At 57.6% G+C, this 57671-nt stretch carries 49 protein-coding genes and 2 pseudogenes (1 of these 51 only partly in view); 15 read left to right on the top strand and 36 right to left on the bottom strand.

Annotation, left to right across the window (positions count from 1 at the left end; translation table 11 throughout):
• From ON16_RS02850 to ON16_RS02790, 13 genes are all read right to left on the bottom strand, one after another.
• Positions 1-782 carry the 5' end (the start) of a diguanylate cyclase domain-containing protein gene (locus tag ON16_RS02850; RefSeq protein WP_051131494.1) on the bottom strand. Its footprint begins 2644 nt before the window's first position, so only the first 782 of its 3426 coding nucleotides appear in the window; its start codon is at positions 780-782; its stop codon lies off the left edge, out of view.
• A gap of 515 nt (positions 783-1297) precedes the next feature.
• A complete protein-coding gene (locus ON16_RS02845; protein WP_202949443.1) occupies positions 1298-2788 on the bottom strand; it encodes a xylulokinase in 1491 nt (496 codons plus the stop codon).
• On the bottom strand, positions 2785-3741 hold the full coding sequence (locus ON16_RS02840) for an ABC transporter permease (RefSeq protein WP_243441750.1): 957 nt from the start codon (positions 3739-3741) through the stop codon (positions 2785-2787). Before ON16_RS02840 ends, ON16_RS02845 begins: the two co-directional genes overlap by 4 nt.
• Positions 3742-3753: 12 nt before the next feature.
• A complete protein-coding gene (locus ON16_RS02835; RefSeq protein ID WP_040659204.1) occupies positions 3754-5232 on the bottom strand; it encodes a sugar ABC transporter ATP-binding protein in 1479 nt (492 codons plus the stop codon).
• A gap of 32 nt (positions 5233-5264) precedes the next feature.
• A complete protein-coding gene (locus ON16_RS02830) occupies positions 5265-6239 on the bottom strand; it encodes a sugar ABC transporter substrate-binding protein (RefSeq protein WP_040659202.1) in 975 nt (324 codons plus the stop codon).
• A gap of 34 nt (positions 6240-6273) precedes the next feature.
• Positions 6274-7050, bottom strand: coding sequence for a tryptophan synthase subunit alpha (trpA, locus tag ON16_RS02825; protein WP_040659200.1), 777 nt, complete (start codon positions 7048-7050; stop codon positions 6274-6276).
• Positions 7043-8233: a tryptophan synthase subunit beta gene (trpB, locus tag ON16_RS02820; protein ID WP_040659198.1), complete on the bottom strand. Its 1191-nt coding sequence runs from the start codon at positions 8231-8233 to the stop codon at positions 7043-7045. The genes trpA and trpB overlap by 8 nt, the downstream gene beginning before the upstream one ends.
• Positions 8234-8700: 467 nt before the next feature.
• Complete coding sequence (locus tag ON16_RS02815; protein ID WP_193372935.1) at positions 8701-9411, bottom strand: ABC transporter ATP-binding protein; 711 nt, start codon at positions 9409-9411, stop codon at positions 8701-8703.
• A 4-nt stretch (positions 9412-9415) separates the two neighbouring features.
• Positions 9416-10249, bottom strand: coding sequence for an ABC transporter ATP-binding protein (locus ON16_RS02810; RefSeq protein ID WP_040659196.1), 834 nt, complete (start codon positions 10247-10249; stop codon positions 9416-9418).
• A gap of 1 nt (position 10250) precedes the next feature.
• On the bottom strand, positions 10251-11315 hold the full coding sequence (locus ON16_RS02805) for a branched-chain amino acid ABC transporter permease (protein WP_051131493.1): 1065 nt from the start codon (positions 11313-11315) through the stop codon (positions 10251-10253).
• 10 nt (positions 11316-11325) lie between these two features.
• The gene (locus tag ON16_RS02800; protein ID WP_040659193.1) at positions 11326-12216 is read right to left on the bottom strand and encodes a branched-chain amino acid ABC transporter permease; all 891 of its coding nucleotides are present in this window, start codon (positions 12214-12216) and stop codon (positions 11326-11328) included.
• Between the two features lie 315 nt (positions 12217-12531).
• Positions 12532-13716, bottom strand: coding sequence for an ABC transporter substrate-binding protein (locus ON16_RS02795; RefSeq protein WP_040659191.1), 1185 nt, complete (start codon positions 13714-13716; stop codon positions 12532-12534).
• Positions 13717-13857: 141 nt separating this feature from the next.
• Entirely contained in the window at positions 13858-14133 is a 276-nt protein-coding gene (locus ON16_RS02790; RefSeq protein WP_040659189.1) for a hypothetical protein, read from the bottom strand.
• 295 nt (positions 14134-14428) lie between these two features.
• On the opposite strand from ON16_RS02790, the gene ON16_RS14890 reads away from it, so the two are divergent.
• From ON16_RS14890 to ON16_RS02775, 3 genes and pseudogenes are all read left to right on the top strand, one after another.
• On the top strand, positions 14429-14926 hold the full coding sequence (locus ON16_RS14890; protein WP_144032036.1) for a PadR family transcriptional regulator: 498 nt from the start codon (positions 14429-14431) through the stop codon (positions 14924-14926).
• Positions 14923-15402, top strand: coding sequence for a flavodoxin family protein (locus tag ON16_RS02780; protein WP_081579571.1), 480 nt, complete (start codon positions 14923-14925; stop codon positions 15400-15402). Before ON16_RS14890 ends, ON16_RS02780 begins: the two co-directional genes overlap by 4 nt.
• Positions 15353-15898, top strand: a pseudogene (locus ON16_RS02775) (YbhB/YbcL family Raf kinase inhibitor-like protein). Before ON16_RS02780 ends, ON16_RS02775 begins: the two are co-directional and overlap by 50 nt.
• A 75-nt stretch (positions 15899-15973) precedes the next feature.
• Here the strand turns inward: ON16_RS02775 and ON16_RS02770 are convergent.
• From ON16_RS02770 to ON16_RS02735, 8 genes and pseudogenes are all read right to left on the bottom strand, one after another.
• Complete coding sequence (locus ON16_RS02770) at positions 15974-17416, bottom strand: amidohydrolase (RefSeq protein ID WP_040659187.1); 1443 nt, start codon at positions 17414-17416, stop codon at positions 15974-15976.
• Between the two features lie 62 nt (positions 17417-17478).
• Positions 17479-18237: an amino acid ABC transporter ATP-binding protein gene (locus ON16_RS02765; protein ID WP_193372940.1), complete on the bottom strand. Its 759-nt coding sequence runs from the start codon at positions 18235-18237 to the stop codon at positions 17479-17481.
• Position 18238: 1 nt separating this feature from the next.
• Positions 18239-19030, bottom strand: a complete 792-nt coding sequence (locus tag ON16_RS02760) for an amino acid ABC transporter permease (protein ID WP_051131490.1) — start codon at positions 19028-19030, stop codon at positions 18239-18241.
• A 98-nt stretch (positions 19031-19128) separates the two neighbouring features.
• Positions 19129-20067: a transporter substrate-binding domain-containing protein gene (locus tag ON16_RS02755; protein ID WP_051131535.1), complete on the bottom strand. Its 939-nt coding sequence runs from the start codon at positions 20065-20067 to the stop codon at positions 19129-19131.
• A 370-nt stretch (positions 20068-20437) separates the two neighbouring features.
• Positions 20438-21847 (bottom strand): alanine/glycine:cation symporter family protein, encoded by a 1410-nt coding sequence (locus ON16_RS02750; RefSeq protein ID WP_040659183.1) that lies wholly within the window; start codon positions 21845-21847, stop codon positions 20438-20440.
• 73 nt (positions 21848-21920) lie between these two features.
• Positions 21921-22154, bottom strand: coding sequence for a GlsB/YeaQ/YmgE family stress response membrane protein (locus tag ON16_RS02745; protein ID WP_040659181.1), 234 nt, complete (start codon positions 22152-22154; stop codon positions 21921-21923).
• A 158-nt stretch (positions 22155-22312) separates the two neighbouring features.
• Positions 22313-24400: pseudogene (locus ON16_RS16325) on the bottom strand (EAL domain-containing protein).
• A gap of 988 nt (positions 24401-25388) precedes the next feature.
• A complete protein-coding gene (locus tag ON16_RS02735) occupies positions 25389-26819 on the bottom strand; it encodes an extracellular solute-binding protein (RefSeq protein WP_040659179.1) in 1431 nt (476 codons plus the stop codon).
• A gap of 438 nt (positions 26820-27257) precedes the next feature.
• On the opposite strand from ON16_RS02735, the gene ON16_RS02730 reads away from it, so the two are divergent.
• The 9 genes from ON16_RS02730 (at position 27258) to ON16_RS02690 (ending at position 37814) form a co-directional block, all read left to right on the top strand.
• Positions 27258-28391, top strand: coding sequence for an ROK family protein (locus ON16_RS02730; protein ID WP_040659176.1), 1134 nt, complete (start codon positions 27258-27260; stop codon positions 28389-28391).
• 425 nt (positions 28392-28816) lie between these two features.
• A complete protein-coding gene (gene chvE / locus ON16_RS02725) occupies positions 28817-29944 on the top strand; it encodes a multiple monosaccharide ABC transporter substrate-binding protein (protein ID WP_040659174.1) in 1128 nt (375 codons plus the stop codon).
• Between the two features lie 147 nt (positions 29945-30091).
• Complete coding sequence (gene mmsA / locus ON16_RS02720) at positions 30092-31642, top strand: multiple monosaccharide ABC transporter ATP-binding protein (protein ID WP_040659172.1); 1551 nt, start codon at positions 30092-30094, stop codon at positions 31640-31642.
• Positions 31639-32853: a multiple monosaccharide ABC transporter permease gene (gene mmsB, locus ON16_RS02715; RefSeq protein ID WP_040659170.1), complete on the top strand. Its 1215-nt coding sequence runs from the start codon at positions 31639-31641 to the stop codon at positions 32851-32853. Before mmsA ends, mmsB begins: the two co-directional genes overlap by 4 nt.
• Positions 32854-32865: 12 nt before the next feature.
• Positions 32866-34389 carry a xylulokinase gene (xylB, locus tag ON16_RS02710; protein ID WP_040659167.1) on the top strand — a complete coding sequence of 508 codons (1524 nt, stop codon included), beginning with the start codon at positions 32866-32868 and terminating at the stop codon, positions 34387-34389.
• Positions 34390-34496: 107 nt separating this feature from the next.
• Entirely contained in the window at positions 34497-35972 is a 1476-nt protein-coding gene (locus ON16_RS02705) for an L-fucose/L-arabinose isomerase family protein (protein WP_040659165.1), read from the top strand.
• A 15-nt stretch (positions 35973-35987) separates the two neighbouring features.
• The gene (locus ON16_RS02700; protein WP_040659163.1) at positions 35988-37046 is read left to right on the top strand and encodes an aldose epimerase family protein; all 1059 of its coding nucleotides are present in this window, start codon (positions 35988-35990) and stop codon (positions 37044-37046) included.
• Positions 37047-37176: 130 nt separating this feature from the next.
• Positions 37177-37482, top strand: coding sequence for a DUF2089 family protein (locus tag ON16_RS02695; RefSeq protein ID WP_040659161.1), 306 nt, complete (start codon positions 37177-37179; stop codon positions 37480-37482).
• The gene (locus tag ON16_RS02690) at positions 37479-37814 is read left to right on the top strand and encodes a hypothetical protein (RefSeq protein WP_243441749.1); all 336 of its coding nucleotides are present in this window, start codon (positions 37479-37481) and stop codon (positions 37812-37814) included. Before ON16_RS02695 ends, ON16_RS02690 begins: the two co-directional genes overlap by 4 nt.
• Positions 37815-37873: 59 nt before the next feature.
• Here ON16_RS02690 and ON16_RS02685 read toward each other — a convergent pair whose 3' ends face one another.
• The 12 genes from ON16_RS02685 to ON16_RS14880 form a co-directional block, all read right to left on the bottom strand.
• On the bottom strand, positions 37874-39103 hold the full coding sequence (locus ON16_RS02685; protein WP_369384275.1) for a vWA domain-containing protein: 1230 nt from the start codon (positions 39101-39103) through the stop codon (positions 37874-37876).
• Positions 39081-39884, bottom strand: a complete 804-nt coding sequence (locus tag ON16_RS02680; protein WP_040659160.1) for an AAA family ATPase — start codon at positions 39882-39884, stop codon at positions 39081-39083. Before ON16_RS02680 ends, ON16_RS02685 begins: the two co-directional genes overlap by 23 nt.
• 229 nt (positions 39885-40113) lie before the next feature.
• Complete coding sequence (locus tag ON16_RS02675) at positions 40114-41280, bottom strand: sodium ion-translocating decarboxylase subunit beta (protein ID WP_040659158.1); 1167 nt, start codon at positions 41278-41280, stop codon at positions 40114-40116.
• A gap of 19 nt (positions 41281-41299) precedes the next feature.
• Positions 41300-41701, bottom strand: coding sequence for a biotin/lipoyl-containing protein (locus ON16_RS02670; RefSeq protein ID WP_040659156.1), 402 nt, complete (start codon positions 41699-41701; stop codon positions 41300-41302).
• A 56-nt stretch (positions 41702-41757) separates the two neighbouring features.
• Positions 41758-42054 (bottom strand): OadG family transporter subunit, encoded by a 297-nt coding sequence (locus ON16_RS02665; RefSeq protein ID WP_040659154.1) that lies wholly within the window; start codon positions 42052-42054, stop codon positions 41758-41760.
• A gap of 37 nt (positions 42055-42091) precedes the next feature.
• Positions 42092-43861 carry an acyl-CoA carboxylase subunit beta gene (locus ON16_RS02660; protein ID WP_040659152.1) on the bottom strand — a complete coding sequence of 590 codons (1770 nt, stop codon included), beginning with the start codon at positions 43859-43861 and terminating at the stop codon, positions 42092-42094.
• A gap of 87 nt (positions 43862-43948) precedes the next feature.
• The gene (gene hgdB, locus ON16_RS02655; RefSeq protein ID WP_040659151.1) at positions 43949-45091 is read right to left on the bottom strand and encodes a (R)-2-hydroxyglutaryl-CoA dehydratase subunit beta; all 1143 of its coding nucleotides are present in this window, start codon (positions 45089-45091) and stop codon (positions 43949-43951) included.
• Positions 45088-46533 (bottom strand): (R)-2-hydroxyglutaryl-CoA dehydratase subunit alpha, encoded by a 1446-nt coding sequence (gene hgdA / locus ON16_RS02650; protein ID WP_040659149.1) that lies wholly within the window; start codon positions 46531-46533, stop codon positions 45088-45090. Before hgdA ends, hgdB begins: the two co-directional genes overlap by 4 nt.
• Before the next feature lie 64 nt (positions 46534-46597).
• Positions 46598-47389 (bottom strand): (R)-2-hydroxyglutaryl-CoA dehydratase activase HgdC, encoded by a 792-nt coding sequence (gene hgdC, locus ON16_RS02645; RefSeq protein ID WP_040659148.1) that lies wholly within the window; start codon positions 47387-47389, stop codon positions 46598-46600.
• Between the two features lie 372 nt (positions 47390-47761).
• Positions 47762-48730 (bottom strand): hydroxyacid dehydrogenase, encoded by a 969-nt coding sequence (locus ON16_RS02640; protein WP_040659146.1) that lies wholly within the window; start codon positions 48728-48730, stop codon positions 47762-47764.
• A 26-nt stretch (positions 48731-48756) separates the two neighbouring features.
• Complete coding sequence (locus ON16_RS02635; protein WP_040659144.1) at positions 48757-49020, bottom strand: hypothetical protein; 264 nt, start codon at positions 49018-49020, stop codon at positions 48757-48759.
• The gene (locus tag ON16_RS14880) at positions 49020-49871 is read right to left on the bottom strand and encodes a helix-turn-helix transcriptional regulator (RefSeq protein WP_051131486.1); all 852 of its coding nucleotides are present in this window, start codon (positions 49869-49871) and stop codon (positions 49020-49022) included. The genes ON16_RS02635 and ON16_RS14880 overlap by 1 nt, the downstream gene beginning before the upstream one ends.
• A gap of 265 nt (positions 49872-50136) precedes the next feature.
• On the opposite strand from ON16_RS14880, the gene ON16_RS02625 reads away from it, so the two are divergent.
• The 3 genes from ON16_RS02625 to ON16_RS02615 all read left to right on the top strand — a co-directional run bounded on the left by ON16_RS02625 (position 50137) and on the right by ON16_RS02615 (position 53090).
• A complete protein-coding gene (locus ON16_RS02625) occupies positions 50137-51237 on the top strand; it encodes a CoA transferase subunit A (protein ID WP_040659143.1) in 1101 nt (366 codons plus the stop codon).
• Positions 51238-51252: 15 nt separating this feature from the next.
• Positions 51253-52059, top strand: coding sequence for a glutaconate CoA-transferase subunit B (gctB, locus tag ON16_RS02620; RefSeq protein WP_040659142.1), 807 nt, complete (start codon positions 51253-51255; stop codon positions 52057-52059).
• Positions 52060-52217: 158 nt separating this feature from the next.
• Positions 52218-53090: a radical SAM protein gene (locus ON16_RS02615; RefSeq protein ID WP_040659140.1), complete on the top strand. Its 873-nt coding sequence runs from the start codon at positions 52218-52220 to the stop codon at positions 53088-53090.
• Positions 53091-53313: 223 nt separating this feature from the next.
• On the opposite strand, the gene nrdG is transcribed toward ON16_RS02615, so the two are convergent.
• The 3 genes from nrdG to ON16_RS02600 form a co-directional block, all read right to left on the bottom strand.
• On the bottom strand, positions 53314-53832 hold the full coding sequence (gene nrdG, locus ON16_RS02610) for an anaerobic ribonucleoside-triphosphate reductase activating protein (RefSeq protein WP_040659138.1): 519 nt from the start codon (positions 53830-53832) through the stop codon (positions 53314-53316).
• 61 nt (positions 53833-53893) lie between these two features.
• Entirely contained in the window at positions 53894-56071 is a 2178-nt protein-coding gene (gene nrdD / locus ON16_RS02605) for an anaerobic ribonucleoside-triphosphate reductase (RefSeq protein ID WP_040659137.1), read from the bottom strand.
• A 101-nt stretch (positions 56072-56172) separates the two neighbouring features.
• Positions 56173-57591 (bottom strand): MATE family efflux transporter, encoded by a 1419-nt coding sequence (locus ON16_RS02600; protein WP_040659136.1) that lies wholly within the window; start codon positions 57589-57591, stop codon positions 56173-56175.
• Positions 57592-57671: the final 80 nt, after the last annotated feature.

The following is a 57671-nucleotide window of genomic DNA, read 5'->3' as shown; positions in this document are numbered from 1 at the left end:
TTATAGGCATAGCTCAAATACTCCGGCTCCCGCATCCGGTCAAGACCCACCAGAATCTCACAGCCCCGCAGGGTGTGAGTCTGCATCACCTCAAACTCCTGAGAGGTCAGGCGGCCGGGCTTGTTCAAAATGGCGTCTGGAATGGCAATTTTACCGATGTCGTGGAGCGAGGAGGCACTGGCAATCACCTCAATGGTCTGGGGCGTCATCCCATACTCCGGGTGCTCCCGCGCAACCTCCCGAAGCAGAATCCGGGTAAAGCCGCGAATGCGGCGAATATGTTGGCCGGATTCCAGACTGCGGTGCTCAATCACAGAGGAGAGGCCGTCGATCAGCGCGGTGTTGGACTCCCGAATCTGGGCGGCCTGCGCTTCTACCAAGTCCTCCAGATGCAGCTTGTGCTGATATAACTCCACCACATTTTGAATCCGGCGCTTGACTGACCGGGACTCAAACGGCTTTGTAATAATATCCGACGCCCCCAGATCAAAAACCCGGACTTCACTCTCGGGCGTGTGGTCGGCGGTGATGACAACAATCGGGATGCGGGACAGAGCCTCGTCGGCCGCAGCTTCTTTCAACACCGCATATCCGTCCTTCACCGGCATCATCAGATCCAACAGCACAGCGGCAATCCGCTTCTGGTTCCGCCGCATCAGCGTCAGAGCCTGCTCGCCATCTTCCGCTTCCAGAAGCTCATACTCCCCCTCAAACAACGCGCGGAGGATCATGCGGTTGATCTGCATGTCATCCACCACCAGCAAAACGTTGCAGTTGGCCATCAGCGCCCCCTCCCTTCAACAGGAGTCTGAGCACGGCAATTTTCGCCACAGTCCTTTTTCACCCGCGCAGCAATTGGATTGCGCAAATCGTGCCGGGCCCATTCTCTCTGTTGTGTCGTCATGCCTTCTCTCCGTTCTCTCTGATCTCCCGCAGAACGTCCAGTCCTGTCTCACTCTTTTCTCTCTCAGCTTTCGCGGCAAGCATTGGGCGCTCCGCTGCCTTCTCAGCTGCCGAAGGTAAACATAAAAAACCGGCAAAAATTGTAAAAACATTCAGTCGTACAATCGTTATTTTACTTCAATTTTCCATTGTCTGCAAGAGGTGGAACGCCTCGGTTGACGTAATATTTTACACTTTTTGATGCAAAGAGCGGGAAAGTCCGTTTCCTATGCAAAAAAAGCCCCCTCGGCGCTCCGCGCCGAGGGGGCTTCCGGCTGTCAAACAGGCTTCCCGGTCCATTTGCAGCGATTCCGGCTTTTACTATTTTACTCTTTTTTCCATTACCTTCCCCGTTTTACCACAGGGTCTGAAGAGCCGGGTGCAGGCGGCGAAACTTTTCATAAAGCGGGCCGTAAATTTCCCCGCAATCAGGCCGGGGTGCATAGGGCACGCAGTTTTTCGCCCCGCTCAAGAATGCGGTAAATTTCTCATAGCAGGTAATTTTTCCAAGTCCCAGCAGCGCCGCGGAGGCCACGGCCATGGCCGGAAGCAGCGACCCGTCCCGGAACACCGCGATTTCCCGGCCCAGCACGTCCGCCAAAATTTGGCACCACATATCCTCCCGTCCCCCTCCGCCGATGAGTGAAACTCTCTGCGGTGCCGCGTCCAGCCGTTCCAACCCCTGTCGGATGGAAAAGGCCACGCCCTCCAGCGCCGCCCGGGCCAGATTAGCGGCGCTCGTCCGGGGCGTCAACCCGATATAGCAGCCTCGGGCATTGGGGTCCAGCACCGGGAACCGCTCTCCCACTAAATACGGCAGAAACAACACTCCGCCGCTTCCCGGCTCGCTTTGCTCCAGCAGAGCACTCAACACGCCATAATCCGCCGCGCCGCCGGAAAATTCAGCCATAAGGCCTGTCAGCCAGCCATGGACATTTCCTGCGTTTAAAAACGGTACGACGTTGATATACCGCCCCGCCGGCATGGCGGCGAGATTGAAAACGCCCTCCTCCGTCAGCAGCGGGCCGCCGGACATCGCAGCCACCCAGCCGGAAGTCCCCAGATTCACGCTATACTGCCCCGGCGCGGCAATGCCGCTGGCAAGAGTGGTCGCCCCGGCATCCCCTGTTCCGGCGAAAACCGGCGTACCGGAGAGATAGCCGCAGGCCATTGCCGCCTCCGGCCGCACGCCCCCTACCTTTTCGTGGGCGGCAAACAGCCGGGGAAACAGCTCCGGGGAAACTCCGGCAGCATCCAGCAGTTCCTCGCTCCAGCATTTTTGTGCAAGGCCCATGGCACCCGCCGTGGAGCAGGCAGTCACATCTCCGGCGCACACGCCGGTGAGCCGGGCGAGGAGATAATCCTTGGAACTGATGAGAATGTGGCGCGTCCGGGCGTACAGCTCCGGACAGTTTTCTTTCAGCCACATCAGCTTTGGCAGAGGGAGCGACCCGTCACAGCGGTTGCCGGTGATCTTCAGAATCCGCTCCGGGCCAACGGCGGCTTTCAGCCTCTCGGCCTGCGGCTCCGCCCGTCCGTCGGAATATAAAATCGCATTGCACACCGGGTCCAGCGCCTCGTCCAGTGGAATCAAATCCTGCATCTGTCCGCTCATGACCAGTGCTTCAATTTGGCCGGGAGGAAACAGCGCCGTAAATTCTAAAGAGATTCTCTGAAACGCGTCCCACCAGCTTTGGGGGTTCTGTTCCTTCCACTCCCCTGTAAACAGCGTGGGAATGTCGATGGAACGAGCGGCGGTAGGACGGCCCATTTCGTCCACCAAAACGCCCTTCACGGCCGTAGTTCCCACGTCGAAGGCGGCGATATACCTGATTTTTCCCATCATTGTCCATCCTCCCGGCCCAGCCGCTGGGCCACCACGGCGAGAATGATGATAGCTCCGGTGATAATATCCTGCATGTAAGTAGGCATTTGCAGCATGGTCAATCCGTTGGCAAGAACACCCAGAATCGCCGCGCCCAGCAGCGTCCCCAGCACATTGGGCACACCCCGCCGGGAAGCGGTGCAGCCGATAAACACCGCCGCATAGGACTTGAGAAAATACCCGTCTCCGGCGGTGGTGTTAGCGGAACCGACCCGGGAGGCAATCAGCATTCCGGCCACACAGGCCATCACGGCGCAGAGGACAAACGCCAACAGCTTACACCGCTTTACCGGGATACCTGCAACCCGGGCGGCTTCTTCGCCGCCCCCGATGGCATAGAACTTTCGTCCCGTGGGCGTGTGCCGCATCAAAAACCACAACAGCAGCACAAAGCCAAGCATCAGAATCGACAGCAGCGGAATGCGGCCCAGCTTTGCGGTCCCCAGCACAGAAAAGCCTTTAGGTATATTCTCAAACACCGTGGCCCCACCGGAGAGACGGTATACCACGCCGGAGAGAACGGTGCTCATGCCAAGTGTGGTAATAAAGGACAGCGCCCGGAACCGGGCCACCACCCAGCCGTTGACAAGTCCCACTGCGGCGGCGGCGAGGAGGGGCAGGGTGAAGCACAGCGCCAGCGGCACGCCCGCCACCGCCAGCTGCGCCGCCGCTACGCCGCCAAGGCTGGCCATTTGACCCACGGAGAGGTCGAATTCGCCCACGCTCATCACCACCGTGGCCCCCAGCGAGATCACCACCAGAAGCGACATCTGCCGGGTGATGTTGATAAAATTTGTCAGCGTGCAGAAGGAGCTGGGACGAATGGCGCTGAACGCCAGCACGATGACAAGCAGGGCCGCCGCCGTGCCATAAGTCTGCGCTCCCCGGCGCAGCGCGTCTGTTTTCCGATTCACAGGCATCCCCTCTCAGGTTTCATAGCAGCAGGAGAGCACCTGCCGCACCGTCAAATTTTTATTTTCCATACGCGGACCTGTCTCGCCCCGCCGCATCACCTGTACGGTATCGGCCACCTCCAGAACCTCGCCAAGGTCGGAGGACACGAAGACCACCACGCAGCCCTCGTCCGCCTTTTGGCGCAGCAGCCGGTGGATTTCCCCTCGCGTCTTCACGTCCACGGCTTGGGTCGGCTCGTCGCACAGCAGCACACGGGGATTGGTCATCATGGCCCTTGCGAACACGGTTTTTTGCTGGTTGCCGCCGGACAGCTCCGCAACGGGCTGCTCCATGCTCGCCAACACGATTCCAAGCGCGTCGATCTGCGCCTGCACCGCGGCGTTTTCCGCGCGGCGGCACGAAACGCCGCACATGGCAAAGCGGCCGATGGAGGTCAGGAGAATATTATCCCGGACGTCCAGACTGCCAATCAGGGCTTTCCCCCGCCGATCCTCGCAGATCAGAGCCGCGCCACGGTCCAGAGAGGACGCGGACGAGGGCTTTTTCTGCGTCGCACCGCACAGCTCCACCGTTCCGCTGGCCATGGGGCGGCTGCCGTAAATACACTCCAAAAGCTCCGTCCGCCCGCTGCCGCCAAGTCCGAACAGTCCCAAAATCTCCCCGCTCCGGGCAAAAAGGTCTCCCCTGCGAACGATTCCATCCCGGGAGGCCACATCCCGCGCCTCCAGCAGCACGTCGCCGAACGCGCTTGCGTGGCTTGGGGCCTGCACGGAAGCGCCGTCCGTCATCATGGCGATCAGCCGTTCCCGATTCACCTCCGCCGTCTCCACGGTGTCCACCACCGCGCCGTTTCGCAGAATCGTCACCCGATCCGTCAGGCGGAAAATCTCGTCCAGACGGTGGGTCACATACAGAATCGCCGCGCCGCTTTCTTTCAGCGCCCGCACCACGGAGAACAGCCGCTCCGCCTCCCGCTCCGTCAGGGCGGCAGTCGGCTCATCCAGAATCAACAGCCGGCATTCCCGCATCCGTGCCCGGACGATCTCCAAACACGTTCGCTGGGGCGGCGGCAGCTCCGCCGCCGCTTTATGCAAATCCAGTTCCAAGCCCAGCGACTCCATTGTTGTCCGCACCCGATTCTCCATGGTCTTCCAGTCAATTTTTCCGTGTCGAATAGGATATGAAAGGCCGAGATACGCGTTTTCAATACCGTCAAAGGTGGAAATTAACGTCCGGTCCTGATGGATGGCTTGGATACCCAGTGACTGACTCTGAGCGGGCGAAGAGAGGGCGACGGCCTGCCCGTTCCAAAGAATCTCCCCCTTCCCGCGCCGATATACCCCGGTCAAGAGTTTGATAAGTGTGGATTTTCCCGCGCCGTTTTCGCCCACCAGTCCGCGAACCTCCCCGGCTTTCAGCGACAGATCAACATCTTTGAGCGCCTGAACACCGTGGAAGCTCTTGGAGATGTGTTTCATTTCCAGCAGCATGACCGTCCCTCCCCCCTCTCTCTGTTTTCGTTTTAACCGACGGTTTCCTTTGTAATCAGCGTGGCTTCCGCATACAGGTCGCCGGTCTGGCTGTTCTCCCCCGCGAAGAGCTTGCCCATCTGTTCCGCCACGATATCCACCATGCCTTGGAAGTTCTGGGCCACTGTGGCTTTCAGATTCGTGTCACCCTTGATGAGGGAGACAGCCTGTTCGTTTCCATCCACGCCCACAATCAAGATTTCATCTCGTCCCTCCTCTTGACATGCCTGCGTCGCGCCGATGGCGGGTTCGTCCCATCCGCACCAGATGGCGGTGATGGAGCCTTTCTCCGGGTTCGCCGTCAGCAGGTTTTCCACAATGTCCTGCGCATCGTTGATGGGCTGCTCGGCGGGGACATGCTGCTCGGTAACTAGGGTAATGCCCTTCTGCGCCGCCAGCAGCTCGTCGAACGCCTCGCACCGCTTCACAACGCCGGGATGGGGACGGTGGGTCAGCGCCACCACGGTCCCCTGCCCGCCCATCAGGTCGTCGAACAGGTAATTGGTAATCAGCTCGCCCATCTGGTGGTTGTCGCTGGTGGCGTTGACCTGCATTCCGTCAATATAGCCGCTGTCGCAGCCAAAGACCGGAATTCCCGCGTCAAACGCCTCTTGCAGCTGGTTTTCTACCTGAGAGGGGTCCGCGCTCACCAGCACGATGGCGTCCGTCTGGGCCGCCACCACATCCTCAATGCGGCTGGCGAGGGCGGCGAAGTCGTTGGCGGTATCGATCACCGTGACAACCGCGCCCTCCGCCTCCAGCTCGGATTGCAGGGCATCCACCATCTGATTGGTGGTGACGGAGCTGAGATACGGGGTCATGACGGAGATTTTTTTGCCCTCCATTGCGCCGGAGGCAGCCGCCGGGGAAGCAGCGCTGCCGGAAGCGGTGGAAGAAGTCGCACCGCCGCAGGCGCAGAGGCTCAAGACCAGCGCCGCTGCGGCAAGTAAACTTAAAACGTGTTTCATACGGTCATTCCTTCCATTCAATTTGTATCCGCCGTCACGCGGAATGAACCGCGTCGGCCATAGATTTTACGTATTCCGCCACATAGGGAGCCGCGTCCCGGCCATGCCGCGCCACCAGCTTCACAATGGCGCTGCCCACGATGGCTCCGCCGGAGAGGGCGGCCATCTGCTTTGCCTGCTCCGGCGTGGAAATGCCAAAGCCCACGGCGCAGGGACAACCGCTGTTCTCCAGCGCCAGCGCCACCAACGCGCCCACATCCGTTTGAATCTCGCTGCGCACGCCGGTGACGCCCAGAGACGAAACGATGTACAGGAACCCCGTGGCCTCCTTGGCGATCATGGCAATACGGTCTGCGGAGGTCGGGGCGATCATGGAGATCAAATCCAGACCGTGCCGCTTGCAGATGGACACAAATTCGTCTCTCTCCTCATAGGGGATATCCGGTAGAATCAAACCGTCGATGCCAAGCTCCCCGCAGGCAGAGATGAACTTTTCAGCCCCGTAAGAAAAAACCACGTTGGCGTAGGTCATGAACACCATGGGCACGGTCACGGTTTTGCGGAGAGTGCGCACCATATCGAAAATTTTGTCGGTGGTAACGCCGCCTTGAAGCGCCCGGACGTTGGCCGCCTGAATGACGGGGCCTTCCGCCGTGGGGTCGGAAAAGGGGATGCCCAGCTCGATCAAATCCGCTCCGCTGTCCGCCATGGCCTTCACCAGCTTTTCCGTGGTTTCCAAATCGGGATCGCCGCAGGTGAGAAAGGGGATAAACGCCTTGCCCCGCTCAAAGGCTTTCGCAATGTTACTCATGTAGATTCTCCCCTCTGTACCGGGCGATGGCGGCACAGTCCTTGTCGCCCCGGCCCGAAATTGTAATCACAAGGATGTTGTCTTTTCCCATCTGCGGCGCCAAAGTCATCGCGTAAGCCACGGCGTGGGCGGACTCGATGGCGGGTATAATGCCCTCCGTCCGGCTGAGATACTCAAAGGCGTTCACCGCTTCTTCGTCCGTCACCGGCACGTACTCCGCCCGGCCGATGTCGTGGAGATGGGCGTGCTCCGGGCCAACGCCCGGGTAATCCAACCCGGCGGAAATGGAGTATACCGGGGCAATCTGCCCGTATTCATCCTGACAGAAATAGGACTTCATCCCGTGGAAGATTCCCAGCCGCCCGGTGGTGATGGTGGCGGCGGTTTCCAGCGTCTCCGCACCCCGGCCCGCCGCCTCACAGCCAATCAGGCGGACGGACGGATCGTCAATGAAATGATAGAACGAGCCGATGGCGTTGGACCCGCCGCCGACGCAGGCGATGACCGCGTCGGGCAGCCGCCCTTCCTTTTCCAGCATCTGTTCCCTGATCTCCTCAGAAATGACCGCTTGAAAATCCCGGACGATGGTTGGGAACGGGTGCGGCCCCATCACGGAGCCTAAGCAATAGTGGGTATCGTCGATCCGATTCGTCCACTCCCGAAAGGCTGCGGAGACGGCGTCCTTCAGCGTGCCGGTTCCGGAGTCCACCGGGATCACCTCCGCGCCCAGAAGGCGCATCTTGTAAACGTTCAGCGCCTGACGCTCCGTATCCTCCCGTCCCATGTACACCACGCATTCCATACCCATCAGGGCGGCGGCGGTGGTGGTGGCCACACCGTGCTGTCCTGCGCCGGTTTCGGCGATCAGGCGGGTCTTACCCATCTTTTTCGCCAGCAGCGCCTGCCCCAGCACGTTGTTGATCTTGTGGGCCCCGGTATGGTTCAAATCCTCCCGCTTGAGATAAATTTTCGCCCCGCCCAAGTCCCGGGTCATCTTTCCCGCGTAATACAGCCGGCTGGGCCGTCCCGCATACTCGTTCAGCAGCGACTTGAGCTGCTGATGAAACGCCGGGTCCGCGTGATAGCGGTCATAAGCCCTCTCCAGTTCGATCACCGCATTCATCAGCGTCTCCGGGATATACTGCCCGCCATGGACACCAAAGCGCCCTTTTGCATTGGTCATGTCAAAGCCCCTTTCTTTCCTTTCAGACAACAAAAAAACCGTCCTTGATGAATCTTGTCATCAAGGACGGTTATATAACCGCGGTGCCACCTTGTTTCACGGCGCAAAAAGGCCGTGCGCTCAGCAGAGTACCAACATACTCCCGGCCGGATAACGTCAGCCTTCGACGTCGCAAGCTACTGCCGGAAAAGCTCTCCGGTTTCGCCGCGCCCTCAGTGACCCATTATGACCGTCTGCATTGCGGCCCGGCTCTCAGCACCCCGGACTCTCTGGACGCGCACGGCAGTCTTTACTTTCACTTCAGCGGTTTAAAAAGTTATTTGATTGTTGGGTCGTATCTTACGCCCATTTCTTAGGATTGTCAAGAGTGGGCGGGAGAAATTTTTCCCGTCTTTCACACACGGACAATTGCGCAGTTTTGATTCCGGCATGGGAAAACGTGTTTCAAGCAGGGCTGCGCAGAGCCGTCAGCCGCCCAAATATGCCTTTTTGATGGCGGCGGAAGCCAGCAGTTCCCCGCTGGGACCGGTGGTGACGATCTTTCCCGTCTCCAGCACATAACCCCGGTCGGCAATGGAAAGCGCCGCCTGCGCGTTTTGCTCGACCAGCAAAATGGTGGACCCGGCCTTATGGAGATTTTGAATAATCTCAAAAATCTGCTCCACCAGAATGGGAGCCAGGCCCATGGACGGCTCATCCAGCATCAGCAGCTTCGGGTGGCTCATCAGCGCCCGGCCCATGGCCAGCATTTGCTGTTCGCCGCCGGAAAGCGTCCCGGCCACCTGCCGCCGCCGCTCCTTCAGCCGGGGGAACAAATCATAGACCATTTCAAGGTCCGCGGGAACGCCCGCACCGCCCTTGGTATAGGCTCCCATTTCAAGGTTTTCCTGAACGGACATCTGCAAAAACACGCGTCGTCCCTCTGGCACCAGCGCCATCCCACGGGAGACAATTTTGTGGGGCGGGATTTTACCCAAGTCCTCTCCCATGAAGGTCACGGAACCGGATTTTCCCCGCAGCAGGCCCGCAATCGTATTCAGGGTGGTGGATTTTCCCGCGCCATTGGCCCCGATCAAAGTGACGATCTCGCCCTCGTTCACGTCGAAGGAAACGCCCTTGACCGCGTGAATGCTGCCGTAGGCAACGTTCAAGTTTTCTACGGATAAAATCGTACTCATGCCTTCACGCCTCCTTCTTTTTGCCGAGGTACGCCTCGATCACGGTGGGGTTGGACTGAATATCCTCTGGGCTGCCCTTGGCAATGACCTGCCCAAAATTCAGCACGCAGATGCCCTCGCAGATATTCATAACCAAATTCATATCGTGCTCAATCAAAAGCACGGCAATTTGGAACGTATCTCGAATTTTCCGAATATTTTCCATCAACTCCGCCGTCTCCGACGGATTCATTCCCGCCGCCGGTTCGTCCAGCAGCAAAAGGCTGGGGTTTGTCGCCAGCGCGCGGACAATTTCAAGGCGGCGCTGCGCGCCGTACGGCAGGGAGCCGGCCTTGGCATCGGCTAAATCCTGCATATCGAAGATGCTCAAAAGCTCCATGGCCCGCTGGTGGGCTACTTTTTCCTCTTTCCAGAACCCCGGCAGGCGGAAAATCCCGCTCCACATGTTATATCCCATGGCGTTGTTCATGCCCACCTTCACATTGTCCTCCACGGTGAGGTCTGTGAACAGGCGGATGTTCTGGAAGGTGCGGGCGATGCCCGCCCGGTTGACCTGAATGGTGCTCATGCCGTGGGTATCGTTGCCGTCCAGCAGAATTGTGCCCTTTGTGGGCTGGTAAACCTTGGTCAGCAGGTTGAAAACCGTGGTCTTGCCCGCGCCATTGGGCCCGATCAGACCGGCAATCTCCGTGCGCCCGATGGTGAGGTTGAAGTTTTCAACCGCCTTCAATCCGCCGAAGGTGACGCCCAGATTGATGCACTCCAGAATGGGGCTTTTATCCACGTCCCGGTCGGGGACCATTGCCCCGGAGGGAATGGGAACCAGTTTTGAAAACATATCAGGCAGTCTCCTTTCCGGCAGTCTTTCTGCGGAATCTAAAGCGGGCAAAAAATGCTTTGTAGGCCGGATTGTTGGTAAAAATCATCACCAGAATCAGCACAATGGCATACACCAGCATCCGGTAATCCGCGAACTGGCGCAGCAGTTCCGGCAGAACCGTCAGCGCGGCGGCGGCGATGATGGAGCAGCGGATATTGCCCATGCCGCCCAGCACCACGAACACCAGAATCAAGATGGAGGTGTTAAAATCAAATTTTTTCGCGAGGATGGAGGAGAAGTTCATGGCGTACAGTCCGCCAGCCAAGCCCGCCAGCACGGCGGAGGTGACAAACGCCATCATTTTGTACCGGGTTGGGGAAATTCCCACGGACTCGGCGGCGATCCGGTTGTCCCGCAGGGCCATAACCGCCCGGCCCGCCCGACTGTGGATAAAGTTCAAAACCACCGCCAGCGTCAGCATGATGAGGAGAAATCCGGCGGTGAGCGTGGACAGCTTCTGGATGCCCACCGCACCCATGGGGCCTTGCAGCAGCACTTTGCCGTCGGCGGCCATGCCCAGAGAGGCCGCGTCCTTCATGCTGAAATGAAGGCCCGTGCCATCCATACCCACATACACACAGTTGATAATATTTTTGATAATCTCACCGAAGGCCAGCGTCACAATAGCGAGGTAGTCGCCCCGGAGCCGCAGCACCGGCACCACCACGATCAGGCTGACCAATCCGGCAAACACACCGCCCACAGCCATGGACATCACCAGCCGCAGCGGTCCGTTGGACACGGTATTTTGCAGCGCCGCCGCCGCGATGACCGCGGTAAACGCACCCACGCTCATAAACCCCGCATGGCCAAGGCTCAACTCGCCCATGATGCCGACGGTCAGGTTCAAAGACACCGCCATGACCACATACGCGCAGATGGGAACCAGCATCCCCTTCAGGGAGGAAGTCAAGAGGCCGCCGGAGAGCATTGCCTGCATAACGACGTAGGCCGCGATCACCATACCATAGGTGAGAAAGCTGGAACGGGTGGAGGGGGCCATGCGTTTCAATTTTGTTGCCATCCTTCTCACCTCAGACTTTCTCGCGGACAAGTTTGCCCAAAAGTCCGCTGGGTTTCACCAGCAACACCACGATCAGCACCGCAAACACAATTGCGTCGGACAGCTGGGTGGAGACATAGGCGCGGGCAAAAATCTCAATGACGCCCAGCAGCACACCGCCAAGCAAGGCCCCGGGAATGGAGCCGATGCCGCCGAACACGGCGGCGGTGAACGCCTTGATGCCGGGCATGGAGCCGGTGGTTGGCATCAGCGTGGGATAAGACGAGCACAAAAGCACGCCCGCAACCGCCGCCAGACCCGAGCCGATGGCAAAGGTCATGGAGATGGTGAAATTCACGTCGATCCCCATGAGCTGGGCCGCGCCCTTGTCCTCGGACACCGCCCGCATGGCCTTGCCCATTTTGGTGTGGCCGGTGAACGCGGTCAGCGCCAGCATAATCACAAGGCACGCCGCCACAGTGATCGCCGCCACATAGGACACGTTGAGTTGACCGCCGAAAAGGGACCAGCTGCTCTTTCCGCTGAAATTGAAGAAGGTGGGAAATACCTTGGGATCGGAGCCCCAGAGCAAAAGCGCCGCGTTTTGGAGGAAATAGCTCACGCCGATAGCGGTAATCAGCACGGCCAGAGAGGGCGCGGAGCGCAGCGGCTTATACGCCAGCCGCTCCACCACGATGCCCAGCACCGTGCAGCCAACCATCGCCAAAAGCACGGAGGGCAGCGGATGCCAGCCTAAGTACGCGGTGCTGCAAAAGCACAGATACCCGCCCACCATAATCACGTCGCCGTGGGCAAAGTTCAGCATTTTGGCGATGCCATAGACCATGGTGTAGCCCAGAGCGATGATGGCATAAATACTGCCAAGGCTCACGCCGCTGATCAGATTAGAAAGGATCGTCATAGCAAGAGACACCTGCTTTCAAAAGTTTCGGGCAATCCTCGCAAAACAGGCGGCGAATTGCACCGTCATATTTTTTGTCCGGACATCCTAGGATTTTGCCGCCATGGCGGCGCATCCTAAAATTTCGGTACAGGGTTGCGGAAAAGCGCGGACATGCGCAAAACCGGAGGGCGGTCTTTGTGCAATGCCGCTTTAAGTTCGGACCAGGAGGGTTCGGCCTGCCTCGGCGGGCCGCATCCTCCCGGCCTGAACAGCGGGAACCGGGAGGCCGCAAGCAGCCTCCCAGTCCCGTTACAGGCTGGGGAAAAGCAGAGATTACAAAGTGGCGTAAGCGCCGTTTTCAACCTTCACGACCACGGGAGCCTTGGAGACTTCGCCGTTGGTCCCCCAAGTCATTCCGGCGCCGGTCAGACCGTCCACGCTGAAGTCGGAGGCGGTGAATGCCTCGATCATGGCCTCGCAGACATCCTCGTGGCCCATGTCGGCGGTGATACCAGCCTTCTGGCAGGCGGCATAGATGGCATAGATGCAGTCATAGCCGTCGGCGGCGAACTGGTTGGGCGTTTCACCGTAAGCCGCCTGATACTTGGAGACAAAATCAGCAGCGCCTGCGTCGGAGGCGTTGAACGGGGTCATGAGCATCAGCCCCTCTGCGAGAGTGGTGTCAAAGCCCTCCATGGTCAAGATGCCGTCCATACCGTCGCCGCCGAAGAAGATGGGGGAATAATCCATGCTCTTGGCCTGATTCAAAACCAGAGAGGCGGGCGTGTAATAGATGGGCATGAACACCAGCTCCGCGCCGTTGTTCTTTGCATCCGCCAGCTGCACGGAGAAGTCGCTGTTGGTGTCATCGGGGAAGGTGGTGTTGGAAACGACCTCCAGGCCCTTGGCGGCAGCCTCCGCCGTGAAGGCGGTGGCAATGCCGGTGGAGTACGCGTCGCCGTTGTTGTAGAGCACGGCCACCTTCTTCGCCAAGCCCTGCTCCGCCACATAGTCGGCGGCGGTCACGCCCTGACCGGGATCGGTAAAGCAGACTTGGAACACATTGTCTTTCCCGTTGGTCACGTCGGTGGAAGAGGCGGAGGGCGTCAGCTGGAAGTAGCGGTCACCGTATGTCTCAGCCGCCACATTGACGCAGGAACCGGTGGTGGTGCAGCCGTAAAGGAGCTGCATACCCCAGTCCTGCAAGGTGTGGTAGGCGTTAACGCCCTTTTCGGGGTCGGCTTCATCATCTTGGAAATTCAGTTCAAACTGCATCCCGCCCATGGCGTTGATCTCATCCACGGCGATCTGCGCGCCGTTGCGGGTCGCAATTCCATACGTGGCGGCGCCGCCGGTGAGAGGGCCGATACCGCCGATCTTGATGGCGGCAGCGGAAGCACTGCCGGAGGCAGAGCCGGATGCGGCGGGAGTGGAAGAAGCGCCGCTGTTTCCACAGCCGGCGAGCGTGGCCACCATAGCGGCGGCAAGAACAAAGCTGCAAACATTCTTCTTTTTCATCATAAAAATCTCCTTCAATATTCATTCAGTGGCGGGTGGTGAACCGACGGCCGTCCGGTCCATTTTCCCGCGGGCAGAAGGCCCCATGTATACAAAAAAGCGGCTGCACTCCAAGAGTGCAGCCGCTTTTCGTATCGAAAATCATGCGGTGCGACACCTCTTGCGCCTATTCACTTTCCCCATAATCAGCAGGACTGCCAGCAGAACTACCAGTACCAGAGATACTACCAGCAGAACGGACAGGCCCACTACCAGGGTAATGGTAATGAGCGCAATAATAATGGACGCCGCAATAACGGCGTCCACAATCAGGGCGATGGCATTATAATTGGAAGTGAAACACGCGCAGGCAGAAGGAGCCTCTGCATCATTAGCAGACGCGGTCATGGCAGTAGAAAAACGATTCGTAAAAGTCATGGTCATCAGGCTCCTTTCTGAAAAATTCTGTGTCCCGGAAAAACCGAGCTCCCTTTGGGATGGTCTTATTGTAGCGGCGAAAAAGCGGAAAGTCAACCGTCAACACAGTGTCGTTTCTAATAAATCAGGCAGATAAAACGATTCAAAAACCGTCATTGTTTACAAAAAGTTCTGTTTTCATGTAAAATCTGTCAGACCTCAGAAACGTTGTCTGTTGAGTAAATCTCTTTCATTTTACCTTTCCCCGAACACCGGACAAGGCTCATCGCCGTATTATTTTCATGATACAAAAGGCTTGACATGGCAAACGCAAAAAAAGATTGGCAAGCGCCTGCGCCTGTTCTGGGGAGTCAGCTACGGGAGTATTTACCCCACGTTGAGCGCACTTTCGGAGGACGGCATGATTTCCGCCAATGACGTGAGCACCAACAAACAGGCAAAAATTGCTTATACCACCACGGACAAAGGCCGTCCCCATTTGTGGGAATGGCTGGAAGTTTCGGTTGGAAAGAATGAAGTGCGATATGAGACGCTTCTTAAACTGTTTTTTGGCGGAGAGATCGGGCCGGAAGGCAGTCTTCGGCAGATCGAGGCGTTTGAGGAAAAGACGCGAGCCGAGTTGGAGCTGCTGCGTCCCATTTCAGAGCGGCTGGACACCCGGCGGGGGGATAGAGAGATCGCGCATCTTTACTATTACCTCACCAGCCGGTTCGGCGTGGAGTTGTACGAGGGTTATCTGCGCTGGTGCGCGGAAGCCAAAAAGCTGCTGAAAGAAAGCATGGAGGAAGCATGATGAAACCACTGATCGTCTATTATTCGTTTGAGGGGAACACCCGGTACGCGGCCCTCCTTCTTGCCGACGCGCTGAACGCCGACCTGCTGGAGTTGGAACCAGTCAAGGACTATCCCCGGGGAAAAGCCAGCAAATATGTGTTTGGGGGCGCGGCCGCTTCCCTGTCGGCCGCGCCGGAATTAAAGCCCTATGTCTTCGAGGCGGAACGCTATGACCTTGTGATTTTGGGTTCTCCCGTGTGGGCGGGACGCACCGCCCCACCGCTGAATTCGTTTTTAAAGGCCCACGATTTGCATCAAAGCCGCGTGGCCGCCTTTGCGTGCAGCACCAGCGGAAACGCAGCCCGCCTGTTGTCCGGGCTGGAGGAAAAAGTGGGGCATCTCGAGGCCACAGCTAGCTTTCTTGACCCCGCCTCCCATCAGGAGGATGCGAAAAAGGAGGCCGCGCGATTTGCGGCGGAACTGCTGCATGGATAAAAAAGCGTTTTCAACTGGGAATTCCGGCGGTGCGCTTTGGCTCTCAAGTCCCGCATTTCAGGACAGTAATCCGCTGCCGCTGCGGTGTACAGGCCGAGGTGCAGACCTGTCGCCGGAGCTGAATCTGTCCGGTCTTTCCCCTGCCGCCGTCTCTCTCGCCGTGGTAATGGATGATCTGGATATTCCGGTTTTTGGGGTTTACAACCACTGGATCATCTGGAATCTGCCCGCCGCGTCCACAGTTCCTCCCGCCATTTCCGCAGGAGCGGAGCTGCCCTCTGGGGCGCGGTAGGGAATCGGATACGGTGGTCATTGTTACGCCGGGCCAAAGATTCCCCGATTTCTGCGCAAGGCCCACCGTTATCGCTTCACAGCCTACGCGCTGGATTGCAAGCTGGATCTTTCATCCAACGCCAAAAAGAGCAATCTGTTAAACGCTATGTCCGGTCATATTCTGCAAACCGCCACCCTCATCGGAACCCATCAAAACCGCTGAAAAAGCACTCCCACTTGCCGGAACCGGTAAGTGGGAGCGCTCGATTTTTATGTTTTCCGCCAATAAAAAATCAGGTCAATCCGCCACGGTGGGAACCGCGTCCGCCGGGATGGGACAGGTATACCCTTCCGCGGTCCGCTCAAGGAATTCTGCCTTTGCAGCCTCCAGCGTTTCCGGGCTGTTCAGAAGATCAATGGCCGCCGCGCACAGCACCTTTCCCGCGTGAATCGCCGCCTTATGACCCACGGCCGTTCGGTCGCAGGACACATTCTGCCAGCTGTGGCCCGGACAGCCATTGGGCCATGCCGCCACATGAATCTGCGCTGTGGGGCACTCCCAGCTCACGTCTCCCACGTCGGTCGAACCGGGGCGGAATGCCTCGCCCTGATAAAGAGGCAGCAAGAAATCATTCATAGCCCGCCCATTTTCACTACGCAGAGTTTTTACATGTAAAGCATATTCCGTATCGTAATCGCATCCGATGCCCGGAAGCGTGTCCGCCCCCTCATAGGTCTTGGCAAGCGCGTCTGTATAGGCCACTTCTTCCGCCGTGTGGGAGGGAACGCCCAGCTCCGAAAAGTTTTCGTGGAGCAGCTTTTCCAGCGTGTGGTTCGTGACGGTGTCGGCAAGACCGTCGATAAATTTTCGCTCGAAGGTGGTGTCGGTCATCAACGCCGCGCCCTCTGCAATCCGATCCACCCGCTTTTGAAGCTCCACCGCCTCGGAAACGTGGTTGGAACGGACCATATACAACACCGTGGCCCGGGGCTGAACCACGTTGGGGCTGCGTCCGCCCGCATCGGTGATGGCATAATGAATGCGGGCCTTATCGCTCATGTGCTCCCGCAGGAACTGCACGCCGATGTTCATCAGTTCCACCGCGTCCAATGCACTGCGGCCCCGATCCGGGCTTCCCGCCGCGTGGGAAGCCACGCCCGTGAAATGATACTGCACCTGAATGCAGGAGTTGGATGAGCCGGTGGCCACCTCGTTCCGATCCTCCGGGTGCCAAGTCAGCGCCGCATCCAGCCCGCGCCACAGGTTCTCCCGCGCCATAAATGCCTTTGCCGCGCCGCCCTCCTCGCCGGGACAGCCGTACAGCACCACGGTGCCGGGGCACTTCGTCTCCTCCAGATACGCCTTTACGCCGATGGCGGCGGCCATGGCCCCCGCGCCCAGCAGATTATGCCCACAGCCATGTCCGCAGCCGCCGGGGACAGCCTCTTCCCGCGTCAGGCTTCCACCCTTTTGAGAAAGGCCGGAAAGCGCGTCGTACTCCGCCAGAATGCCGATGATGGGCCGGCCCGCGCCGTAGCTTGCGGAAAAGGCCGTGGGAATGCCGCAGATCCCCTTCTCCACCGTGAAGCCCTCGCTTTCCAGCGTCTTGCAATACAGCGCGGCGGACTGCTCCTCTTGCAGGGACAGCTCCGCATATTCCCAGATGGAATCCGCCATCCCGGCAATCAGGTCTGCCTTTTTTTCAATAGCGGCCACTGCCGCCAGTTTTTCTTTTGTCATGGTCTTTCTCCTTATTTCTCGTTTGCCAAAAACGGCGCGCACAAAGGTGCGCGCCGTTTCCATCACAGTACCTTACTCAGGAAGTCCTTGAGACGTGGGTTTTCCGGAGAGTTGAAGATTTCGTCAGGTGTGCCCTGCTCCAGCAGTTTGCCATCCGCCATGAACAGGACGCGGTTGCCCACTTCCCGGGCAAAGCCCATCTCGTGGGTGACCACCACCATGGTCATGCCCTCCCGGGCCAGCTCCTTCATCACGTCCAGCACCTCGCCCACCATCTCGGGGTCCAGCGCAGAGGTCGGCTCGTCAAACAGCATCACCTGCGGCTCCATGGCAAGCGCCCGGACAATGGCCACGCGCTGCTTTTGCCCGCCGGAGAGCTGAATGGGGTACGCGCCTGCCCGGTCCTTCAGTCCTACCCGATCCAAAAGAGCCAGCGCCTTTTCCTCAGCCTCGGCCTGCTTCATATGCCGGACTTTAATGGGGGCCAGCGTCATATTGTCCAAAAGCGTCTTGTGGGGAAAGAGATTGAAGTGCTGAAACACCATGCCCATCTTCTGGCGGTGGCGGTCGATATCCAGCTTCACGGTCTTCCCGTCCGCAGTTTTCATTTTGCTCTTGGTAATATCCACCCCGTCGAACACGATGGAGCCTTCTGTCGGCTCCTCCAACAGGTTCAAACTGCGGAGGAATGTGGACTTTCCGGAGCCGGAGGGTCCGATGACCACCATCACGTCGCCCCGGTTGATATCCACCGACACGTCGTCCAGCGCCTTGATCGCGCCTCTGTTGTAGTATTTTTTCAGTCCGGTGACCCGGATCAGACTACCGCCTGTCGCCACGGCTCATCCTCCTCTCGAAGTACGCAATGATCTTGCTGGTGGGGAAGGTCAGGCAGAAATACATGACCGTTGCCACGATCAGCGGCTCCGCCATGATATACAGCGCGCCCTTGGTGGCGTTGACGGCGGACATGATGTCCTGCACGCCGATGGTATATGTAATAGCAGATTCCTTGATGATGGTGACAAACTCATTGGCAATGGCGGGCAGCGTGTTTTTAATGGCCTGCGGCAGCACGACATAGCGCATGTTCTGTCCCTGTGTCAAGCCCAGCGACCGGGCCGCCTCGGTCTGGCCTCCGTCAATGGACTGGATGCCCGCGCGGACGATCTCGGAGAGGTACGCACCGGAGTTCAGCGCCAGCGCCACAACACCGGGAATGAACCGCTCCATCCGAATAAAGCCCAGCATTGTTACCTTCGGCAGATCAATGACCGATTTGTCAAACAGCAGATAGTACACCAGCCACAGCTGCACAAGCATAGGCGTGGCGCGGAAGACCTCCACATAGACGGTGGCAATGAAACTAATCGGATTGAACCGACTCAGTGTAAACAAAAACCCCTGCTCTCGGAGGTGGCCCGCCTTGTCCATACAGAGGAAGCGGAACGGCCGGAATGTGGACAGGCGCATAATTGCCAGCAGCAGCGCAAGGAAAAAGCCAAGCAGAACCGTCAATGCGGAGAGCAGGATCGTGATGACCATGCCCTGCTTAAAAAGGTCGGCATACTGCGCAACCATTTGAAAGTGTTCTGCGGTGATCAAGTTGCTCATGGAATGGCTCCTTTCAATTCAGATCAGGGGCTTAGAAACAGGCCAATTCCTCCCCGAAGGTCAGGGAGGAATTGGGCGGATATTTCGGGTTTGGCTGCTTAACCGGCCTGAGAGGCGGAGGCGGAAGCGGACGCGGCGGCGGCGTCAGCCTGCACGTTGCCGTTCTCGTCCAGCAGACCCTCGTACTTCTCGCCGGAAGCCTGCTCGTTGGCGGCGGCAATGAACTTCTCCAGAGAACCGTCGGCTTTGGCGGCGGCAATGGCGGCGTTGACAGCCTCCATCAGCGGCGCGTTGTCCTTCACCACGCCGATGGCGGAGCCGGCAACGTCATAGGGCACGTCCAGCACGATCTCCAGATCGGGATAGTTCTTCTGATAGCTCTTGGCCACGTCCGTCTCAATGTAAGCCGCGTCCAGCTTGCCGCTGAGCAGCTCGGCAATGATGTCGGTGACCTTTGCCAGCTGAATGATGCTGGCGTTGGGGGAATTCTCCTGCGCAAGGTCGGCCTGAATAGAGCCGGTCTGAGCACCCACGGACACACTGGGGTCGTTGACGGCTTCAAAAGAAGCAAACTTATCCGCATTGCCCTTCACCGTCACCAGAGCCTGACCGCCCTCATAGTAGAGGTCGGAAAAGTCCATAGCGTTGGCGCGGGAGGGATCGGGGGAAAGGCCGGCCATGCCCAGATCCACGTTCTTCATGCCAACTTCCATGATGACGCCGTCGAAGTCCATGGGAACGACTTCCAGCTCCAGACCCATGTAGTCAGCGATGTACTGTGCCAGAGCCATGTCGAAACCGGCCAGCTGGGGCTTGCCATCCTCACCGATGGCGTAAAACTCATAGGGAGCAAAATCGGGGGAGGTTGCCACGGTCAGCTTACCCGAAGACACCGTCTCAACGGTGGCTGCCGCAGAGCCGCTGGCAGAAGCAGAACCGCCGGAGGCAGCGCCGGAAGACGCAGACCCGCTGCTGCCGCAGGAGGCCAGAGACAGAGCCATTGTAAGGCTCAGCGCAAGCGCAAAAAACTTTTTCATGTTCTTTTCATCCTTTTCAAAAATTGTGCCCGCCCGCAAACGCGGGTTTCATCCATTCTTTTCCAGGGGAGGGAATCCCCCCCTTCCGGGAATGGCTATACCTTATCACGCCGGGAATGGAATGTCAATACTTTTCCATAAAAAATGAATAAATATTTGCAAGAAAAGGGCGCTATATAAAAAGTATCCATCAATTAAGTTCCAAATTTGCGTTACTATTGTGCATTTTGACGGTTATGCTCAAAAATTCTTGCGTCAATATGCATGAGTATTCAAAAACGAGCGAATATTCACCACAATAATACGTTTCAGCCGCTTCCCCTCCGCACAACGCCCGAAAAAAAGCGGCGGCGGGCCTCCGCGGTACCGGTCAGTTCCAGAATTCAGTCTTGTGGTCAAGACCCGCCGAGGCAGCCTTGAAGCAGGGGTCCTTCCCTTCCTCCTTCTGCCGCCGATAATCCTTCAGCGCCAACAGCGCGGGCTTGGCCAGAATCAGAATCACAGGCAGATTGAGAAGAGCCATGCAGCCCATCAGCACATCCGCCGTATCCCACACCAGAGAGAAATCCATCTGCGCCCCAAAAAATACAATCAACACAGCCACCACGCGGAACACGGTCATCTCGCTTTTTTTCGCATCCCGGCGCAGAAGATACTGGAGATTGCTCTCGCAGTAATAGTAGTTGCCAAGAATTGTGGTAAAGGCGAAGAGCAGCATAGACCCGGTGATGAACCACTGTCCAAAGGAGCCGAACGTGCCGGACAGCGCCGCCTGCACATAGGGCACACCCTTAAGTGCCTCCTCCGGCTCCAGCCCGGAGCAAAGGCACATGAACGCGGTGGCGGAGCAGATCAGCAGTGTGTCAATAAACACAGACAGCATCTGCACCAGCCCCTGCTTCACGGGATGGGACACCATGGCCGACGCTGCGGCGTTTGGCGCGGAGCCCACGCCCGCCTCGTTGGAAAACAGGCCCCGTTTGATGCCGTACATCATGGCCGAGCCGGTAAAGCCGCCGAAAATCGCTTTGAAATCAAAGGCACTCTGGAAGATCGCGCGGAATACGCCGGGGAGCAGATCAATATGCAGCGCAATCATCACCAGCGCCATCAAAACATACGCGCCGCCCATGACGGGCACCAGCACGCCGGTAATCTTGGTGAGCCGCTTTCCCCCTCCGAAGATACACAGTCCCGCCAAAACTGCCAAAATTGCTCCCGCTGCAATGGGCATGGACGGCCCCGCAAAGGCATACCCCGAGAAGGAGTCCACCAGATTAAAGGATGCCACCATGTTAAAGCCGACCATATAGGTCAGGATCAGAAACACCGCGAACAGGGCTGCAAGGCCCCTGCTGTGCAGCGCGGCCTCAATGTAATAGGCCGGACCGCCACGGCTGCCGCCGCGCCCGTCTTTCACCTTGTAGATCTGAGCAAGCGTACTTTCAATAAATGCGGACGCGCCGCCCAAAATGGCAATCACCCACATCCAGAACACGCTGCCCACGCCGCCTAGGCACAGCGCTGTGGAAACACCGGCGATATTGCCGGTGCCCACGCGAGAAGCGGTGGAAACCATCAGTGCTTGAAACGAGGAAACCCCGTTTTTATCAGAGGATTTCTCCCGGACGACCCGGAAGGACTCCCCCAGCAGACGAAACTGGACAAAGCCGGTGCGGAAAGAAAAATAAAGTCCTGCGGCAATCAGCAGGGCCACCAAAATATAAGTGTACATCAGCGTGCTGATGTTTCCAATCAGTGTTTGAAGTGCAGTGAGCAAAGCAGCGCTCCTCCTTTTGTTAAATAACCGGACCCCTCATCCGGCAGGGGGTGTGTCTTAGGCAGCTCATAAATTATCCGAACAGTTTTTTCGCCAGCCAAAGCAGCAGACACGCACCAGCCACGGAAATCAGGAACGACCCGATTCCCACGCCGCGGATATGCACCAAACCCGCGAGAAAGCCACCCAGCGAACTGCCGACAATCCCCACAAGGATATTGCGCAGAAAGCCGCCCTCTCGTTTCATCAGCTTTCCAGCCACCCAGCCAATCACTGCGCCGGTAATAATCCAAACGACAAAACCCAAAAGTTCTCACCCCCTTTGTTTTTAATATTTGACAGGAAAGTGTCCGCATATAGCGTAGATAGTATAGATGAACGGGCAGAAAAAGTCAATTGATGCAAGGGTTCGCGGCTTTCCTCCTCTGCGCAGAAAAAACCGCCGCCTATCCGGCGGCGGTTTTTTCATTCCGCGTTTCTGGAGGAATCAGCAGCCTTTTCGGCTGCCTTTCCCCGAATCAGTTCCAGAGCCTCCGCCGTAATCTCCATGGGAGGAACGGCAACAGGACGGCTGATGAAAAACCCCTGTATTAAGTCCACGCCCAGATCAATCACCGTCTCCAGCTCCCGGGGTGTCTCCACCCCTTCGGCAACCACCTGCATGTTCCGCTGGTGGGCGTATGTCACCATGTTTGAAACAATCTCCTGACGGTCGCGGCTGGCGTCGATGCTGCGAATAATGGAGATGTCGATCTTCGTAAAGGCCGGGGACAACTCCAGCAGATTTTTCTCGCTGTTGTATCCGCTGCCGTAGTCATCCAAAGCGAACATGCCGGAGAAGCCGGGGACATTTCTCTTTGCGCGGGTGCAATCCGGGTCCATGCAGTCGGCCTCCACAATTTCCGCAACAATGCGGGGCTGAAGGGCGGAAAAGCGCCGGTGAAATTATTCCGCGCTGCGGGCAGTCAAGGATTGGTTGGCAATGGAGTTGATAAACAGCATCGCATCCGGCAGAGCCTTCCCTTGCTCAAGGAGGTGTTGAAAAGCCTCTGCGGCCTTGAACCATGTGATCCGCTCAATATCGGCCAGCCGATTTTCCTTCCGGGCAATGCGCAGAATCTGCTCCGGCCCTTTCAGCGTCAATGCGTCCACGCGCATCAGCGCCTCATACGCCCGGATTTTTCCGGTGCGGGCATCCGCGATGGGCTGGAAATAGTAGTTGATACGCCCCTCATTGAGAATCTCCTGAAATTCCTGCCGACTCTCGGTGGAATCAACCGCCCGGTGATATTCATTCAGCTTAAATTCCGCCACGTCGTTCTTTCGGCTGTGCTTGACCTGATACATTGCAAAGTCCGCAAATTTCATCAGCTGGCCAAGATCCTGACTGTCCGCGGGATACCATGCGACTCCTCCCGAAATGCCCAGATACTGCCGCGTGCCATTGGGCAGGTCAATGGACTCCTGCCGCGCGGCTTCCAGCAGCCGATTAATTTTCTGGCGGATTGCCCTCTGGTTCGGGTAGCCGTAAAAAAACAGGTAAAATTCATCGCCGGACTGTCGGGCCACCAGCGTGCCTGCCGGGGCGGCATGCAGGAAGCACTGTCCCGCGCAGCGGATGTACTGGTCCCCGAAATCGTGGCCAAACCGGTCGTTGACACTTTTTAAATTATCCAGATCAATCATCAGCAGCGCCGCCGTGCCAAGCTGTGCCGGGGACATAAAGAGATCGTCGGCCATGCGGCAGAAAGCGCGGCGATTGTAAATACCGGTCAGCAGATCATAATCCCGCTCGTGTTCGATGCGCATACGCTCCAGCGTGGCGGCGGTGGCGTTCTCCGCCAGGCCCGCCATACAATTGCCATCCTGCCGAATGCTCACCCGGATGTAGCGAACCTCTCCGTTCTCTGTAATCTTATACAGCCGGGAGTTTTTCCCCGCACTCTTGGAAATCAGCTTGGAATCCAGATCTTTCAGCAATCGGCCAAATTTTTCCCGGGTCATCACCGTCTCGTCCACATTTTCAACGCCCAGCATGGGGAAGAAATTCGCGGTAACAAAGATGGATTCGTTGCCCCGATATTCAAATCCGCCCAGTTCCACGCTGGCCATGTCGATGATCCGCAGCATTCGGGTGGAGCTTTCCATCACACTGCGGCTGAGGGAGACGATTGCCCCGGAAAACTGGTCGATTTCTCGGATTCCCGTTGCCGGAAGATCCGGGATGTCGGTCAGACTTTTCCGGGCTTCCGCCACCCGCTCCGCCAGTCTCCGAATGGGGTTTGCCAAGCTGCGGCTGATAAACACACAGCCCATCATTCCGAAAAGGAGGGTCACCAGCGCAATGACGGTCAAAAGAGTCCATACATAATTGGAAAAGTGATAAAGATTAGTCACGCCAACCGCGCCGATCAACACCCAGCTTTCATCCGCAAACGGAGTGTTGTTGCCGTACTGGTGCAAGTCGCTCAAGGCGGCGCTGTATCGCCGCCCGCCATACACAAAGCTGGACCTGCCGTCTTTTCGCGTCTCAATCGTCAGCGTCTTCGGCATCTGATCGGAAAGCGGGCCGCTGGCCAGCAGGGGCGTATACGTCCCGTCTCGGTCCACCGCCAGAAGATAGGACCCCGTTCCTCCTCCCTGCAGTTCTCCGGCAGGAAGCTGATCCTTGAGGTAATCCGTCTGCAATTCAACGCCCAAAACCCCATAAACCGTACCGTCATTCAGAATCAGCGGCTGAGAATAGGAAACGGAGGACGTATTCGAGTCCGCAAGACAATAGGGCTGTTGACTCCAGTAGCCACAGTACTGCGGGGGAAGCGTACCCGCCGCGTCCCATGCGGTTTGAAACGGCTGCAAAAAGAAATCATACCCGGCGCCGGACGGAAAGGTATATCGCGGCCTCCAGTCAAAGCTTGTGGACAGGTGCAGCGACCGGACCACCTTCACCGGCGAACGCACCAGCAGCAAATCCGCGTTTCGCTCGGACTGCGGGGCAGAAGGGTCCATATCCCGGATACAAAGGCCGGAAAAGGAGGCATCCTCCCATGAAAAGTCAGAGGAAAGCTCCTGTGTATTTAAAATCACAAAAATGCCGGACAGCCGCTTGCCATACAGCGTAGAAATGAGTTCCGGAGCTATTTCCGTCAGCAATTGATCGCCGCCCGCCTTAGAGCCGTTTGGCCCCAGCAGGTCCAGATTCAAAGAGCCGTCCTCCACCATGGCAGAGGCGGTGGCATTAATCTCCCCTCGCAGCATAGTCAAATCGCTCCAAGTGGAAAGCATATCATTTTCCACATAATTCCGCCGGTTTTCCACCTGTTGAAGCAGCATCTGATCGGAATTTTCTCGTAGCCTCGTAATCACGCCGCTGAGTAAAATACTTCCCATCAGAAGGAAAATCTCCATCGCCAACAGTCCCAGCATGGGAATCATGAGAAAGTGTGTCACAGACCGCTCCGCACCGACACGCGCCTCTTTTTTCTGTTTCACACGGGAGTCCCCCTCTCAGCCAGTCTGCCACCGGGAAAAGCAGAACTGTTCAACCTCCGATTATGGTCTGCAGCCGGATCAGAGTCGCGCTGTACCATTCCTCAAAATGCTGATCCGAAGCAAAATCCGCAGTCGCCGCCGCCATCGTCTGTCCCTCCCGCATCCGGGCAAGGACTTCCCCCCGGTCCTCCACGGCCTGATCGCTCATGGCGTATTCCAGCTCATTGCGCAGACTGCTTCCCCCCGCAAAGGCAGGCGGTGTATAGAGCAGGTTTTCGTTGATCGTGTCCACGGACACGGTTAAGACCTCGTCCATCAAATCCGTAAGGGTAAGGCCGCTGGCTCGGATGGCTTTCATGCTGTTTGCGGTTTTCATCACGGGGAGATACCCGGAATCCACAGAGAAGCGAATGTTGCGCTCCCGATCCGTAAACCACTTCAAAAACTCAACGCTGGCGGCGATCTCTGTCTTCGTGCCCTCGGTTACCACCATACCGGCCCCCTGCTGGATGGCGCAGGCGGTTCCGCCTCGGAACTGAGGACAGGGTAAAATCTTCAAGTGAATGGGGTGACTCTCCGTATCGCTGGTGGAAACCGTTTCGGGCAGATACGTCGCACTGGACGAGGACCCGACGCAGGCAATAATATTTCCAGTCTTCAGATCATCGCTGCGGAAGCGGCCGGAAGCCGCAAAGCGCCCCTTGATAAAGGGAACGTAGTAATTGTCCCAGAGCTTTCGGACCACATCGTGGTCAAAATCCAGCGTCGCCTTCCCGTCTTCCACGGCGACAAGCCTTGTTCCCAGCTGCATGGAACCGGAGAAAAAGTAGTTGGCCATGGCGTCCCGCCCGAACAGAGCCTTGCCGTCGTCGGGGGTGTCGGTCAGGCTGTCTGTCCACTTGTAGTAGGCCTCTGCCGTCTCCGTAACGCCCTCCACCGTGGCCAGCGCATCTAAGGTCACGCCGGTTGCCTGTGCAAAAACATCCCATTCCGTCTCGTTTACCGCCAAAATCTCCACGGACTTGGCCACCGGGAAAATCTTGATATCCTGTCCGCTGAACCGGCCCTCATCCAAAAAGCTATCCACATACCAGCTCTGCTCTTCCTCTGTCAGATAGGCGTCCAAATCCGCCACAAAGCCCATCTGGTCCAGTTGAAACGCCGTATCCACGTAGGCGGAAAAAACGTTTGGCAGCCGCTCCGCCCCCGCCTCACCTTTAGCCGCTGAAATCACGTTACCGGCCAGATCTGCCACCGTTCCCTGACTGGTGCTGTTCACAACAACCTGCTTTTCCCGGCCCCGTGTGGCGTTGAACTCATCCACCAGCGCGTTGAACGAGGTAAGCTGTGCGCCGTTATAATAGTTCCATATCGTGATGGACGTGACTTCCTGCGCTGACGACGTTTCTGCACCGCCGCAGCCGGTCAGGAACAGTGCGGCGGAAAGTGCCGCCAGAGCAAATCTGGATTGGTATTTCATGACACGCCTCCATTTTTTGAGCATCGCCGGACAAGCTAGGTTCCTAATATCCCGCTTTTCAAAAAGTTTTCTGCTGTGATCCAGCCATTTGGAACACCCGTTCTCCCGGAATTCTCGGTTCACGCGCTCGCTGTGCGCTTACCGAAAACACTTTCCGTGCTCTCCAAAAGCCCAATTTTGCGCCAAGAATCGCATAATATTTCCCATTTTGTGTATTTTATCATGTTATTTTCTAAAACACAACAACATCTGCTAAACTGCCATCCAATTGTCCGCCAGCCTGATCGGAGCTCTTCTCCATCGGAGCCGGTTTGTTTTTAGGCGGGTCGGGCGCGAAAATAGAATTTTTATCAGAAGTCTTCTTGCAATCGGAAGGATGCTGTGGTATATTCAAGCTATAAACACAAGGCACTTTTGCAAAAGTTGGAGGCGAATGCTGTGGTAAGGTCTGGGACGATGTCCACCGTCGAACTGCGCAGGCAAAATCGGAATCATGTGTTTCGCAGCCTGATCGACGCGGAGGAACCGCTCACCAAACAGGATCTGGCCACAGGGCTTTTCATGAGCTTGCCCACCCTGACGCAGAATTTAAAGGAACTGGACGCCATGGGCCTGATCGACTCCTCCTGCACCACCGACTCCACCGGCGGCCGCAAGCCCCGGCTGATCTCCATCATTCCGGGTGCCCGATTTGCCATCGGTATTGAGCTGTCCAGCGGCAGTATCCGCATGGTGGCGCTGGATCTGAAGTGCAACCAGCTGGCTTTCCAGCAATTTGCCCGTCCCTTTGAAAACACCGACACCTCCGCCAAGGAGTTGGCCGCCCGACTGGAGCAGTTTTTGGACGACAACAGTCTCTCCCGGGATCGGCTGCTGGGCGTTGGGATTACGGTCCCCGGCATTGTCAACGCGGATCAGACCATTATTGAATACGCTCCCACCGCCCGGATTCAAAAAATGAGCCCCGCGATGGTAAACCGCTATATTCCCTACCCCACGTTTCTGGACAACGACGCCACCTGCGGTGGCTTTGCGGAGTGGTGGAACCACACGGAAATGGAAAATCTGGCCTATCTCTCCCTCAGCCGAGGCATTGGCGGCGCGATTCTGGTGAACGGCAGCGCCTACGACGGCGACCATCACCGCTCTGCTGAGTTCGGCCACATGTGTATTCATCCCGGAGGACGGGTCTGCAACTGCGGCAGACGGGGGTGCTTGGAGGCATACTGCTCCGCCACCCGCCTTTCGGATGACCTGCACATCACGCTGGAGGATTTTTTCACCGGTCTTGCCGCCGGCAATGCCGCCTATCAGAACACTTGGGAGACGTATCTGGACGATCTGGCTCTCGCCGTCAGCAATATCCACACCATGCTGGACTGCAACGTGGTCATTGGCGGCGCATTTTCTCAATATCTTCCCGACTATTTGGATGGGCTGGAGGCGCGCCTCAGCCGCCTGAATCCTTTCACTGACGACGGGGACTACGTCCATTTCTGCCGCTATCACGACCGGTCTATCTGCGTGGGTGCGGCTTTGCGGTATATTGCGGAGTTTATTGTCAAGGTTTGAAAAAATCCCATGAACCCGCCGTCGGAATCCTTGGAGCGTTCCCCATCAGTGGTTCTTCACTGGCGGGGAAATGCGCGCCACACCCTGTAAAAATCTCATAGTTTGTCCACGCAGCATCTTTTTTAGATAAAAGCCGACCGCCGGAGCGCCCCTCGGGGTAGTTCCGGCGGTCTTTTTATTCCGCGCAAACCCGGCGCAGTTCTCTTGTGGAAACAGAAAAATAGTCGTACCAATTTTATGAATTTTACCAAATCTGTGCCATCTGTACAAAAATCTGTTGACAGCGCACAACTCGGTGTGTAATATTTGGCTTAAAGAAAGCATATTTGCAAAAGTCATTTTGTTATTTGACAAATTTTGTGTTCCACCGCGCAAAAGCGTGCGGAAAAATAAGGTGCTACAAATTTGGAAAAGGAGCGAATATGATGAAGAAGAAACTATTGTCTCTGGCCCTTGCAGCAATGATGACCCTGTCTCTCGCCGCCTGCGGCGGCGGCGCAACCTCCACTCCCGCAGCTTCCAGCACTCCTGTGGCATCCTCCGGCGCGGCGGCATCCACCGGTGTGAAGGTCGGCGTATCCATGCCCACCCAGTCCCTGCAGCGCTGGAATCAGGACGGTTCCAACATGGAAGCCGAGCTGAAAGCCGCAGGCTATGAGGTCGATCTTCAGTACGCCGGTGACAACGACATCCCCACGCAGGTTAACCAGCTGGAGAACATGATCACCGGCGGCTGCAAGGTTCTGGTCGTCGCCGCCATCGACGGTGGTTCTCTGACCGAGGTTCTGAAGACCGCCAAGGACGCCAACATCCCCGTCATCTCCTATGACCGTTTGATCATGAATTCCGACGCTGTCAGCTATTACGCCACCTTTGATAACTACAAAGTCGGTCAGTTCCAAGGCAACTACATCAAGGACGCGCTGGACCTGGACAATCAGGCCGGCCCCTTCAACATTGAGCTGGTCACCGGTGCGCCGGACGACAACAATGTGAACTTCTTTTTCGGCGGCGCCATGGATGTGCTGCAGCCTTACATCGACTCCGGCAAGCTGGTGGTTCCCTCTGGCCAGACCTCCAAGGCCCAGTGCGCCACTCCCAACTGGTCCACCGAAGAGTCCCAGAAGCGCATGGAGAACCTGATCACCTCCAACGGCTACGGCCCCTCTGCCACTAAGCTGGACGCGGTTCTCTGCTCCAACGACTCCACCGCCAACGGCGTGACCAACGCTCTGCTGGGCGCGGGCTACACCGCCGACAACATGCCCATCGTCACCGGGCAGGACTGCGACAAGCCCTCTGTGAAGAACATGCTGGCCGGCACGCAGAGCATGTCCATCTTTAAGGATACCCGCACGCTTGCCTCTCAGGTGGTTGAGATGGTGGACTGCATCCTGCAGGGCAAGGAAGTCCCCGTCAACGACACCAAAACCTATGACAACGGCACCGGCGTGATCCCCTCCTTCCTGTGCGACCCCGTGATCTGCACGCAGGACAACTACAAGGAGCTGCTGATCGACTCCGGTTACTACGCGGAAGCCGATCTGGCCTGATTTTTCCACAGGTTTTCCACAGTCTTTCCGCTGGCCTTGTCCGCCGGCATTGAACGCAGAGCGGGCGGAGGTTTCCTCCGCCCGCCTTTGCTTTAAACCTCCGCGCGATGGCGCGGGTCAACCGCAGCAGAAATGGGAGGGATCAATTTGGCAAGTAAACTCTTGGAGATGCGCAGCATTATTAAAGAATTCCCCGGCGTTCGGGCACTGGACAACGTAAATCTTGAGGTGGAACAGGGCGAGATTCACGCGCTGGTGGGCGAGAACGGCGCCGGAAAATCCACTTTGATGAACGTGCTGTCCGGCATCTATCCTTACGGCACCTATCAGGGCGACATCGTCTACGACGGCGAGGTCTGCAAATTCGGCAAGATCAACGACAGCGAGAGCAAGGGCGTTGTCATCATCCATCAGGAGCTGGCACTGGTGCCCTACCTCACCATCGGGGAAAACATGTTTCTCGGCAACGAACAGGGCCGTGCTTCCCGCATCGATTGGGACAAAACCTATGATCTGGCGGCAAAGTACCTCAAAACCGTGGGTCTGGAGGAATCTCCCCGCACACTGATTAAGGATATCGGCGTGGGCAAGCAGCAGCTGGTGGAAATCGCCAAGGCACTGACGAAAAACGTCCGCTTGCTGATTCTGGACGAACCCACTGCCTCTCTCAACGAGACGGATTCCCAGAAGCTGCTGGATCTGCTTCTCCAGTTTAAGGCGCAGGGCATGACCTGCATCATTATCTCCCACAAGCTGTCTGAGGTGTCCTACGTGGCGGATAAAATCACCATCATCCGCGACGGCGCCACCATTGAAACGCTGGTCAAGGGCGTGGACGACTTCCACGAGGAGCGCATCATCAAAGGCATGGTGGGCCGGGAGCTGGTGGACCGTTTTCCCAAACGGGAGAGCCACATTGGCGACGTGGTCATGGAAGTTCAGGACTGGTGCGCAGAACACCCCACCTACGCCGGGCGCATGGTGTGCAACCATGTGAGCATGAACGTCCGCCGGGGTGAAATCGTGGGCGTCAGCGGCCTGATGGGCGCGGGACGCACCGAGCTGGCCATGAGTATTTTTGGCCGGAGCTACGGCGCGAATATCAAAGGTTCTCTGCTTTTAAACGGGCAGGAGGTCCGCCTCCACTCCGTTACCGACGCCATCAACCACAAGCTGGCCTATGTCACGGAAGACCGCAAGGGCAATGGCCTGATTCTCTCCGAAACCATTCGGGAAAACACCACCATGGCCCGAATGGAGCGCATCAGCCGTCATCAGGTTCTGGACAAGGATTTGGAAATTAAATACGCCAACGAGTATAAGGAGATCCTCCGCACCAAATGCGCCGGTATCGAGCAAAACGTGGGCAACCTCTCCGGCGGAAACCAGCAAAAGGTCCTTTTGAGCAAGTGGATGTTCGCCGAGCCGGACGTCCTGATTTTGGATGAACCCACCCGCGGCATCGACGTGGGTGCGAAATATGAAATATATTGCATCATGAACGACTTGGTATCTCAGGGCAAGGCGGTCTTGATGATCTCCTCGGAAATGCCGGAGCTGCTTGGCATGTGCGACCGAATCTACGTGATGAACGAAGGCTCCGTCGTGGGCGAACTGACACACGAACAGGCCAGTCAGGAAAGCATCATGGCCTGTATTCTCAAATCCACTGGAAATAAAGGAGCGGTAGCGGTATGACGGAGACAAAGAACAAACCCGCGGCAAGAACGCTGACGGGATTTTTGAAAAAGAACACCATGGTGATCGCACTGGTGCTGGTGACCCTTCTCTTTGAGGTTCTCATCATCACCGTGGCCCACAAGCCCGTGAGTCAAGCGCTTTTGACCCCCGCCAACATCTCCAACTTAATCTCTCAGAACAGCTACGTGGTCATTTTGGCCGTTGGTATGCTGATGTGCATCCTCACCGGCGGCAACATCGACCTGTCCGTTGGCTCCGTGGTGGCGTTGGTTGGGGCGGTGGCCGGGACCCTCATCGTCAACATGCACATGAATATCTATCTGGCCATGGTGATCTGCCTGCTGGTGGGCCTTGCCATTGGTGCGTGGCAGGCATACTGGATTGCCTATGTCCGCATTCCGCCCTTTATTGTCACGCTGGCGGGCATGCTGTTGTGGCGGGGTCTTGCTCAGATCATTCTGGACGGGTTGACGATCTCCGGCTACCCGGAGACATATCTGAACCTGTTTAACAGCTATATTCCCGGCGCCAGCGCGGAAAAGAGCACAATTTTGACCGTCACGCTGGTAATCGGCGTGGTTTTGTGCGCGGTGTATCTGGCGGTACAGCTGATGAACCGGGCAAAGCGGAAACGCAATCACTACGAGACACAGAGCGCATCCATGTTCTGGGGGAAAAACGCGGTGCTGTGCGCTTTGATGCTGGCTTTGTGCCTGATGCTGGGCAACCACAAGGGCCTGCCCACCATTTTGATCCTGCTGGCGGTCATCGTTCTGATCTATGGGTACTACACCCAGAATACCGTCCCCGGCCGTCACCTGTACGCCATGGGCGGCAATGAAAAGGCCGCAAAGCTCTCCGGTATTAACACCAACCGGACCATGTTCTTCGCCTATACCAACATGGCGTTTTTGTCCGCTGTGGCCGCTTTGGTGGTCACCGCCCGGTTCAACTCCGCCGCTCCCTCTGCCGGAACCAGCTATGAAATGGACGCCATTGGCGCGTGTTTCATCGGCGGCGCATCCGCTTACGGCGGAACAGGCACGGTGGCAGGCGCAGTGGTCGGCGCGGTGTTCATGGGCGTGATTAACAACGGCATGTCCATCCTTGGCATCGACGCTAACTGGCAGAAAGTCGTCAAGGGTCTGGTTTTGCTGGCCGCAGTCATCTTCGACGTGGTGAGCAAGCGCCGGTCCCAGTCCGAATAAGCGGGGGCACCCATGGAATACATACTTGGAATCGACCTTGGCACCTCCGGCACGAAAACTGTCCTGTTCGACACCACCGGCGCCGTCATCGCCAGCCACACTGCGGAATATCCGCTCTACCAGCCGAAAAACGGCTGGGCGGAGCAGGAGCCTGAGGATTGGTGGCGCGCGGTGCAAACCACGGTGCAGGCCGTTTTGGGGCAGAGCGGTGTCAATGCCGCGCAGATCAGGGGCGTGGGACTGTCCGGTCAGATGCACGGGCTGGTGATGCTGGACGGGAACGGAAACGTCCTGCGCCGGGCCATCCTCTGGTGCGACGGGCGGACGCAGAAGCAGTGCGATGAGATCACGGAAACACTGGGCCGGGAAAATCTCATTGCCGTCACCGCCAATCCCGCTCTTCCGGGCTTCACGGCGGGGAAAATCCTGTGGGTGCGGGAAAACGAGCCGGCGCTTTACGAAAAGTGCCGCCACATTTTGCTGCCCAAGGACTTCATCCGCTATAAGCTCACCGGCGAATTTGCCACAGAGGTATCCGACGCGTCCGGCATGAATCTGCTGGACGTTCCAAACCGCCGCTGGAGCGGTGAAATTCTCTCCGCGCTGGAGATCGACCCGGCGCTGCTGGGGAGGATGCACGAGTCCACCGACGTGACCGGAACCGTTACAAAAGCGGCGGCGCAGACCACCGGCCTTGCTATCGGAACGCCTGTTGCGGGCGGAGCGGGCGACAATGCCGCCGCCGCCATCGGAACCGGCGTAGTGAAGACCGGGCGGGCATTCACCACCATCGGCACCTCCGGCGTGATTTTTGCCCACGCCGACAGCGTCACCATTGACCCCAAGGGGCGGGTTCATTCCTTCTGCTCCGCCGTCCCCGGAGCATGGACGGTCATGAGCTGCACACTGGCGGCAGGTCTTTCCCTCCAGTGGTTCCGCAACCAGTTCTGCGGTGCGGAGCGAGAGACGGCGGCAAGCCTTTGCGCAGACCCCTATGAGCTAATGACTGCGGCTGCGGAAAAATCCCCGGTTGGAGCTAACCGGCTCCTCTACCTTCCCTATCTGATGGGGGAGCGTTCTCCCCTGCTGGACGCCGACGCGCGGGGCGTGTTTTTCGGCCTGTCTGCCATGCACACGAAGCGTGACCTGACCCGCGCCGTGCTGGAGGGGGTCACCTATTCCCAGCGCCAGTGTCTGGATGTATTCCGGGAGATGGGCGTTCCCATTCAGCAGATGATGGCCTGCGGAGGCGGAGCCGCCAGCCCCTTCTGGCGGCAGATGCTCGCCGATGTGTACGGCTGCCCGGTGCAGACCGTGGCCTCGAAAGAGGGGCCTGCCTTAGGCGCGGCGATTCTGGGCGGCGTGAGCGCGGGAATTTGGAAATCGGTGGGCGAGGGCTGCGAGGCAGTGGTCCGCCTGAACCCCCCGCAGAAGCCGAATTCCGCCGCAACGGCGGCCTACGAGCCGTTTTACCGTCTTTACTGCTCGCTGTACCCCGCGCTGGCGCAGTCGTTCCATCAGCTTGCCGCGCTGTAATACAAAATAATTTGCAGCAGCTCCGCGATTGTATTAAAATGAATCTGTACAAACGCGCCGCTGCCTCAGTTCTGTTCTCCGCAATTAAAAATGAGAGGAAAATCACCATGACAAATATTCCTGAACTGAAGCTGGGCATTATTTCCGTCAGCCGAGGGTGCTTTCCCATCGCGCTGTCCGAACGCCGCCGTCATGCCATTGTAGAATCTTACGGGCCGGGTCTTTATGAGTGCCCCGTATGTGTGGAGACCGAGGCCGACGCGGCAAAAGCCGTGAAGGACGTGAAGGCTGCGGGCGTGAACGCGCTGTGCGTCTTTCTGGGGAACTTCGGGCCGGAGACGCCGGAAACCATGATTGCCGACCTGTTTGTCGGCCCGTTGATGTACACCTCCGCCGCCGAGGGCGACGGCGACCTGCATGATGGCCGGGGCGATGCCTTCTGCGGGATGCTGAACGCATCCTACAATTTGGGCCTTCGCGGCAAACGGGTCTACATTCCCGATTACCCCTGCGGCACGGCGGAGGACGTGGCGGCACAGCTGCGGCAGTTTGTCCCCGTGGCAACGACGCTGGTGGGGTTGAAGGATCTTAAAATCTTTGCCTTCGGCCCCCGCCCCAACGATTTTCTCGCCTGCAACGCCCCCATCAAGGCGTTGTATGATCTGGGTGTTGCCGTGGAGGAGCACTCGGAGCTGGATCTGCTGGTGGCCTATAACCGGCACAAGGATGATCCCCGCATTCCCGCGAAAATGGCGGAGATGGCGGCGGAAGCCGGAAACGGCGAGAGCAAATTCTCCGGTATTCTACCCCGCCTTGCCCAGTACGAGCTGACGCTGGAGGATTGGATGCGGGACCATCTGGGTCTGAGCAAATACGCCGCGTTTGCCAACAAGTGCTGGCCCGCGTTCCAGACGGAGTTTGGCTTTGTCCCCTGCTATGTGAACTCCCGTCTCACCGGCCGGGGCATTCCCGTTTCCTGCGAGGTAGACATTTACGGAGCCCTTTCCGAGTACATCGGCCTGTGCGTTTCCGGCGCGGCGGTGACGTTGCTGGACATCAATAACTCCGTGCCCGCCTCCATGTATGAAAAGAGCATCGCGGGCAAGTATCCCGTCCGGCATCAGGAGACGTTCATGGGCTTTCACTGCGGCAATACCTGCTCCTCCCTGCTCCGCAATCCCCACATGGGCTATCAGCTCATCATGAAGCGGGATTTGGAGCCGGAGCTTGCCGAGCCGGACATCACCCGGGGAACCATGGAAGGCGACATCAAGGCGGGCGACATCACCTTCTACCGTCTCCAGTCCACCGCCGGAACGCAGCTGCGGGCCTACGTTGCCCAAGGGCAGGTGCTGGACGTGGAAACTGAGTCCTTCGGCTCCATCGGCGTGTTCGCCATCCCGGAGATGGATCGGTTTTACCGCCATGTGCTGCTTGAAAAGCAGTTCCCCCATCACGGAGCCGTGGTCTTCGGCCACTACGGCAAGGCCATTTTTGAGGTATTCAAGTATTTGGGCGTGACGGATATCGGCTATAACCACTCCGCCTTACTCCCCTACCCCACGGAAAATCCTTTTGCTTAAAGGGGCATTATCGCTATGAACGAAAACGAAACTTTCTTTGGCGCAAATTTCTTTGGCGTCACCGCCTCCGGCGAGGCGGTACAGCAGATCATCCTGCGTGACGGCGCGTTTTCCTGCGGCATTTTGACCTATGGCGGCGCGCTGCGGTTTTTGACCGTTCCAGACAAACAGGGCCGCCCGGTGGACGTGGTGCTGGGCTTTGACACCATGGAGGACTATCAAAAGCAGGACAAATACATCGGCGCGCTGATTGGCCGCCACGCCAACCGGATCGGCGGCAGTTCCTTTACCTTGGACGGGCAGACCTATCCCCTGCTGGCTAATGACGGAGCCAATCACCTTCACGGCGGCGGCGTAGGCTTTGACAAGCAGATTTGGAATGTGGAATCCGTGTCGGATCGGCAGGTCATGCTGTCCCTTGTCAGTCCCCACATGCAGGAGGGTTATCCCGGCACGCTGTCGGTTCTGGTGACCTATACGCTGCTCAACGGTGCGTTGTCCATCCAATACACGGCGCGAACCGACAGGATGACCGTCTGCAACCTGACGAACCACAGTTATTTCAATCTGGCGGGCCACGATTCCGGGCCGGTACTGAAGCAGGAAATGCAAATCTTTGCGGAGAATTTCACCCCCGCAAACAGCGAATCTCTGCCGGTGAGGGTTCTTGCCCCCGTGGAGGGCACGCCTCTGGACTTGCGGAGGTCCACCCCCATCGGCGCTCACATCGACGACGATTTTGACCAGCTCGTCTGGGCGGGCGGATACGACCACAACTGGGCCGTGGACGGGGCAATGGGCGCTTTGCGTCCCGCCGCCCGCGCTCTGTGCTGGGAAACCGGCATCTCCATGGACGTGGAAACCACTCTGCCCGGCATTCAGTTCTATTCCGCCAATTATCTGGATGGCTGCCCCGCCGGAAAGGGCGGCGCACCCTACGCCAAGCGCTGGGCCTTCTGTCTGGAAACCCAGTTCTTCCCCAACGCCACCAACTGTCCCGCCTTCGCTCAGCCCGTGCTGGCCCCCGGCGAGACCTTCGACCACACCACGGTCTACCGCTTTGGCACAATCTAATCTTCTTCGCTCTGCAAAATATCCCGGCCCTGCATAGGGCCGGGATATTTTTATTAAAGTTAAAATAAAATTTGACTTTCATAATATTAAATGTTATAGTTAATAAAATTAAATAAGGCAGGTGATAACCATGGCTGTGGAGGTTGTCCCCGAGTGGATGGCAAATCTGGAAGACGAGGACGTGGCGTTTATCAAAAAATTTCTGCTGGCCTCCGGCTCGCTGAAGGAGATCGCCGTGCAGTACGGCGTGACATATCCCACGGTACGACTGCGGCTGGACCGTCTGATCCAGAAAATCCAGATCAGCGAAGAGACTGCGGGTGAGCCTTATATTGCCCTCATCAAGCGGCTGGCGGTGAACGAGAAGCTGGATTTTGACACGGCAAAAATCCTGATCCAGGAGTATAAAAAGACTAAGGAGGGCGACGCCCTATGACGCTGATGACGAATCTCATGTGGTTTATTCTGATTTTTATTCTAGGGCTTGGCGTAGGCGGCATTTTTCTGCAAATCTTTCTCTCCAAGCGGGATAATAAGTTTCTGGGGCTGATTTTACCCATTCTCTGTTTTCTACCGTCTTTAGTGTCCACGCTGAATCTAGCATGTCTGCCGGGGATGTCCGCCGCATCCATAGCCGGACAAGTCGCGATAACGCTGATTTTAGGGAATCTCTATACGTTCGTTCTCCTGGGTATCTATTTCGCCTGCCGGGAAAAAATCAAAAAACAGTGTCAGCTGGACAAAATGAACATTCAGGACATTGAATAAACCGCGGCCCCGGAGGGAATTCCTCCGGGGCCGTTTGCATTTGTTGCCGTCCCACTTTTTCAGCGGGGAGCCATCAGGTGGCGGAGCGCATCGTCCAGCCCGTCGATGGTCAGTGGGAACATGGGCATTTCCCGCCCAATCAGTCCGATGGTATAGTTCCCCCACGTATATGCCCAGCGCTCCTGTGGAATGGGGTTCAGCCACGCCACATGGGCAGACTTCGCCGCAAACCGCCGAAGCCACGCAAGACCCGGGTCACTGTTGGACCGGTAGTAGTCCAGACAGCCGCCCCGGCTCAAAAGCTCACTGGGAGCCATGGCCCCGTCCCCCACGAAGAGGATTTTCCAAGAGCTGTTCAACCCCTGCAAAACCCCCTTGGTATCGGCGCTGTCCTGATACCAGCACTCCGGCGTGGTGAACAGGTCGTCGTAGACACAGTTGTGAAAGTAGAAGGTTTTCAATTCCTTGAAATGGCTGGCCTCGTGAACCGCGTGAAACAGCCGGGAACACAGGTGCGAATACGACCACATGGACCCGCCCGAATCGAACAGCACCAGCAGGCGCACGTCGTTTTTCCGGGGGCGGTCAAACGCCAGCTTCAAAAAGCCGCCGTTGTCGCATGTGGCCTGAATCGTCTCGTCCAGCTGAAGCTCGTCCTTCGGCCCGTCGCCCTTCACCGTCAGATTCCGCAGACGGCGAAACGCCATTTGAAACTGCCGCAGTTCCAACGCCGCGTCCTGCCGGAAATCCCGGTAGTCCCGCTCCGCCGCCACCTGCACGGCGCTTTTCTGCCGTCCCGGTCCGCCGATGCGGATACCGGCCGGATTATAGCCTCCATGTCCAAAGGGAGATGTGCCTCCGGTGCCAACCCATTTGCCGCCTCCATCGTGGCGCTCCGTCTGTTCGGAAAGGCGCTGGGCCAGCATCTTTTTCAGCTCCTCTAAATCAAGGCCGCCGCCAAAACGCGCGTCCACCTCATCCCGGTCAAAGTCCCGCTGCGGCGCGGCCTTGGCAAGCCACTCCAAAAACTCGTCAGGCAGCTCCTGCACGGACTCCACATCCCGGAAATATTCCGCGAAGGCCAAGTCGAACCGGTCAAAATCCGCCTCGCTTTTCACTAAAATACAGCGGGCAAGATAGTAGAAGTCCGTCAGCTGGGAACCGTGGAGTCCCAACGTCAGCGCCTCCATCAGCGTCAGCCATTCGTTCAGGGATACGTCCAAGCCGTATCGCCGGAGCGCGTAGAAAAATCCCGTGAACATGGCCTTACCGCTGCCGACGAGCGGCATCCAGATCCTCCGTCTTTTTCAGAAGAACCCCTGCAAAAGGTAAAGTATCCCGCAGCAGCTTGGGATTCACGCCGCCAATGCTAAGCGCCTGTACCCAATCCAGCAGCTCACTGGTGGAGGGCTTTTTCTGCAAATCCCGGTTCCGCAGACGGTAAAACTGCTCCAACGCCTGCGTGAGCAGCGTTTGATCCAGCTGTGGATAATGAGCGCGGACAATTTGCTCCATCATATCCGCATTGGGAAACGCAATATAATGGAAAATGCACCGCCGCAAAAACGCGTCCGGCAGCTCTTTTTCCGCGTTGGAGGTAATAATAACGATGGGACGGTTCTTTGCCCGAACCGTCTCCTTTGTCTCGGGAATGTAGAATTCCATCCGGTCCAGTTCCCAAAGAAGATCGTTGGGAAATTCCAGATCAGCCTTGTCGATCTCGTCGATCAGCAGCACCACCTGCTTTTCAGACCGGAACGCCTCGCCCATCTTCCCCAGCTTGATATACTTCTTGATATCGTTGACGCCGCCCTCGCCAAACTGGCTGTCATACAGTCGGGCCACAGTGTCGTAGACGTACAGGCCGTCCTGCGCTTTGGTGGTGGATTTGATGTTCCAGACGATCAGCTCCATATCCAGCGACTCCGCGATAGCTGCCGCCAGCATGGTCTTTCCGGTTCCCGGCTCGCCCTTGATGAGCAGGGGCTTTTGCAGTGCCCGGGCAATGTCCGCCACCCGCAGCAGTTCGGGCGAAGCGATATAGTCTTTTGTGCTTTGCAGTTCTTTCATAATACCTCCATGGCAGTGTTTCCATTAGGATGATCGAAAGGGGCCGCCGCGATACGCGGCGGCCCCTTTGCCGTATTCTTTTTACCTTTTGCTCTTCCATCTCCCTCTCCCTCGTACCCTCTCCGACGCAAACCAACGAAGTGTTTGGGTTGGAAGGAGGAGAGGCAGCGCAATGAGTGAGCTTTTCGCCACAGGCGGAAGCGAGGGATATGGAACTTGCCTCGACGTTTTAGCCGAAGAGCTTCAGCAGGCAGCCCGCAGCCACTGCGGAGCCGATCACGCCGGCCACGTTGGGGCCCATGGCGTGCATCAGCAGGAAGTTGGCGGGATTGTACTTCTGACCCACGACCTGAGAAACACGGGCAGCCATGGGAACCGCGGACACGCCGGCAGAACCGATCAGAGGATTGATCTTGCCTCCGGAGCAGATGCACATCAGCTTGCCGAACAACACGCCGCAGGCGGTGGCGAAGCAGAAAGCGATCAGACCCAGGACAATGATCTTGATGGTATCCCAGCTGAGGAACCGGTCATACACAGCGGTTGCGCCAACAGAAATGCCCAAGAAAATGGTAACGATGTTCATCAGGGCGTTCTGGACGGTATCGCTGAGGCGCTCGGTCACGCCGCACTCCTTGAACAGGTTGCCCAGCATCAGGCAGCCCAGCAGAGGCGCCACAGAAGGCAGAACCAAGCAGGTGACGATAGTGACCATGATCGGGAAAACGATCTTCTCGGTCTTGGAGACGGGACGCAGAGTCTCCATCTTGATCTTCCGCTCTTTCTCCGTGGTCAGCAGCTTCATGATGGGCGGCTGAATCAGCGGAATCAGCGCCATGTAGGAATAGGCCGCAATGGCAATGGGACCCAGATACTCCGGAGCCAGGATTTTAGTCAGCCAAATAGCGGTGGGGCCATCCGCGCCGCCGATGATGGCGATGGATGCGGCCACATTGGGAGCAAAGCCCATGGCGGTAGCCATCAGCAGTGCCACAAAGATGCCGCCCTGAGCCGCAGCGCCCATGAACAGGGAAGACGGACGGGCAATCAGCGGGCTGAAATCGGTCATGGCGCCAACGCCCATGAAAATCAAAGAGGGATACAGGCCGGTCTTGACGCCGATGTACAGCAGGTCAAGAAGGCCGCCGTCGTGGAGCACAGTGCCGTAACTCACGTCCACGCCCCAGAACTCGGGGTGAAAAACTCCGCCGCCGGGGAGGTTTGTCAGCAGCATGCCGAAGGCAATACCGACCAGCAACAGGGGTTCAAACTTCTTCACGATGCCCAGATACAGCAGCACGCAGGAAACGGCAAGCATGATCAGCTGCCGCCAGTCCATCGTGGCAAAGCCGGATGTGCTGGCAAGACCTGAGACAACTCCAGTAATTAAATCCATTCGGAAAGCTCCTTTCCGATCAACCGATCTGAATCAGCTGAGTACCGGCCTCGATCTGAGCGCCAACCGCAACAAATACCTTGGTAACAGTGCCTGCGGAGGGGGCCATGACCTCGTTCTCCATCTTCATGGCCTCAAAGGTCAGCAGCACCTGTCCGGCGGTCACAGCGTCACCCTCCTTGACGGGGACAGAGAGAACCTTGCCGGCCATGGGCGCGGTGATGTCGCCGGCGCCGGCGGGAGCAGCAGCGGGGGCGGGGGCAGCGGCGGGAGCAGGAGCAGCGGCAGGGGCGGCAGCAGGAGCAGCAACGGGAGTCACGCTCTGGATGCGGGGCGCAGCGGCGGGAGCGGCGGCAGTACCGTTTTCAGCCACCTGAACATCATAGGTCTTCCCATTGACAGTGATCGTATAAGCTCTCATGTCGATTTCTCCTTTAAATTGTACAAATATTTTTGAAAATTTTAAACAGGACAGTCTTAATCCAGATCCTGTCGATTGCGAATAAAGGGATTGCATTTCGCGCGCTCATACTCCGCAATTGCGGCGGAAAGAACGGCAATCAGCTCTGCGTCATCCTGCTTGGGTGCAGCCGCAGGGGCGGCGGCAGCTCCGGTGGAAGAAGCGGCGGGGGCGGCTTTTCCGACATTGCGGGTGGCGATCTTGCCGGACACGATCAAAAGCACGTAGAGAAGCAGCAAAACTGCAAACACCACCAGCATACTGGCAATAGAAACGATGCCGGCTTCGCCCATGCCCATAGCGTTATGGATCATACATTCACCTCAGAAGCAAACGCTTCTCTTTCCTTTCTTACTTGTTCATCAGGTTGTTCCAGTCACGGATGATCCGCGGGGTCATCATGTGATGGAACGGGCAGATGGACTCGGGATTCTGATAGGCGGCTCCCACAAACGCGCAGAGATAATTGCGCAGCTTGGGCAGCTCCACGATCTCGTCCACAAGGCCGGTCTTGGCGCATGCGGCGGGACGGGACTTATCGGAATACTCCTGAATCAGCTTGTTCATCTTGTCAATAGTGGGCTGGAGATCCTTGTCTTCCTTCTTGTCCTTGACCAGACGGCGGGCATACATGGCGGCAGCGGCAGTTTCGCCGTGCATCACGTAGATCTCGGTGGCGGCGGTGCCGATGCTGAAGACGTTGCGCTCGGTACCCTGAGGGCCGCCCATGACATAGTGGGCAGCGGCGGTACCCTTGCGCAGAGTGATCTCCATCTGGGGAACCTTGGCGTTCTGAATGGAATAAATCAGAGATTGGCCCAAGCCCAGCAGCTCAGCCTGCTCGGCGGGGTCGCCCACGTCGATACCGGTGGTATCCTGAATCCACACGATGGGCAGACGGTCGCGCCCGCACATGGTGACGAATTCATTCATCTTGATCAGGCCCTGACGGTACAGCTTGCCGCCCACGCCCACAGCGCCTGCGCCCCGATACTCGGGATAATTGGGCAGAAGGCCCTGATAGTTGGTAACAATACCGGTCAGAAGGCCGTTGACCCGGGCAAGACCGCAGACGATCTCGGGGCCGTAGCCCTTCTTGTATTCCATGAATTCGCTGTTGTCGAACAGGCAGGCCAGCACTTCACGAACGTCATAGGCGCGCTTCTGGTTGAAAGGCACACGGGTATACAGCTCTTCGCCCTTGTGAGCAGGCTCCATGGGGTCGGCCACGCGGAAGAAGTTTTCGTTGTAGCCGGGGATTGCGTCCATGTACTTCTGGATCGCAGCCAGAACGCCCTCTTCGCCGGAATAGACCTCGCGGAAGAAACCGGTCTCGCCGAAATGGATGTGCACCGCACCGGGAGGGTCAATCTTGCCGGCATTCACGGTGGCGTCGATCAGGGCGTTGGCCGCCTCGTCGTCCACATAACCCTTGGGGTTCATGCCGCCCACGATGCCCGCGCCGCCGACGGCCATGTTGGCCTTCTCATGGGCAATCAGGATAGTGGGGCTGATGGCGTGATAACCGCCGCCGGCGGGGTTGGTGCCGTAAATGCCCACCAGAACGGGAATGCCCATCTGCTCCAGCTCGGCGTGGCGATAGAAGGGCGTGCCGCCGGTGACGCGGCCTGCATAAACCTTCTCCTGCTCATCCAGCTTCACGCCGGAGCAGTTCAGCACGTACACCAGAGGGATGCGGAGCATCTTGGCGATATCCGTGGCACGGGTCAGCTTCAGCGCCTGCCCGGGAACCCACGCGCCAGCCAGCTTCTTGTTGTCGGAGGCGATGATCACCGCCCACTTGTCATGGATCTTGCCCATGCCGATCAAAACGCCGGTGGAACCATCCTTGTTGTTGCCGGGGTTGTAGAGGCTGTCCAGCGGGCACCAGGTACCCTCGTCCACCAGAATCTCCAGACGCTGCCGGGCGGTCATCTGACCGGACTGATTGAGGGACTCGTCGCTGCGGCCGGCGCTGAGGGCGGCCTCAACTTCCGCGTTATACGCGGTTTCGACATCCTGCAGGGACTTTGCGTTTTCCTCGTTCACCGCGTTCAGCGGCGTGCCCAGCTGGGGCATGTTCTGGAAGTAAGAAGGCATGGAGTAGCCAAATGCGCTCATATCGTACCACCTTATCATATATTTTGGCCGGAGAAGGGAGAGCGGGACGGTCAGCCGGCCAGCTGGCCGTCCCGCGAGATCACTCAATTAGAGGGCAATCACGTCGGCAAACGCCTGAATCGCCGTGCGAGCCTGCCCAAAGTCCCGCATCTGCTGGTCCACACCCAGCCGGATGTGGGGGATGTGGGCAGCATCCAGCGCCTTTTTGAGATAGGGATACTCCATCTCTTCAGGGTCGCAGAACTGCTGCATGAACAGCACCAGACCCTGCGCACCGGACTCCTTTACCAGATTCGCGACAAATTCGCCACGGCGGTTCTCGCTGGACTTCTCATCGTACAGCAGCACATCGTAATCCAGCGCGGCGAATTGGTCGACCAGCGCCATCATGGGATCGCCCGTCTCGGCGGCGTCCACGCGGAAAGCGCGGGACTCGTGGGCCACGTCGTCGGCGGCGATGGCGATCTTGTTCTCCTCGAAAATCTCCAGCAGCTTGGGGTTGTCGCAGATGATACCGGAGGTGACGACCTTGGTGCCCTTCCAGTTGCAGGCGGGCAGCGCGCTCAGCTCGGCATTGAGCGCTTCCAGCTTCTCGGTGTAAGCCGCCTTATCCATAAACCACGCAGCCTTCAAAACGGCGCTGCGCTTGGTGGGAGTGACCACATCGCAGTGGTCGCTGGCCAGCTTCACGAACGCCCGGCGGGCGGCCCGGCTCTTGTTATAGACCTTGATCGTCTCGGAGAGCGCGGCGTCGGTGATGGGCGCGCCGGCAATCTTCTCCAGCTCGGTCTTGATGTGGGTATACTGATCGACGCAGAACTTCTTGCCAAACGGAGCCAGACGGTTCTGGGGATGGGCAAGGAAGATGCAGGGCAGTTTCTCGCTCATGGCCACGCGGATGTTTTGGCTCATGGGACGAAGTGTATCGCAGATGGTCGGCGTAATCACGCCGTCCAGCAGATCCATGGTGCCGTCCAGCAGCATCTCGAGGTCCAGCTGGGCAATGGTACAGTAGAACGTGGCGCAGTATTCCTTGGCGCGGGAGATAGTCTTGTCGTTAGCGCCCCACATGCCAAACGGCACCATACCGGCGGCGGCCACCAGCTCCTCGGGCGCGTAGTAAGGCATCACACCGATGCACTTTTTGCCCTCTGCCTTATACTTCTTCAGCTGTGCTTTCGGGTCGGCCGCCACGGCGGCGAACTCCTGAATAATCGTTTCGATGCTCATGCCTGGGCCTCCTTCAGCTTTTTCGTTTCTTCCATGGCCTCTACCAGACCCTGCACACGCGTCTCATACTGAGCCTCGTTGAAATTGCGGGGGTCGGCCTGATCGCCGTCAAAGCCTGCGCAGGGAACACCCAAATCCTTGGTGAAGCGGCGCTGCATCTCGGCCATGTAGCCGGACCAGGGCTTGCAGGAGCGGTTGTAGTGGACCAGCACGCCGTCCACCTTGTTGTCGCGACAGATGCCCTCGCGCCATTCAACGCCCTGCTCGATACAGACGGAGTTGGGGGCCTTGCAGTAAGCGCGAACCATCTCATCCATGTTGTTGTACACAAAGCCGAAAGCGGGGGCGTACACCACGGCGGTGACGTTGACACCATGCTCCTTCAGGGGCTTGAACAGGGCGGGCAGCTTGGGCCAGCAGGGAATGCCCTCGAACATGACGCGGTACTGCTCGGGGAAGGGAGTGGTGGTTCCGCCGGCCTTGATCGTCTCTTCCAGATCGCTGGAGAGCAGCTCAAATGCCTCGGCGGCAGCAGTGGTTCCGCGGGCGGTAACCACGTCGGCCATGTGGTTGAACAGGTCAAAGCCGCTGTAAGGCGCAGGCTTGTGCTGCAAATAGTCGCAGACCTTCAGCCAAGCCTTGGCGGTGCGGTTTGCGTTGGCGCAGGCATGCTCGAACTTCTTCTCGTCGAACTTCTTGCCAGTGAGCTTTTCCAGCTCATGAATGGCGTTGTCGAACTGACCGCGGATGTAAGCGACGTAGCTGTCGTCCACCTCAACGGTGTTGTTATAAGGAACGTCGATCATAATGAGGGGAATATTCCGCATACGGGCGATATTCTCATACCACTTGGTCATGCAGTTGCAGATGTTGTTGCAGCAAAGCACGAAATCGGGCTGGGGAATCTGCATCTGGCGATAGGGCTTGATGGCCGCCTTGCGCAGTTCCTTTTCCCGTCCTTCGGGCAGAGCTTCGATCTCATAGATGTCGTCCAGCACGGTAAAGGGCTGCATCGTCTTGGGGTCCTTCTTGGGCTTGCCGGTGGCCTCGTCGATGACAACCTTGCCGTTTTCGTCCTTCAGGGGCTTGCCGCTGGCGGGGTTGATGACATACTCACCGGTGGTCATGTCCAGCTTGCGGGAAGCACGCTTGCCCGCGGCATAGGCCAGAGAAATGCGGGCATAGCCGCAGATATCGTTGTCGAAGCCCAGATCCTCGGCAGCTTGACACATGATCTCGCCATCACGGTTTGCGGCGATACCGGCAGCCTGATTCTCCGGATACATCACGTTCAGATCAAAAGCGGCAGCCAGCTCGCAGGGGAATTTAGAGCTGGACCAACCCACCAGCTTGCCCTCCTTGTGGGCCTGACGGGCGTCCGCGTGAACGTCGTCCACGACTTTGCGCAGGGCCAATACGCCGGGACTTACAGTTTTTGCCATAATGTTTACTCCTCCTTGTAATACTACCTTGTAATACTCATGAGTGCAGGGGGCCGCAAGCGGTCTACTGCTCCTTGTGACACTTTTGATAGGCAAACAGCGCCGCGCCCAGCGCGCCGTTGTATTGCGTCAGGGGTGAGGTGTGAATGGGATGACCCAAAGCCTCCTGAAGCGCCGAAACCACGCCGCCGTTCTGGGCAACGCCGCCGGTCATCACCACCGCATCCCGCACGCCGATGCGGTTTGCAAGGCCCACCACGCGGGATGCCACGGACTTGTGAATCCCATGGATAATGTCCCGCTTATCGCTGCCCTGCGCCAGCTGGCTGATGACTTCGCTCTCAGCGAACACGGTGCAGGTGGAGCTGATTGCCACTTCCTTGGTGGACTGTGCGCCAAGCTCCGCCAGATCCTCCACCTTCACTTCCAATACCCGGGCCATTACGTCCAGAAACCGGCCTGTGCCGGCGGCGCACTTGTCATTCATGGCGAAGTTCACCATGACGCCGTTTTCGATCTCCAGAATCTTCACGTCCTGACCGCCGATATCAATCACGGTGTGGACATCCGGGAACAGGAAGAACGCGCCTCTGGCGTGGCAGCTCAGTTCGCTCATCTGATGATCGGCAATATCGTCCAGCGAATTGCGGCCATAGCCGGTGGCCAGGATGTAATCCATGTCCTCTTTCTTCATCCCGGCGTTATCCAGCACCTCCGCAATTGCGCGGGTGGGGCCGCTGGTGCCCGCACCCACTCCCACCAAGGACTTGGCGGCGATCTCGCTGCCATCCTTCATAATGACGCATTTCGAGGCGGTGGAACCCACGTCAATGCCCATGGTATAAATCGTTTTCATACGGTATCTCCTTGCGGCGGAGGGAAACGCAACCTCTTTTTATGCCGGTTTTCCCGGAAAGGCCCGTTTAGAAACCGCCGAAACCCTTTAAAATAGGTGCTTTTTTTATTCTTTACCAACCATAGAATATCATACGGCCGCAAATTGTAAATACTGCCACGCGTTAAAAAATTAGCATATCTTGCTTTTCGTTTCGTCTGCTCCGACAATTTTATCGCGCAAAAAACAAAAAATTTGACGGATTATCAGGTTTTTCAGATGTCCGACGCAGCAGCCCCGTCCGAAAAATCCGACCGCCTGCCGAAAAGGTTTCAGCAGACGGCCGGGAGTTGGGATCAGCGCAGTTCGGGCACCGCGCGCCCCAAAAATGCCTTAGATCTTGTTGACAGGACAAACAACAGGCCGGCCGTAGCAGACATTGACAAGATCGGTGGCGCAGGAGGTGCAGCAGTTAATCACGGACTGCTCCGTGGAGGCCGCGGTATGAGGCGTCAGGACCACATTGTCCATGTCCATCATCTGGCGGCTGTTTTCGCACAGAGGCTCGGGCTCGTACACGTCCAGACCTGCGCCAAACAGAACGCCGGTCTTCAGAGCCTCAACCAGCTCTTCCTCACGAATCAGGCCGCCGCGGGCCACGTTGAGGAAAATAGCGCGGGGCTTCATCATCTTAAACTGCTCCATGCCCACGGTGCGCTCGGTGGAGGGCATCAGGGGCAGATGGATGGAAACAAAATCAGCGGTCTTCCAAATCTCATCGGCGCTGTCCTTCAGCTCGATGGGCAGGCCGCCCAGCTGCTCTTTGGTCACATAGGGGTCATAGCCCACAACCTTCATGCCCAAGCCGTTGATGCACTTGGCGGCAAAGAGCTTGGAGATGCGGCCGCAGCCCACCAGACCCAGCGTCTTGCCCTCCACCTCGACGGTGTTCTCAAGACCCATGCGGACATAGAAGTTGCCCTTGCGGAACTGATCGTTCACATAGCTGAAACGCCGGGCGGTCATCAGCATCAGCATCACGGCGTGCTCTGCCACGGCGTTGGCATTGCCGGCGGGGGCATACACGACCTGAATCTTCTTGGAAGTGGCATGGTCGATGTCAATGTTATCCAAACCCGCGCCCTGCTTGCCCACGCCCTTCAGATTCTGGCACACATCCATCATGGCGGCCGTTACCGGCTCGGTACGGCACATGATCACGTCAGGCTGATATTCCTTCAGTTCGCGGATGTAGGTTTCCTCGTCCAGCGCGCTGGCAACCTTCACTTCCACATCGTTGTTGTTGAAGATCTGGGTTGCGACGTCGCTCAGCTTATTGGTATAATAGGCCTTGAATTTCATGACTTACGTTCCTCCACAAATCCGTTTTATTGGCTGCGGCGGGTAACCCGCGTCGCGTGCCTCTTAGTTGTTGTGTGTTCATCATAGCGCACTTCGTTTCGTTTTGCAAGTATTCCTGCAAAAAATTTCCGGTTTTTCATAATTTCCGTCATTTTTGCCCGGTTTCCGGGATAGTTTTCGTCATTTTGCAGAGCAAAATCCTCTCGAATCCCAAGTATTTTTTGGAAATCAAGAGGATTTATGATTAATATTGTGATTTGCAGGGTATCCTTGCCGTAACGCGGCGTCATCACTCCCGCTCCCCTTGCGTAAACCGCTTGGCGTATTGCTTGGGCGGAAGACCGGTCAGGGTTGTGAAGGTTCGGATAAAATGCTCGTTGCTCTGAAAGCCCACGGCTTCTCCCGCCGCCTGAACCCGCTGGCCGTCCTGTAAAAGCCGGCGGGCGCGGAGAATGCGGGTATTGATGACGTATTCCATGACGCTGAAACCCGTGGCCTCTTTAAAGCAATGGCTCAAATAATACTTGCTGATGAAAAATTCCGTTGCCACCCGCTCCAGTGTCAGCTTTTCAGACAGGTGGGCCTGTAAATACTCCAGTACGGCGCTGATTTGCAGCGCCCCCTCCCGCTCGCCGGGAAGAGCGGGACTCTCCATCTGACACAATTCATCCGCCTGCCGCCGCGCCGGGGCAATGGACAGCGCCTGCAGCAAAAACTCGGACAAGAGCAGCATCTGATTCAGATCGGAGCCAAACTCAGTGGTTTTCCGCCCCAACTCCCAATCCAGCCGTTTCAAGAGCGACAGCAGATCGTTATACCGCCCGCCCAGCTCCACCATTCGCTCCGCCTCCTGTGCCCGGCGGTAAAAATCGGTCTGGGGGGCAGACAGGGCGTGAAGCGTGGGGACCGGGACATGGAGCACATAACGCTCATATGGCTCCGAAGCCAGTGTTTTATGCAAGGTCGCATCCGGCAGAATAAACAGCGCTGCCGGGCGCAGAGAATACACCTGATTTTCCACAAACATCTCCCCGCCTCGGGAGACCGGCATCAAAAACTCCACGCTCTCGTGGAAATGTGGTCGGTCCATGTACCAGGAATCATCTCGACTCATCTTCAAATAAAATGGCTGCACCTGCATGACAGGTCCTCCTTTCGTCAAGGCAATGCCGCGCAAGGCGCGGCCTGCGCTCCGGGCCGGTTTCTGCATCGAAATTCATGCAGCGGCGCCGGAACCGTCATAAAAATGATGGAAATCCTTCATAAAACAACATCCGCTAAGTTTTTCGCGCAAATGTTCCTTTACAGAAGCGAGTCATATGATACTATGATAGATGACTTTGTATGAAAATACAAGTCTTTTTGTGCAATTACGACAGGAAAAACTAAGATGTGGAGGCAATCTCATGGGAAAAGTTTGCACGCTTGAGCAAGCCGTATCCAATTATGTGAAGAGCGGAGACACCATCTGCTTTGGCGGCTTTACTACCAACCGTAAGCCCTACGCCGCAGTGTATGAAATTCTGCGTCAGGGTCAAACCGATTTCACCGTCTGGGCCGGACCCGCGGGCGGCGACTGGGACATGATGATCGGCGAGGGCCGCGTCAAGGCTTATATCAACTGCTATACCGCGAACTCCGGTTATACCAACGTGTCCCGCCGTTTCCGCGCTGCCATTGAGGCCGGCAAGCTGACCTATGAGGACTATTCTCAGGATGTCCTGATGCTGCAGCTTCACGCCGCTTCTCTGGGTCTTCCCTTCCTGCCCGTGCGTCTGATGGGCGGCTCCGGTCTCACCGAGTTCTGGGGTATCAGCAAGGAAAAGCGCGCCGCCATGGACAGCGTGGATAACGACAAGTTCGTCATGGTGGACAATCCGTTCAACCCCGGCGAGAAGGTTGTGGCTGTTCCCGTGCCGAAGCTGGACTGCGCTGTGATCCATGTGCAGAAGGCCTCTCCCGACGGCACCTGCATCATTGAGGGCGACGAGTTCCACGACGTGGATATCGCTGTTGCCGCAAAGCGCACCATCGTCACCTGTGAGGAGCTGGTCTCCGACGAGTATATCCGCCGCGACCCCACCCTGACCCGCATTTTCGGTCAGTGCGTGGACGCCGTGGTTCACGCGCCTCACGGCGCATGGCCCGCCCAGTGCTACGGCTACTACGACGTGGACGGCGACGCCATGAAGGAATACGACAAGGCCTCCAAGTATCAGGACGCCGAGGACGCCAAGGCTCAGCTGGCCAAGGCCGCTGAGAAGGCCGCCAAGGCTGCCGCTAAGAATCCCGAGGACGCAAAGGCCGCCGAAGCCGCCGCAAAGGCAGCTGCCGTGTCCGCCGCCGCGCAGGACGGCACCGCCGTTCCCGAGACCTTCAAGGATTACATGGACAAGTGGGTGTACAGCGTGAAGACCCACGACGAGATGCTGGATAAGGTTGGCGCCAGCCGTCTGATCGCCACCAAGAACGTTCCCGGCCTGGGCTATGCCGGCAAGATCCAGTAAGGGGAGGGTTTCATAATGTCTGATTATAAGAATTATACAAAACAGGAAATGCAGGCCTATGCCATCGCCAAGAACATCAAGGAAAACCAGATTGTCATCGTGGGTACCGGCCTGCCTCTGATCGGTGCATCTTTGGCCAAGCGGGTCGTCTGCCCCTCCTGCCATCCCATCGTGGAGAGCGGTCTGATGGACTGCGATCCCGTGGAGGTTCCCCGCAGCGTGGGTGACAACCGCTTCATGGCGCACTGCGCCGTGCAGTGGCCCAACGTCCGCTTCATCGGCTTTGAGGCCAATGAGTGGCTCCACGGCAAGGACCGTCTGATCGCTTTCATCGGCGGCGCCCAGATCGATCCCTACGGCAACGTGAACTCCACCTGCATTTACGGCAAGGGCGATTACGTCAAGCCCCAGACCCGGTTTACCGGTTCCGGCGGCGCCAACGGCATCGCTACCTACTGCAACACCGTCATCATGATGCAGCACCAGAAGCGCCGCTTCATGGACAAGATCGACTATGTGACCTCCTGCGGCTGGATGGACGGCCCCGGCGGCCGTGAGCGGGCCGGCCTTCCCGGCAACCGCGGTCCCCAGATGGTGGTCACCGACCTCGGCATCATGAAGTTTGATGAGCAGACCAAACGGATGTACTGCGCCATCATGTTCCCCGGCGTCACCCCCGAGATCGTGCAGGAGAACACCGGCTTCGAGATCGACTGCTCCCGCGCCACGCTGATGGAAGGCCCCAGTGAGGAGATCATCCGCGTTATCCGCGAGGAGATCGACCCGGGTCAGGCATTCATCAAGGTTCCCAAGGCAAAATAAGGAGCAAGGCTCCTCGTACTCCTCTCTTGAAGCAAATGCCTGTTGGCATTGATGCGGCTGGACGGTCTTTCCGCCCAGCCGCATTTTTCAAATTGTCCACATGTTCCGCCGTCAAACGTGTTAAAATAAGAAAAAAAGTTTACTAAAAGGAGGAATCTATGCACTATTCCGGAAGTGTTTACCGTCCCCCCAGCGAGGCCCACAGTCTCATTATTCAGGTGACCGTGGGGTGCAGCCACAACAAATGCGCCTTTTGCAATATGTATAAGGACAAAAAGTTTTCCATCACGCCGATGGAGCAGGTGCGGGATGACCTGCGCTGGGCGCGGGAGCAGTATTCCCGTGTGGAGCGGTTTTTTCTGGCTGACGGAGACGCACTGATTCTCCCCACGGCGCAGCTTCTGGAAATCTTGGGCGACATCCGGTCGCTGTTCCCGGAATGCAGCCGCGTCTCCACCTATGCAAGTCCCAAGAGCATTCTGGGCAAAACACCGGAAGACCTGTCCGCCCTGCACGCCGCAGGACTGGATTTTGCCTATTTGGGTCTTGAAACCGGAAACGATCCCCTTTTGAAAAAAATCAACAAGGGGGTCACCGTGGCCCAGCAGATCGAGGCGGGACAAAAGCTGAAGGCCGCCGGACTCACTTTATCCGTCACCGCCATCAACGGTCTGGCCGGGTCCAACGGAGACTGGCAGGCCCACGCGGTAGACACCGCTGCGGCCCTCAACGCCATGCATCCGGACTTTATCGCTTTGCTGACCCTGCGTGTCTACACCGGCACACCGATGGCAGAGTGGATTGCCAGCGGCGAGCTGGTTCAGCCCACGCCAATGGAGCTGATTCGGGAGACAAAGCTGTTTTTAGAGCATATCGACTGTCCCGGCGCGGTGTTCCGCTCCAATCATGCCAGCAACTATCTGGTTCTGGCCGGGACTTTGAATCAAGACCGGGAGCGGCTTCTTCACGAGTGCGACGAGGCTCTCCGGGGCGACGCGCCTCTGCGGAGATTCGTGGAGCTGGGCCGCTGAGTCTGCTAAAAAAGTCGTGGCTTGCCGTGGAGATATTTTCTCCGCTGGCAGTGGTGAAAACTCCAACTTGCAAGCCAAGAAGTGTTTCTCCCGACGTATACACCGCCGGGGAACCCGGAATTTAACCTTTTTGCCGCTCCGGCGGTGAACGCTGTAAAACTTCTTTATAAGATGGGCGGCCCCGCACAATTTTTGCGCGGGGCCGCCTTTGCATTTCTCTGCCTCAGCCTTTCCAGAGGACGATCTCCCCCGTCCGCACGGATGCGGGAACGTCGATAATGCGCTGATTGGCGCTGCCCCGAAAGCGCAGCGAGATGTCCTTCAGGCTCTCCACAAACTCACCGTCCACCAACACATCCAGAAGGCTCAGAAGCTGGTCCGTTACCTCGCATCGGGCGCGGCTCACCCCTGTCAGTTCCTCCCAGGTATAGCCCGAAAAGGCCCAGACCGTCTTTCCGGGACACAATTCCCGGACGCGCCGCACGAAGGGCAGCAGCGCCCTCTGGTTTTCCAGTTCAAACGGCTCGCCGCCCAGCAGCGTCAGCCCCGAGACGTAAGACTTTTGAAGCTCAGATATCAAAAAATCCTCCGTCTTTTTGTCAAAGGGCTTTCCGTATTGAAAATCCTGCGCCTCGGCGTTGAAACAGCCGGGGCAATGATGGGTGCAGCCGGACACGAACAGACTGGTTCGCACCCCCACGCCGTTGGCAATGTCACAGATTTTAATGGTTGCGTAATTCATAGCACACCTCGAAAAAGTCCCGCCGGTAGGCTCCGGCGGGACTTTCTTTCAAATGAAAGTCTTACAGGTGGAGCACCCGCTCCTTGATTTCCTGCGTCCGGCCCTGATTCCAGAACTGCGTGCCGATGTAGCCGCAGGTCCGCCGGGCCACATTCAGTTTGTTCTGATCCCGGTTGCCGCACTTGGGGCACTCCCATACCAGCTTGTTGTCGTCTTCCACGATGGAAATCTCTCCATCGAATCCGCAGACCTGACAGTAATCGCTCTTGGTATTCAACTCGGCGTACATGATATGATCGTAGATATACTCCATCACGGTCAGGACAGCGGGAATGTTGTCCTGCATGTTGGGAACCTCCACATAACTGATGGCTCCGCCAGGACTGAGGGTCTGGAACTGGGATTCAAATTGCAGCTTGTCAAAGGCGTTGATCGGCTCGGACACATGGACGTGGTAGCTGTTGGTGATATACGCCTTGTCGGTGACGTCCGGAATTACGCCGAAGCGCTTTTGCAGGCACTTGGCAAACTTATAGGTGGTGGACTCCAGCGGGGTGCCGTACAGAGAAAAGTCGATGTGCTCCTGTGCCTTCCATTTGGCTGTGGCCTCGTTGAGCCGATGCATAACGGAGAGGGCAAAGGGCGTGGCCTCGGGGTCGGTGTGGCTTTTCCCGGTCATATAGCGGACACACTCATACAGGCCCGCATAGCCAAGCGACAGCGTGGAATATCCGTTGTAGAGCAGCTTGTCAATCGTCTCGCCCTTTTTCAGGCGCGCCAGCGCGCCATACTGCCACAAGATGGGCGCGGCGTCGGACAGCGTCCCCTTCAGTCGGTTGTGGCGGCACATCAGCGCCTCGTAGCACAAATCCAGCCGGTGGTCGAGAACCTCCCAAAACTTGTCATAGTCCCCACCGGAAGAAAGCGCCGCATCCACCAGATTGATGGTGACCACGCCCTGATTAAACCGCCCGTAATACTTGCCCTTTCCAGTCTCCGGGTCCACATAAGGCGTGAGGAACGAGCGGCAGCCCATGCAGGTGTAGCAGTGGCCCTCGCCGTTTTTGTCCACCTTGTTTTGCAGCATGATCTTTTCGGAGATATAGTCGGGTACCATGCGCTTGGCGGTACACCGCGCGGCCAGCTCCGTCAAATAATAATAGGGGGTTCCAGGGCGGACGTTGTCCTCCTCCAGCACGTAGATCAGCTTGGGGAATGCGGGGGTGATCCACACACCCGCCTCATTTTTAACGCCCTGATACCGCTGCGTCAGCGTCTCTTCGATGATAAGGGCCAAATCCCGCTTGGTCTGGGGATTGGTGACCTCGCCCAGATACATAAACACCGTGACGAACGGCGCCTGTCCGTTGGTGGTCAACAGGGTCACCACCTGATACTGGATGGTCTGCACACCGCGGCGCACCTCGCTGCGCAGCCGTTTTTCAATGATTCGGTCCAGCGTGGCCGCGTCAGGGTGTCCGCCCATGGCAGCTGCCTCCGCCAGCACCTCACCCCGGATTTTTTCTCGGGAGATCTGCACAAAGGGAGCCAGATGAGCCAGAGAAATCGACTGCCCGCCATACTGATTGGAAGCCACCTGCGCAATGATTTGGGTGGCAATGTTGCAGGCCGTGGAAAAGCTGTGGGGCTTTTCAATCAGAGTTCCGGAGATCACCGTTCCGTTTTGCAGCATGTCCTCCAGATTCACAAGATCGCAATTGTGCATGTGCTGGGCGTAATAATCCATATCGTGGAAATGGATGATGCCCTCCTCGTGCGCCTCCACGATCTCCGCCGGCAGAAGAATCCGCTTTGTGATGTCCTTAGACACCTCGCCGGCCATGTAATCGCGCTGAACGGAGTTCACGGTGGGATTCTTATTGGAATTCTCCTGCATGACTTCTTCGTTGTTGCATTCAATCAGGCTGAGAATCTGATTGTCCGTAGTATTGGCCGCCCGGGCCAGTGTTCGGGTGTAACGGTAGCGGATATAGCGTTTGGCCGTCTCATAGGCGCTGTGACGCATCAACTCCGTCTCCACCAACTCCTGAATCTCCTCCACGTTCAGCGTGCGGCCGATTTTTTCCGCCGCCGTCTCCACATTCAGGGCGATCTGCTCCGTCTGCGCCTGAGACAGCTCAGGCGTCTGCCCGCCCGCACGGTTGGCTTTTTCCACAGCGGCCACAATCTTTTCGCGATAAAATTCCGACTCACTGCCGTTTCTCTTAATGATTTTCATGGTTCTTTGTCGCTCCCTCTTCACATAAAACCAAAACTATTGTTTTATTCTTTTTTATTATAAACCACATTATATAGGGGATCTATTGCATTTGCAATCCCCTATTTTGTATTTTCAAACAGACTAAGCTCTTTCTCCGCCTTTCGTTCAGCCATTGCGGCGGCAAAGCGCAGGTCCGTCCTCCGCTTGGCCCACAGATAACAGAGAATGTGAACGAAAAGCGTGACGACCCAAGACACGGGGTAAGACCAGTACACACACTCCGGCGTGTGGTATTGGGGAATCTGAAACACGGTGGCGATCCACACCAGCCGCAGCGCACAGACTCCCATCAGCGACACGATCATGGGCATCACGGAATAGCCAATTCCTCGCAGCACGCCCACCATGATGTCCATCATGCCGCAGATGGCATAGGGCGCGCACACGATACCAAGCCGCACAAAACCGGCTTCGACCACCGCAGGGTCGTCCGTATAGATCCCCAGCAGCAGCCGCCCCGCCTGCCACACGCCAATGCTCAGCACCGCTCCGGTGACCGTCACAAGCCCCTGCCCCGTCAATAGGATGCGGTTTATGCGGTTCAGCTGCCCCGCTCCTGTATTCTGGCTGGAAAAGGACAGCGTCGCCTGATAGATGGCGTTCATGGCCGCATACACAAATCCTTCTATGTTGGCGGCGGCGGCGCTGCCAGCCATGACCACCTCTCCCAGAGAATTGATGGAGGACTGAATCACCACGTTGGAAAGAGAGAAGATGACGCCCTGCACTCCCGCAGGCAGCCCCACCCGCAAAATCCCCTTCAACGGTTCCTTTTGAATCTGCAACGCCTTCAGTTCCAGACGAAAGCCGCCTGTCTCGCGGGCCAGACAGATCACCACCAACACGGCGGAAATGCACTGTGACACCACGGTGGCAATGGCCACCCCTGCCACGCCCAGATGGAAAACGATGACCAGCAGCAGATTCAGCGCCACGTTCACCACGCCCGCCAGCAGCAAAAAATACAGCGGCCTCTGCGTGTCTCCCTTGGCCCGCAGAAGCGCCGCGCCGAAATTATAGACCATCATGGCGGGCATGCCCAAAAAGTAAATACGCAGATACAGCGCGGCCAACTCCAACACAGCCGGAGGAGCCTGCATCCAGATCAAAACCTGCCGCGCACCCGCCATGCCCGCTAAAATCAGCCCCACTCCGCTGCAAAGGGCCAAAAGCATGGCCGTATGAACCGTGGCGCGAAGCTCCACCTCCCGCTTTGCTCCGAAATATCGGGCCGCCAGAACGTTGGCGCCAACAGAAAGGCCGATGAACAGATTCGTCAGCAGATTGATGAGCGCCGCATTGGACCCCACCGCCGCCATGGAGTTATCTCCGGCGTACCGGCCCACCACGATGACGTCCGCCGCATTAAACAAAAGCTGCAAAATTCCGGAACACATCAGTGGAAGCGCAAACAACAGCATCTTGCTCAAAACCGGCCCGTTACACATGTCAATTTCATAGGATTTGGACTTCGGCATAAAAACCCCTTCCTCGTTAGCCCTCTTTCTCATCTTAACTCTCTCAATTTCTCCGGGCTGCGGATCGTGCGGTCTGTGCC

The sequence above is a fragment of the Oscillibacter ruminantium GH1 genome (assembly GCF_000307265.1).
Taxonomy (GTDB): Bacteria; Bacillota; Clostridia; order Oscillospirales; family Oscillospiraceae; genus Oscillibacter; species Oscillibacter ruminantium.
This window is presented reverse-complemented; position numbering and strand designations above follow the sequence as displayed.

Coding starts and splice junctions, on each gene's coding strand:
- ON16_RS02845 (WP_202949443.1), bottom strand. CDS start 2,788: ATGATGGGAAAAATCAGGTATATCGCCGCCTTCGACGTGGGAACTACG.
- ON16_RS02835 (WP_040659204.1), bottom strand. CDS start 5,232: ATGCTGCTGGAAATGAAACACATCTCCAAGAGCTTCCACGGTGTTCAG.
- ON16_RS02830 (WP_040659202.1), bottom strand. CDS start 6,239: ATGAAACACGTTTTAAGTTTACTTGCCGCAGCGGCGCTGGTCTTGAGC.
- trpA (WP_040659200.1), bottom strand. CDS start 7,050: ATGAGTAACATTGCGAAAGCCTTTGAGCGGGGCAAGGCGTTTATCCCC.
- trpB (WP_040659198.1), bottom strand. CDS start 8,233: ATGACCAATGCAAAAGGGCGCTTTGGTGTCCATGGCGGGCAGTATATC.
- ON16_RS02815 (WP_193372935.1), bottom strand. CDS start 9,411: ATGAGTACGATTTTATCCGTAGAAAACTTGAACGTTGCCTACGGCAGC.
- ON16_RS02810 (WP_040659196.1), bottom strand. CDS start 10,249: ATGTTTTCAAAACTGGTTCCCATTCCCTCCGGGGCAATGGTCCCCGAC.
- ON16_RS02805 (WP_051131493.1), bottom strand. CDS start 11,315: ATGGCAACAAAATTGAAACGCATGGCCCCCTCCACCCGTTCCAGCTTT.
- ON16_RS02800 (WP_040659193.1), bottom strand. CDS start 12,216: ATGACGATCCTTTCTAATCTGATCAGCGGCGTGAGCCTTGGCAGTATT.
- ON16_RS02795 (WP_040659191.1), bottom strand. CDS start 13,716: ATGAAAAAGAAGAATGTTTGCAGCTTTGTTCTTGCCGCCGCTATGGTG.
- ON16_RS02790 (WP_040659189.1), bottom strand. CDS start 14,133: ATGACTTTTACGAATCGTTTTTCTACTGCCATGACCGCGTCTGCTAAT.
- ON16_RS02780 (WP_081579571.1), top strand. CDS start 14,923: ATGATGAAACCACTGATCGTCTATTATTCGTTTGAGGGGAACACCCGG.
- ON16_RS02770 (WP_040659187.1), bottom strand. CDS start 17,416: ATGACAAAAGAAAAACTGGCGGCAGTGGCCGCTATTGAAAAAAAGGCA.
- ON16_RS02760 (WP_051131490.1), bottom strand. CDS start 19,030: ATGAGCAACTTGATCACCGCAGAACACTTTCAAATGGTTGCGCAGTAT.
- ON16_RS02755 (WP_051131535.1), bottom strand. CDS start 20,067: ATGAAAAAGTTTTTTGCGCTTGCGCTGAGCCTTACAATGGCTCTGTCT.
- ON16_RS02735 (WP_040659179.1), bottom strand. CDS start 26,819: ATGAAATACCAATCCAGATTTGCTCTGGCGGCACTTTCCGCCGCACTG.
- chvE (WP_040659174.1), top strand. CDS start 28,817: ATGAAGAAGAAACTATTGTCTCTGGCCCTTGCAGCAATGATGACCCTG.
- mmsB (WP_040659170.1), top strand. CDS start 31,639: ATGACGGAGACAAAGAACAAACCCGCGGCAAGAACGCTGACGGGATTT.
- xylB (WP_040659167.1), top strand. CDS start 32,866: ATGGAATACATACTTGGAATCGACCTTGGCACCTCCGGCACGAAAACT.
- ON16_RS02705 (WP_040659165.1), top strand. CDS start 34,497: ATGACAAATATTCCTGAACTGAAGCTGGGCATTATTTCCGTCAGCCGA.
- ON16_RS02700 (WP_040659163.1), top strand. CDS start 35,988: ATGAACGAAAACGAAACTTTCTTTGGCGCAAATTTCTTTGGCGTCACC.
- ON16_RS02695 (WP_040659161.1), top strand. CDS start 37,177: ATGGCTGTGGAGGTTGTCCCCGAGTGGATGGCAAATCTGGAAGACGAG.
- ON16_RS02690 (WP_243441749.1), top strand. CDS start 37,479: ATGACGCTGATGACGAATCTCATGTGGTTTATTCTGATTTTTATTCTA.
- ON16_RS02685 (WP_369384275.1), bottom strand. CDS start 39,103: ATGCCGCTCGTCGGCAGCGGTAAGGCCATGTTCACGGGATTTTTCTAC.
- ON16_RS02680 (WP_040659160.1), bottom strand. CDS start 39,884: ATGAAAGAACTGCAAAGCACAAAAGACTATATCGCTTCGCCCGAACTG.
- ON16_RS02675 (WP_040659158.1), bottom strand. CDS start 41,280: ATGGATTTAATTACTGGAGTTGTCTCAGGTCTTGCCAGCACATCCGGC.
- ON16_RS02670 (WP_040659156.1), bottom strand. CDS start 41,701: ATGAGAGCTTATACGATCACTGTCAATGGGAAGACCTATGATGTTCAG.
- ON16_RS02665 (WP_040659154.1), bottom strand. CDS start 42,054: ATGATCCATAACGCTATGGGCATGGGCGAAGCCGGCATCGTTTCTATT.
- ON16_RS02660 (WP_040659152.1), bottom strand. CDS start 43,861: ATGAGCGCATTTGGCTACTCCATGCCTTCTTACTTCCAGAACATGCCC.
- hgdB (WP_040659151.1), bottom strand. CDS start 45,091: ATGAGCATCGAAACGATTATTCAGGAGTTCGCCGCCGTGGCGGCCGAC.
- hgdA (WP_040659149.1), bottom strand. CDS start 46,533: ATGGCAAAAACTGTAAGTCCCGGCGTATTGGCCCTGCGCAAAGTCGTG.
- hgdC (WP_040659148.1), bottom strand. CDS start 47,389: ATGAAAACGATTTATACCATGGGCATTGACGTGGGTTCCACCGCCTCG.
- ON16_RS02640 (WP_040659146.1), bottom strand. CDS start 48,730: ATGAAATTCAAGGCCTATTATACCAATAAGCTGAGCGACGTCGCAACC.
- ON16_RS02635 (WP_040659144.1), bottom strand. CDS start 49,020: ATGACGCCGCGTTACGGCAAGGATACCCTGCAAATCACAATATTAATC.
- ON16_RS14880 (WP_051131486.1), bottom strand. CDS start 49,871: ATGCAGGTGCAGCCATTTTATTTGAAGATGAGTCGAGATGATTCCTGG.
- ON16_RS02625 (WP_040659143.1), top strand. CDS start 50,137: ATGGGAAAAGTTTGCACGCTTGAGCAAGCCGTATCCAATTATGTGAAG.
- gctB (WP_040659142.1), top strand. CDS start 51,253: ATGTCTGATTATAAGAATTATACAAAACAGGAAATGCAGGCCTATGCC.
- ON16_RS02615 (WP_040659140.1), top strand. CDS start 52,218: ATGCACTATTCCGGAAGTGTTTACCGTCCCCCCAGCGAGGCCCACAGT.
- nrdG (WP_040659138.1), bottom strand. CDS start 53,832: ATGAATTACGCAACCATTAAAATCTGTGACATTGCCAACGGCGTGGGG.
- nrdD (WP_040659137.1), bottom strand. CDS start 56,071: ATGAAAATCATTAAGAGAAACGGCAGTGAGTCGGAATTTTATCGCGAA.
- ON16_RS02600 (WP_040659136.1), bottom strand. CDS start 57,591: ATGCCGAAGTCCAAATCCTATGAAATTGACATGTGTAACGGGCCGGTT.